The sequence below is a fragment of the Vreelandella aquamarina genome, from assembly GCF_900110265.1.
Classification (GTDB): Bacteria; Pseudomonadota; Gammaproteobacteria; order Pseudomonadales; family Halomonadaceae; genus Vreelandella; species Vreelandella aquamarina.
This window is the reverse complement of the sequence record NZ_FODB01000019.1, coordinates 1-56275: the sequence shown is the minus strand read 5'-3', so window position 1 is coordinate 56275 and position 56275 is coordinate 1. Positions and strand designations below refer to the sequence as shown.

Genomic DNA, 56275 nt, shown 5'->3' with positions numbered 1-56275 from the left:
TGTCTCTGGCGTATTGGGTGTGGGGGCCACGGCGTTTATCACGCTGGCTTTTCGTTATGCGCCTGCCGCCATTGCGGCACCTTTTGATTACACCGCCATGCTTTGGGCGGTACTGCTAGGCTGGTGGTTCTGGGGCGAGTTACCCGACCTCTGGGTGTGGGTGGGCAGCGTGCTGATTATGATCAGCGGGCTTGCCATTGCTTATCATGACCGGCGCACCACCCTCAAACGGCGCCCTACGGCGTAGCGCAGGGCAACCCTCCTTCGTCTAGGCAAACTGATAAACATCCATCGCGAGGACGCCGTGCTCCACGCTGTGGTGCGCCCTTGAAGCGGTGCTGCCTGCCCCTAAGGCCACCAATAGCGGTTGGAAGTGCTCTGGGGTGGGGTGGTTTCGCTTGGCTTCCGGAGCGTCTTGCCAATGAGCCAGCGCGTCCTGATCGCCTGCAAGCAGCCGCGCGTGGACCCATTCAGCAAAGCGATCCACCCAGGCGGGCATCTGGCTATCCAGGGGCTGCAACTCATAGAGGTTGTGGGTCAAGCTGCCGGACCCCACCACCAGAATGTTTTCCTGTCGCAGAGTGGCCAGCTGTTCGCCTAGTCTTATCAGTTCAGTATTACTCCAATGGCTGGGTAGCGACAGCGAGACCACCGGCATATCAGCATCAGGGTACATGAGGGAGAGCGGCACCCAGGCACCGTGGTCCAATCCGCGCTCAACCGGTGTTGCACCCAGCTGAGTGGCTAGCCGTTTTGCCAGCTCGGGATCACCAGGGGCAGGGTATTGAAGGGCAAAGAGAGCGTCAGGAAAGCCGCCAAAATCGTGAATGGTGGCAGGCTGGATGCTACTGCTGACCTGCAAATGCTGCGTTTCCCAGTGAGCAGAAACTACCACCACCGCCTTTGGGCGCAGGGAGCTGCCTAGCTCCCTTAAAAAGTGATGAGCGGGTGTCGGCGTGAGCGCCAGCATGGGGGAACCGTGGGAGATAAATAGACTAGGTAGCATGAGAAAACCCTCGGTAAATACCCGCTAACGCTGTCGCCTTAGCGGGTGATGAAGTGAAACGCGATGCTCGTTATGCCCAGCGGCGGTTAATCACGAAGCTACCGCTCCCCAGGCCAGCCTGAGCCAGCAGGGCCACCGCCCAAAACACCGGAAATTCCCAGCCGCCGCCAGCATTCGAGAACATCCAGCCGTTACCCAAATGAACCCAGGCGGCACCTAACAGCACGGGCACTAATGCAAGGCTGACCCAGCGAGTTTGAACACCGAACAGTAGCGCTAAGCCACCGCCTACTTCGGCAGCAATGGTTAAGTAGGCCACAAACCCTGGTAGCCCCAAAGACTCAAAATAGCCCACCGTGCCGGGAAGGGTAAAAACGAATACTTTCAGCAAGCCGTGGGCTAGCGTCATGATTCCTAGGCTAATGCGCAGTAGGGCAGTGGCATGAAGGTTAAGTGCAGATGCTGGCGTTGGGGTGATAGATGAAGTGGTCATAGCGCTCTCTCGTGGTAGTGGGCATCCCGTTGGATGCGATGGCACTACTGTACGACGGCGAACAACTAAGATAATCCAGCGCTTTCGCACTTCACTGTTGCGTTTTTCGCGACAATTCCAGTTCTCGCTCCCACACCGGTGGGTCGCCCCACGCATCTGCTAGTTGCTCAATAAAGCGCACTACCTTGGCCGGAAGGAAGCGCTTGGCAGGATAGAGCGCGTGGATATCCAATAGCGTGGGAGGAAGATGCGTTAAAATAGGCACTAAACGCCCGCTGGCAATGCTCTCGGTCACCAGGAAGCTTGGCTGTTGGGCAATGCCCAGCCCTGCTTCAGCAGCGTGGGTTAGCATATCGCCGTTATTGCTCTCAAGCGGCCCTGCCACACTAAACAGCTGGTTGCCAAGCCGCCAGTCGCCGCTCGTTTGTCCGCTGCGATAACGCAGGCAGCGGTGCTGGACGAGGTCGTCGATATGTTCTGGCGTGCCGTGTTGGGTGAGATACTCGGGTGAAGCGCAAAACAGTAGCTGGCAGCGGGTGAGGCGTTTGGCAATCAGGCTGGAGTCGGGCAGGCTGCCAATCCGAATGGCCAAGTCGTAGCCCTCTTCTAAAAGGTCTACGCGGCGATCGTTAAGGTCTAACCGCACCTCTAGGTCGGGGTGGGCCTGCATAAACGCAGCGACTTGAGGCGCAAGGTAGCGAGTGCCGAAGCTCATAGGCCCATTAATGCGCAGTCGCCCGCTGACGGTGCTGGTGCCGCTGCCTACATCGGCTGCGGCCTCATCCAACGCGAGTAGTATGGCCTGGGCACGTGCCAAGTAGCGCTCGCCTGCTTCCGTGAGATGCAGTCGCCTCGTTGTGCGCTGAATCAAGCGCGCGCCCAGTGCTTCCTCCAGCGCCATCACTTGTCGCGACACCCGCGTGCGCGAGAGATCTAATGTCTCCGCAGCACGGGTGTAGCTGCCAAGCTCTGCCACTTTGACAAAGGCCGCTAGCTGGTCGAGCTGAATCATAGAGCGCGAAATGCCAGCGCCGCCTGATACGGATCGGGCTGGCCACAAATAGCGGAAATCACCGCAAGGCCGTTGGCCCCTGTGGCCCTCACCTGGGCGGCATGCTGCGCTTTTAAACCGCCAATCGCCACGCTTGGCAGGGGGCAGGTGCTGGCCAGCGTCGCTAAGCCATCAAAGCCAATCGGCTGAGCGTGGTCTTGCTTACTGACGGTCGCAAACACCGGCCCCAAACCCACGTAATCCAGCAGCGCCACGGGGGCGTTGTGCAACTGCTCCGGCGTATTGATCGATAGCCCTATGATGGCCTGTGACCCCAGCGCTTGGCGCGCCTCCTGAACGGCCGTATCACTCTGCCCAACGTGCAGGCCATCGGCCTGGCTAGCCACGGCAACGTTGAGCCGGTCGTTGATGATTAACGGCACACCGGTGCCTGCCAGGAGCGCTTTAAGCCGCTGCGCCTGAGCGATCATCGCCTCGTCGCTGGCGTGTTTATCGCGCAGTTGCACCAGGGTCACGCCCCCTTTCACGGCAGCCTCCACCGTGGCTTCCAGGCCTGCTTCGGCGCAAAGGGCGGCATCGGTGACTAAATAGAGCGAAAGATCACACCGCATGGATTTCCTCCAACGGGCTAAGGGTAGAGAGGTCATCCGGTGTCAGCGCATACAGCGCATCTAGGAGTGCCACTTGAAAGCTGCCCGGCCCATTGGCCTGTTGCCCTGCACGGCTGCCTGTAATACTAAAACAGGCCAGCGCCGCCAACGTAGCAGCAAGCGGGTAATCACGGTTGGCAGCCACAAATCCGGCAACCAAAGCGCTCAAGCCACAGCCCAGGGTAGTTACTCGGGGCATCATCGGATGCCCGCCTGTTAAGCGGTAGTGGCGGGTGCCATCGGTAATCACATCGGTTTCGCCGGTCATGGCCACGATGCAGCGCTGCTGCTGTGCTAGTGCGATGGCCGCTGTCGCGTCATCCGTCGTCGCCGTCGCGTCAACACCACGCCCTTGGCTAGCAAGACCGGCGAGTGCCATCACTTCCGATGCATTGGCACGAATAACCGTCGGCTGGTGGGTCAGCAGCTCAGTACACACTTGCTGACGAAAGGCGGTCGCCCCAACGGCGACGGGATCTAAAACCCAAGGCGTGCCGGTTGCGTTTGCTGCGCGTGCGGCAAGCGCCATCGACGCTGCCCAAGGGGAAGAGATTGTCCCAATATTGATCGAGAGCGCACCCGCTATGGCGGTGAATTCCGCCACTTCTTCAGGTGCATGCAGCATGGCGGGTGAGACGCCCGTGGCTAACAGTAGGTTGGCCGTGCTGTTCATCGCGACATAATTGGTTATGCAGTGAACGAGCGGGGTAGTATCTCGCAACGTGGCGAGCATCTCGCCAAGTGGGGGGTGGGGCATAATATCCTCCCGGCAAAGGAGGTGGTGAAAAGCACCACGACTCCCTACGCCGGCGTTATCCGGTTCAGGTTCAAAGGGTGCTTCTCAGCCGCCACGCGGCGCCCCTGTCGTTGGGGATTACTATCCTAGCCTTGAGCAGGGCTGTAAAGCCCTGCGTGGAGAGACTTAACGAAAAGCGATGCGCGTGCCGTAGGTAAGCATTTCATCGGGCGTAATCGCGCGGCCGGAGATGCCGATCATTTCATCGCCGCATTGGTCAGCGAAGGTCAGTACGCCGTGAGTCAGGCCAAGCTGGCCCAAAGTATCACGAATTTCCCCGGTGCCTAGAAACGTACTGACCCGCCCTTGGGCGTCACTTAGATCCGCTACACCATTCGCATGATGGAAACGAACCTTATAGATGCCGTCCATGGACTCCACTTCGACAATCGGTGAAAAGCCGTTCTGAATCGCATGGGCTAACTGCTTTAGCGTAAGGCGGTCACCTAGGGTCATATCGATTGCGGTCATGACACACTCCTAATGGACGCCGTCAGCAAGGCATCGCTAGCCATTTTGTAAAACTATTGAGATAAAAGTGTAGAGGGCATGCATAGCTTTACCAGTGGCGATTTTTCAATGATCAATGGCTTAAACCGTTAATGCACGGCATCCAGCGCATGCTGCTGTAGTTTAATCAGCGGGATAATCTCTAACGTGCGCTCGTTGGTGCCTGACAGAATCGCGGGCGGTGCCAACCCTACCTGAGCGGCTTCATTCCAGCGATGTGCGCATAAGCACCAGCGATCGCCCGGTGTTAGGCCCGGAAAGCCATACTCCGGACGAGGTGTCACTAGATCGTTCCCCTGGGCTTTAGAGAAAGCTAAAAACTCCTCGGTGACCATCGCGCAGACGGAGTGGATGCCCACATCGTCAGGACCAACGCGACAGAACCCATCGCGGTAGAAGCCAGTTTTAGGGGCATGGCAGCAAGGGGTTAACGGCTCACCCAGCACATTTCGATCACGGGACATAAAGGCTCCTTGGGGAGGGGCTGGAATTCTCCATTCCGCGCCCTCATAACAGGGGGTGAAATCAAACCCATCAGCTCGCAAGTGAGCCTGCGCAAGGGAGCTGATGAGTGTCAGCATCATAATCCTTGTACAAAGCAATACGTTCGTCAAAGAAATACGTCCGTCAAAGCATGAGCATGGCGAGCATGATGGTTTCACCCAATAAGGAGAGTGGTATGTCGTATCAAGGTGAGCAACACCCAGGGGTTTCCCCGTCAGCCCCGCAAACTCAGGGCTTTCGTTTAAACCACACCATGCTGCGGGTCAAAGATCCTGAGCGCGCGCTAGAGTTCTACTCCAAGGTTTTCGGCATGCAGGTGCTGCGTCGGCTGGACTTCGAAGAGATGCAGTTTTCGCTCTACTTCCTGGCTAACGTAGAGCCCAGTGATAGCGTGCCGGAAGAGACCCAAGCCCGCACCGCCTGGACCTTCAGCCAAAAGGGCCTGTTAGAGCTGACCCATAACTGGGGCACCGAAAACGAGCAGGACTTTGCCTACCATGATGGCAACGCGGAACCGCAAGGCTTTGGTCATATCTGCTTTAGCGTGCCGGATTTAGAGGCTGCCCAGGCATGGTTCGATGAGCACGGCGTCACCTTCGTTAAACGTGCCGACCAAGGCAAGATGAAAGATGTCATCTTCGTGAAAGATGCCGATGGCTATTGGATCGAAGTGATTCAGGCGGATCGCATGGCAGCGATGGGCGACTAAGATGGCCCATTTGCTGTTTCGGTTGCGACACGTGACCGACGAAGAGGCCATGGAAGTTCGCCAACTGCTGGATGAACATGGCTTTGATGTGTACGAAACCCAGGCGGGATTTTTTCGCCTGGGGGTTGATGCCATTTGGCTGCGTAATCCTGCCCAGCGTGACGACGCAGAGGCCGCGTTGGCTGAGTATCAGGCAGCGCGCCAAGCCAAAGCGCGCCAAGCTCATCAAGAAGCGCTGGCGCGCAATGAAGCGCCCACGCTATGGCGGCGCTTATTAGCGCATCCGTTTCAGGTTACGCTCGTCATGGTAGCGGTGGTGTTGATTGCGCTGCTGACCTTGCTGCCGTTTTTGAGTTTGGTGCGCTAGCTTGGCGCGTTAGCGTAAGAGAGGGCCTCGGAAAGATGCCCGCGCTTTACGTACATCATGACCCCCTGCGAGCCCGCGCGAAGCTCAGGAGCAGCCCCCGGAGGGTAGCGGCACCAGCTACCTTTCGGATACTCGCTGCCCGCATCGCATAGCGAACCTTCCAACACTAGTAGTTCTAATCCACCCGTTAGCGCAGGGCAGTCAATGGCGATATCGCTTTCCCAGCGCTCCAGGCTGATCCGCTCATTTTGGTAGGTATGCAGCATTTTATACGTAATGCCGGGCCTGCGGTCGGGCTGCCAAGGCAGGCGATGCGCAGGAATGGCGAGCTGAAGCAGATCGTTTTCATCGAATTGGTGGAGTTTTACCAGAATCAACGCGCCCTCTTCGCCAATCTGCGGCGTATGGCCGGTACCGATGGGGTTGCGCAGGTAGCTGCCCGCCGGGTAGCGGCCATGTTCATCCGCAAACACGCCCTCTAGCACGAGAATTTCTTCTCCGCCGTCGTGGGTGTGGCGGTTGAACTGGCTATTAGGCGCGTAGCGCACCAGGCTTGTGGCGCGAGCCACCTCATCGCCGATGCGGTCCAGCATCATTCGTTCTACGCCCGCGCTAGGCGAGGCAACCCAGCGGTACTGCTCCGGCGTGACACAGGCAAAGTGGCTAAAGTCGGCGTTTAGGCGCATGGTATTGGCTCTTTGCAGTGAGAGGGGTGAGCGGGGGAGATGAGCTAGTCTCCTTTTCGACGGGAAAAAATGCAATCTTCATGCTTTTCACGCAAGGCTGGCAGGCGTAAACGCGCCGCCCTCGGGCGGCGCGTTTGCTTAAGGCGTTTTGGTCAGCGCGGTGAGGATGTGGTGGGCAGCTTCGATGCGCGCCTGATTGGGATAGTTGCGGTTGGCCAGCAGCACGATCCCGATTTGCTCGCTGGGCACAAACGCTACATAGCCGCCAAAACCGTTGGTGGAGCCGGTCTTGTTGTAGTACGCCGCCTGCCTTGGGGCAAGCGGCGGGGTTAAGCGGTTAGCGGGGTTAGGCTCCAATATCATCTCAAGCGAGTTACCTGCTAGCAGCGTTTCAATCGCCACCGGATAGGCGTAACTTTCCCAGCCCAGGCCCTGGGTCATCTCACCAACCTCAAAATACCCTGTGCGTGTGGCCGCTAGGGCTTGGCTGAGCGCATCATCAACGCCTGCCTGAAGCCCAGCGCCACTCATATTCGCTTCTACAAAGGCCAGCACGTCCGCAGCACTGGATTTCAGCCCGTAAGCTTGGGCATCCAGCACGCCAGGATTGACCCTAATTGGCTCATCTTCTTTAGAGTAACCGTAGGCGTAGTGCGCTTGCTGCGCGTCTGGCACCTGAAAAAAGCTGTGTTCAAGCCCAAGCGGTGTAAACAGTGCTTCCTCCATCAGCGCCTCAAACGGTTGGCCAAGGCGTTGCGCGGTCAAGTAGCCCATTAAGCCGATGCTGGGATTAGAGTAAAGCCGGTGGCTGCCCGGTGTAGAGTCAGGCTGCCATTGGCGATAGTAATCGATCATCTGCGCTTCGCTTTGTACCGATTCAGGGAACTGCAGCGGAAGCTCGCCAGCGGTATAGGTCCCCAGTTCTAACAGCGTAACCTCATCAAACACACTCCCTTCAAGAGCTGGAAAATCGTGGCTGGCAGCATCATAAAGCGACAGGCTCCCGCTAGCCTGCGCATAGCCCGCCAGCGCCGCCGTGAAGATTTTACTAATGGAGCCTAACTCAAACAGCGTCTCATCGGTCACCGGGGTCGCTGTTTCTTGATGGGCTAGACCATAATTAAAGTAATGTTGCTGGCCATGAATACTCAGGGCGACGGCCATCCCTGGAATACGATGCTGTTCCATCAATGGGGCAATGGTATCGTTGAGTAGCGCTTCAATATCGGCGCTAGGGGGCTCATTAAGCGCCCATGCTGGGCCGCTAAACAGTAGTGAAGTAGCTATAATAAAACGAGTTTGTGCTGCTGACCGCTGATGCATACCAGAGCCCTGTTGCTATGAGTAAAGTCAGGTGGGGGGAGCGACGTTCGTCGCTAAACCTGTGGTAGAAGACTAAAATACGAGGCGCTGCCGGTATCCACAAACGGCAATATTTTGCATGAGCTATTAGAAAAATTGGGGGCTGCGTGGTGCGTTCCTACTTGCCGTTAAAGGCCCTGCGCGCCTTTGAGGCATCGGCGAGACATTTGAGTTTTACTCGCGCAGCTGAAGAGCTGCACGTGACTCAGGCAGCCGTTAGCCATCAGGTGAAGCTGCTTGAGGGCCTGTTGAAGGTGCCGCTATTTAAGCGCTTGCCTAGGGGATTGATGCTCACCCAAGAGGGCGAACTGCTGCTGCCCGTACTGACGAGCTCCTTCGATCAGATGTCGCATACGCTAGACCGGTTAGGCGAGCGCAGCTACCGGGAAGTATTGAACGTCGGTGTCGTGGGGACCTTTGCCGTTGGCTGGCTATTGCCACGGCTAGCCGACTTTCATAACGCCTATCCGTTTGTGGATTTGCGGCTGTCGACTCATAACAACCGAGCAGATCTCGCCGCTGAAGGGCTCGACTTTGCGATTCGCTTTGGCACTGGGGCTTGGCATGGCACTGCGGCGCAACCGCTGCTGCCCGCATCACTGTCGGTATTGTGTATTCCTGATATTGCCGCGCGGTTAAACACACCAGCCGATGTATTAGGCGAGACCTGGCTGCGCTCTTATCGCGCTGATGAGTGGACAGAGTGGTTGTTAGCAGCAGGGCTGCCCCGTAGCTTTCCGATGACCAAAAGCATCGTGTTTGACTCTTCCATCGCGATGGTCGAAGCCGCTCTTCAAGGGGCAGGCGTGGCGCTAGCGCCACCCTTGATGTTCTCTCGGCAACTCAACAGTGGTGCGTTAGTACAGCCTTTCGACACCACTGTTAGTTTGGGAGGTTACTGGCTAACACGCCTGCAAACACGGGCAGAAACCCACGCTATGGCGTGTTTTAGGCAGTGGCTGCTCACGGCAATCAATCTTCGAGAAGCAAATAGCTGAGCAGCACTGTTGACGTTAATGGCCTAGTGGCTATGACCATGATCGTCGTGGTCGTGGTCGTGGTCGTGGTCGTGGTCGTGGTCGTGGTCGTCATGACCATGATCATCATGGCCCGGCTCTGCAAGAGCGTCGTGCAGCACCTGCGCATTGTGGCGCATCATGCCCAGGTACGTACTAGCATCGCCTTCACTGGCCAGCGCATCCGCGTAAAGGGTGCCTGCAATAGGCAGGCCAGTCTCTTCCGCCAGCTGTGTAATGATCGCTTGGTTGGTCATGTTCTCGTGAAACAGCGCTTGCACGTTCTCCTGCTCAATCACATCCACCAAAGCCGCCATGCTGGCGCCGCTGGGGTCGGCTTCGGTAGAGAGCCCGACCGGCGAGAGAAAATTAACGCCATAGGCGCTAGAGAAGTAGCCAAATGAGTCGTGCCCGGTAATCACACTGGAAGACGGGGGAATCTCACTCAGCAGCTCGCGAATTTCCCCATCGGTGGCATCTAACTCAGCCAAGTAGCGCTCGGCGTTGGCTTGGTAGCTCTGCGCATTGGCGCTATCCGCCTCGATCAAACCATCACGAATATTGGTGACGTAAACCTTGGCCTGCTGCAGGTCCTGCCAAGCGTGAGGGTCGTCATCGCCATGATCGTGATCGCTATGGTCGTCTCCGGCATGCTCGTCGTGGCCGTGCTCTTCATGCTCATGCTCGTCATGATGCTCATGCGCATCGTGACTGTGCTCATCATCGCTATGCGCTGCAAAAGCGCGCGGAGAAAGGCCGTCGGTGGCGGTGACCATCGGGCCGCTATAATCGCTTGAGTCAATCAGGCGCTCCATCCAGCCCTCAAACAGCAAGCCGTTGAAGACCACTAAGTCAGCCCCGGCTAGCGCACGGGCATCGCCAGGGCTGGGGGAGAAAACGTGGGCATCGCCATCAGGGCCCACCAGCGAGCTGACCGTCACATGCTCTCCACCGACGTTTTCCACCATATCCGCCAAGATAGAAAAGCTGGTGACAACCTGCACCCGCTCGTTGGCCATGGCGGCAGGCAGTGCCAACATGGCCGAAATGCCCACCAGCCAACGCGATGAAGAGAAAAGCGACATAATATGCTCCTGATTTAAGAAATAACCGTATGAACATCAACCCGCTAGTGCGACTGCTCCAGCGCCAAGGGCGTGGTTTTGCGCCGCAACTTAGCGGCCAAACTGTGGTAACGGCCAAACAGCGCCGAGAGTAAATACGCCACCCCTGCCAGCAAAATAATGCTCGGGCCTGAGGGCGTGTCTAAATGGAACGACAGCAGCAGCCCGCCAGTGCTGGCCAGCATTGCTAACACCACGGCAATCCCGATCAAGCCTTCTAACCGCTTGCTCCAAAACCGTGCCGCCGTAGCGGGCAGCATCATTAAGCCAACGGCCATCAGCGTGCCCAGGGTTTGGAAGCCCGCCGTTAAGTTCAGTACCAGCAGCCCTAAAAAGACGCTATGTACCCAACCGCTACGACTACTTTGGCCGCGTAAAAACAGCGGGTCTAAACACTCCACCACCAGGGCGCGGAAGATAATCGCCAGAGTGATCACAATCAGCGTACTGATCGAGGCGATTAGCAGCAGCGCCGTGGAGTTAATCGCCAAAATGGAGCCGAACAGCACGTGGGTTAAATCCACGCTGCTGCCTCCCATGGAAATCAGCATGACCCCAGCGGCTAACGAAATAATAAAAAAGCTCGCCATAGCGGCATCTTCCCGCTGGCCGCCCATTTTCGACACCGCCCCTGCTAGCAGCGCCACCATCACCCCAAACAGCACGCCGCCCACGCTCATTACCGGCAGCGAAAAGCCTGCCAGCAAAAAGCCCAGCGCCACGCCGGGCAGAATCGCGTGGGCCATGGCATCGCCAATCAGGCTCATGCCGCGCAGCACCAAAAACACCCCCAGCGGCGGCGCGGCCAATGAAAGGGCAAGCCCGCCGACCACGGCACGGCGCATAAAGCCGTAATCAAACGGTGCAATGAACCATGCATCAAGCAGTGCCAGCATGACGGCCTCCTAAGGTAAACGGCACCACTTGGGCCGGGGCATGCTGGTGGTTGAGCGCGCTGGGAGCGACCCAACGGCCATGGCCGCCATTCAGCATCAACACCTCATCCGCCAAGCGGCGCAGGTGGTCCATATCGTGCAGCACAATAATGATCGTGACACCCTCATCGGCCATCTGGCGCAAGATGCGAATCAAAATATCGACCGTGTCGCTATCTACGTTGGCAAACGGCTCGTCTAGCAGCAGCAGCTCCGCTTCCTGCATTAGCGTGCGGCCAATCAGCGCCCGCTGGCGCTGGCCGCCGGAAAGCTCGCCCAGCGGGCGGTGAGCCAAGTGAGAAATACCCAGGCGCGCCATAATCTCGCGGCCTTTGCGATAGTGGGCCGCACAGTAACCTTTCATCGCCCCGTGGCTGGGCCAACTGCCGGTCATCACCAGCTCTTCCACACTCATGGGGAAGGTGAGGTCTAACGCCAGCTGCTGGGGCAGCCAGGCACGGCGCGCTTTATCCACCGTGCATACCACCTTGCCGCTAATCGGCCGAAGCTCACCCATAATGGCCTGAATCAGCGTGCTTTTACCGGCACCGTTCGCGCCGATTAATGCGGTAATCGCGCCGGGCTTAATATCGCCATCCACATGTTCTAACACCGTGCGACGGCCCTGGGCCAAGTGCAGGTCGTGCAGCTGCAAACGCGAAGAGGAACGTTCACTCATAACGGCCACCCGCCTGCCCACACCACCAGCCCCCAAAGCGCCAGCAACGGGAGCGCGACAAAGCCCAACCGCTTAGTGGCAGACAACGACATCAGCGAAAAATGACAAGGGCCTTCCTTGTTATGGCGATGCATGTGCTCACTCATCGAGCGTCCTCGCTATCGAATAAATAAGTTATAACATAACATTTGGTGAAACCAAAAAAGTGGCGGATATTTTACGCGCTCACGGCGCGCTGACAACGGTAAGCGCGCTAATCTTCCGCCCACTCCAAAAGTGCCTAACAAAGCGACAATGGCAATTCAGGCACTAAACATAGATAAATAGTGTAGAGAGAAGGTAACGACCTAATAGCGCCAGGTAGCGCCAATCTGCTGGGGCGATACCATCAGCGCGTATTCGCCTTCTAACGTGATGGGGCCAAGAGACACGCGGGCAGGCTGAAAGCGGTTAATCGCGCTGGAAGCCTGATTAGGCTGCGTCCAAATTTGCAGCTCATTAATCAGCATGCCTGTAGCGAAGTTGATGGCACCATCCCGCTCGCGACCGTCAGCGGCAATTACCGCCCCCGCCACCGTGTTCACCACCAGCGAGCTAACACGCGCCTCAAACCCACGGCGCTCCCGCTCCGCCTGGGCCAGTTGCAACCCCAAAGCTTGAACGCCGCTTAATTCGCCCTGCGCTTTAAGGCGCTCGTACTCTACCAGCGCCGCCTGATGCGGCTGGCGATCCGTCAACATGCCGCCCAGGGCTAACGCCGATTTTACGACTCCTACGCGGGCATCAAAACGGTCGTCCGGGTCGTTGGCTTCGCTGGCTTGGTAAGCATCAAACGCAAGGCTTGCAGCATAGATGCCCGTCCAACCCGCATCCCACCACTGCGCGTGCTGCGCCCCACGCTCAAACACCTCATCGTAAGCTGCCCAATCGGCACTGGTTTGTGCCTGAGCAGACAGCGACAGCAGCAGCGCCGCCCCCGCCGCCAAGGTACCCCGTGAAAGTTGACGTAAGCGCATAACAGAACACCTAAAAGCCGTGAATTAGCATTAAGCGTAGCACGACGATAGCGCAGGGCCGGGATGAATCAGACGGGCTAAGAATGGCGAAGATTAATGGCGTTATAAAGCGAAGGATGATTAGATAGGTAAAAAATATAGGGAGAGCTGCCATGGATGACTTTTCGCCTTCTGACCTTAAAACCATCCTGCATTCCAAGCGTGCAAACCTTTATTACCTCCAGCACTGCCGAGTATTGGTGAATGGTGGGCGAGTGGAGTACGTGACCGATGAGGGCAGCAAATCCCGCTACTGGAATATCCCCATTGCCAATACCACCTCGATTTTATTGGGGACAGGTACCTCCATTACCCAAGCCGCCATGCGTGAACTCGCCAAAGCGGGTGTGTTAGTCGGATTCTGTGGAGGCGGTGGCACACCGCTGTTTGCTGCCAATGAAGTCGATGTGGATGTCGCTTGGCTGACACCACAAAGCGAGTACCGGCCCACGGAGTATCTGCAATATTGGGTGCGTTTTTGGTTTGATGATGCCAAACGCTTGGATGCCGCCCGCGCATTTCAGCAAGCGCGCCTTGCGCGTATTGAAGCGCTGTGGACAAGCCGAGTGATGAAAGACGCAGGCTTTACTATTACCACCGATCACCTGCACAGCGCGCTCAACCATCACCGCGAAGCGATCAGCAAAGCCCCCAGCACCGTCGACCTGCTCGCCTTAGAAGCGCGATTAACTAAAACGCTGTTTAAGCTCGCAGTGAATACAGTTGATTACGGCGATTTCACCCGCGCCAAGCGTGGCACAGGCACCGACCCCGCCAACCGCTTTCTGGATCACGGCAACTATTTGGCTTACGGCTTGGCCGCCACCGCCACTTGGGTGTTGGGGATTCCTCACGGCCTCGCGGTACTTCACGGCAAAACCCGCCGGGGCGGCTTGGTTTTTGATGTGGCGGACTTGGTAAAAGACGCCGTCATCCTGCCCCAGGCGTTTATTTCCGCCATGCGCGGCGATGAAGAGCAAGAGTTCCGCCAAGCGTGCATTGAGCGCTTAACCCGTACCGAATCCCTCGACTTCATGATTGATACGCTCAAGGACGTCGCCCAAGCGCTTGGGAGCACTGATTCATGAACGTGCTGCTGATTTCCCAGTGCAATAAAAATGCCCTAAAAGAAACGCGCCGCATCCTCGACCAGTTTGCCGAACGCCGGGGCGACCGCACTTGGCAAACGCCGATTACCCAAGCCGGGCTGGATACGCTGCGTAAGCTGTTGCGTAAAACCGCCCGTAAGAATACCGCCGTTGCCTGCCACTGGATTCGTGGCCACGACCACAGCGAGCTGATGTGGGTAGTGGGGGATGCTGCCCAGTTCAATCTCAATGGAGCCGTACCGACCAATACCACCGCCCGAGATATCCTGCGCCGCCGCGATGAAAATGACTGGCACAGCGGTGAAGATATTCTCTTGCTCACTGCCTTGGCCGCGTTACTGCACGATCTTGGGAAAGCCTGTGATGCTTTTCAGCAGCGGCTCAAAGGCAAAGTAGATGGGCGCAACTTATACCGTCATGAGTGGATATCGCTGCGTCTGTTTCAAGCCTTTGTGGGGAGTGACGATGACGCCACCTGGCTGGCGCGCCTGGCCGAAGGTGACTATCAAGAGCAGGACTGGCTGGTGGGGTTAGAGCGTGATGGGCTAGACGGCGCTACTTCAGCGGTGTTTAGTCGTTTGCCACCGCTGGCTGCCGCTCTTGGTTGGTTGGTGCTTAGTCACCACCGCCTGCCGCTGAAGCCGCCGCCAACGGATGCTGATACGCCCCAGCGCTGGGGTGGAAAGACCAACCTGCAAGCTGAACAGCTGCCCCAGTTGTTTGAGTCCATCAGTGCTGAGTGGAATGAGATTCCCGAGACGCAAGACCCAGCGCGCATCGCGCCCTACTGGCAATTCAAGGGCGGATTACCCGTTAGCACGCAACGCTGGCGTGAGCGCGCAACGAAGCTTGCCACGCGGTTACAGGCGCGGCTGCAACAGGATGGCCACTGGCTGGAAAGCCACTACGTCATGCATTTAGCGCGGCTTAGCCTCATGCTGGCCGACCACCACTACTCAAGCCTTGAAGACCCTCTGCACCGTGTACGCGGCGAACCCAACTACCCATTAATTGCCAATACCGTGCGCAAAACCGGCAAGCCTAATCAGCCGTTAGACGAACATATTTTAGGAGTTGAGAAACACGCCGCTGCGGTCGCCCGTGCGCTACCCAGCGTAGATAGCCACTTACCCCGTTTAGCCCGCCATAAAGGCTTTCGTAAGCGCAGTAGCCACCCACGGTTTCGCTGGCAGGATAAAGCTTTCGACCTGGCCCAATCGCTTAGGGAGCGCAGTCAGCGCCAAGGCTTTTTGGCATTAACATGGCGTCTACCGGTTGCGGTAAAACCCTCGCCAATGGGCGCATTATGTACGCTCTGGCCAACCCTCAGCAGGGCGCGCGTTTTAGCATTGCGCTAGGGCTGCGCACCCTAACCCTTCAAACCGGCCAAGCTTTACGTGATCGTTTGCATTTAGGTGAAGACGAGCTCACCGTGCGCGTGGGTGGCAGCGCTAATAAAGCCCTGTTTGAGCACTACGAGCAAGAAGCCGAAGCCAGTGGTTCAGCCTCCAAACAGGTGCTGATTGAAGAAGATGCTCACGTGGTGTTTGACGGCAATTTTGATAGTCACCCGGTACTGCGCCGTTTAAGCGATGAGCCGGGCACTCGCGCGCTGATTGCCGCTCCCATTTTGGTATGTACCGTTGATCATCTAATGCCCGCCACGGAGAGCACGCGCGGCGGGCGTCAGATCGTGCCCATGCTGCGCCTGATGAGCAGCGATTTAGTGCTCGATGAAATCGACGATTTCGATATCAACGACCTGCCTGCGCTTACTCGATTAGTCAATTGGGCGGGGCTACTAGGTTCAAGGGTGCTGCTGTCATCTGCCACCTTGCCGCCTGCGCTGGTGGAGGGTTTGTATGAAGCCTATCGCAGTGGGCGTGAAGCCTTTCAGCGCCACCGGGGCGAACCGGGCTTGGCGGTGGACATTTGCTGCGCCTGGTTCGACGAGCACGACCGCCAGCATGAAAGCTGTGCCAGTAGCGAGACCTTCAAGGCCGCGCATCAAGACTTTGCCAAACGTCGGTTAGAACGCCTCGCCAAAAGCCCGGTACGCCGCCGCGCGGATATATTAGCGTTGCCGCCGTTGGGCAAACGCCCTGAAGAGATAAGACCCGCCACCGCAACCCTGCTGCGTGAGAATGCGCTAGCGCTTCACCAGCAGCATCATTCCGTTGATCCACATTCGGGCAAGCGGGTCAGCTTTGGTTTGGTTCGCATGGCTAATATTGATCCCTTAGTGGATGTCGCCAGGGTGCTGTTTCAGCAGGGCGCGCCGGAAGGTGTGCGCATCCACCTCTGCGTTTACCACTCCCGCCACCCGTTGGTGATGCGCTCTGGCATTGAGCGCCAGTTAGATCGAACACTGCAACGGGCGGAGCCTGATCGCGTTTTTCAGCAGCCGGATATCCGCCGCCTATTGGATAGCAGTGAAGAGAGCGACCACTTGTTTATCGTGCTTGGCTCGCCGGTAACGGAGGTGGGCCGCGACCACGACTATGATTGGGCCATTGTAGAGCCATCGTCCATGCGCTCGATTATTCAGTTGGCGGGCCGCGTACGCCGACATCGCGAGCAGGTGTGTGAGTCGCCCAATATTTTGCTGCTCGATACCAATCTCAAGCATTGGGAGCAGCCTGGAAAGCCTGCTTTTCACAAACCTGGTTTTGAAACAGATCTTCAATGGCGGCTAAGTAGCCACTCGCTTAGTGAGCTGTTAACGGAAGATGAGTACAAGGTGATTGACGCCCGCCCCCGTGTGCTGGCGCGGGAAACACTGCACGCCAAAGATAGCCTTGTCGATTTGGAACATGAGCGGCTGCACCAACTGATGATCGAGCAGCCTGCCGAGCCGTTAACCAAAAAAGAGCTACGAATTGGCAAAACGCCCAAGCCTCCGCCCTTAGGAGCCTACAGTTGGCATGTGATGCCGCAGCTACATTTAACCGGTGTATTGATTCAGCGTGATCCATTTCGCCAGCAGCTCGAACCTGAAATAACGCTAGCGTTGTTGCCTGATGAGGGCGGTGAAACCTGGACGCTACACCGCGTAGACGATGGCGCAAAGCGAGGCGAAAAACTCTACGTTCCAGTGGAAGAAAGTCTGCTGGTGCGGGTAGAGCTAGCAAAAGAGCAGGGCGAGCGGATACAGCCCTGGGGCGCAACCGATTACTTAACGGCGCTGGCTGACTTAGCGGAAGGCCTGGATATCTCCCTTGAACGCGCCGCCCGTACCTTCGGCACGGTGACTGCCTCGGCTAGAAACCAGCGGTGGGGGTATCACCCGGTGTTGGGGTTTTGGCGCAGCCGCTAGCTAAGCGTTCGCGAGCCGGTCACTGACTAAGCGGTTGAGGCTGATATTTTCCTCTGCAGCTTTAATCGCAAGCTCACGGTGTTTTTCCGGGGGAATGCGCACATTAAAACGACCAGAGTAGTGGCGTTCAGAAAGTGGAGTGGGGGGTGTTTCGCCTTCGGCTTCCATATCGACCACTACATCGGCAACGAGGGAAAGAATACCTTCCAGCGCTTCTTGGTGAGTATCGGCAAGCCAAGAGAGGCTGGGCAACTCGGTGCATAAACCAACGAATTGGTCGTCTTCTTCAGACCAGCGAATGCGGTAGGTGTAATGGGTATGGTTCACCATGGTGCAACTCCAATCGTCATGCTGATGACGACAATTTATCAATGGCAGCGAGCGCTTGGCGTACCTGATAAGCCTTGGCTTCGCCATTTTTGCCCCGCTGGATATTAACGCGAGGGTCGCCGGGCCAAGGTGTTTTATACACCCTGTGGCTGGTTTTTTGCTGGCGAGGAGGGCCAAAGTAGTGATCGCAAAGATACGCTAACTCGTCGAAGCCCATGCTTTTAGGCTGCCGACGTGCTTTATCCAAAAGCTTATCAAGCTTTGCCATAAGCGCTCTCAAATAGTAGTACTAATAGTAGTACTGAATTAAAAGGATGTCACGCTGGGACTGCCTGTGCGGCAGCTAAAAATTGCAGCGCATTAATTTTACTGAGCTGTATGTCCAACAGAGATAAAATAATAGCACAGGGAGCTATATGCTGCATGCTGCGCAATAATTGGTTTGCAAAAATATGAGGGTTGGCTTAGTGTGAATGCAGCTTCATTTTAATTAAGTGAGTCCCTTAAGGATGATCTATGGAAAATAGTCAGCAGAAGGGTGTTCGAAGTGCGATTGAGCAATTTTTAAAAGAGCGCTTCGATACCAAGGCGGAAAAGCTGCAGCCCGACGATCCCAAATACCAGGCGCTAGTGGAGCAATTTCAATTCGATACCTGGGTCAACGATGCAGCAAGACGCGTTGGCCAACTACAAGTCGTCACCCACTCCCTCAAGCCTATTCATCCCGATGCCAAAGGCTCCAATCTTTACGCCCCACCTGAGTCGCTAAATAACCACTCTCTTGTCGGCAGCCACACGCTGCCCGCTGATTTTGCGGGCGATGTCGTAGGGAACGCTGCCGCCTTGGATGTCTATAAGTTCTTGAAGCTGCAATTTGAGGGAAAGTCGCTGCTTGAGCGGGCGCTGGAAAATGACACTGAGCTGGCAAAAGCGTTAAGCGATAATCCTGAGCAAGCTCAGGCGTGGATCAGCGCCTTTGCAGCGATTACCGAACCGCGCGGTGAGCATGCCTCGCATACCCGAGGCAAACAGCTCTACTGGCTGGTGGGAGATGATGCCGCAGACGTAGAAAATGACGCTGAGAACTTCCATCTGATAGCACCGCTCTACGCCACTTCTCTGGCGCACCGTGTCTTTCAAACCATTAACTATGACCGTTTTAGCGAAGAGGCCAAAGAGGCACGTAAAGCCAAGCGGGAAGGCAAATACGCTGAGCACTCGGTGCGCAGTTATCCCAACTTGGCTGCACAGAAAATGGGTGGCACCAAGCCACAAAACATCTCGCAGCTGAATAGCGAGCGGGGCGGCAATAACTATTTGTTAGCTTCCATGCCACCTAGTTGGAATGTGCGCGATATTCGCCCACCGCTGAAAGTCGCATCGGTTTTCTCTCACCCTGGCGTTTTTGGTAGTCGTTCAGACGTGCGTTCGCTGGTTAAAGACCTCAAACAGTTTCTTGAAACCAACCCTACGTCAGACATGCACACCCGCGACCTGCGCGATGACTATACCGCCATGTTGATGGATGAGTTGGCGCTGTTTGCCATGCAGATGCATAGCCTGCCTGCGGGCTGGAGCGACGATGAAAAGTGCGAATTATCAGTAGAAGAAATGTATTGGCTAGACCCTGGTCGCGACGAAGAGGATATCGCTTTTCGTGAAGCGCGAAACAGCGTGGAGTGGGCCGACGATATTCGCCACCGCTTTGCTAGCTGGCTCAATACCGCGTTAGGCGGAAAGCTGCCTTTGGGGGATGTGGAGTTCCGGCACTGGAAGAAAGCGCTCGCAAAAGATGCGACCCCTCAACGCCTGCAGGATCGTGATCGCCGCTGGATGGAAAGCCTAACGGAAGACTTAACCAACCTGCCAGGAGGTGATGACGATGAGTGAAGTAAAAAACCTCCTAGTTCTGCCACGCCTACGGGTACAAAACGCCAACGCGATTTCCAGCCCAATGACTTGGGGCTTTCCTGCCATGAGTGCATTTGTAGGTTTGATGCATGCTCTAGAGCGGAAGTTAGCAGAGGCGAGTCTTCCTGTTTCGTTAGGCCGCGTTGGGGTTATTTGCCATGACTTTGAAGCCCAGGCCACTGAGGGTGGTTACATCCGTGGCTTTCACCTGACGCGTAATCCGGTGGATAAGACAGGCGGTACGGCAGCGATTGTAGAAGAAGGGCGTATCCATCTGGATATCACGCTGATTTTCTCGATTGATACCGGCGCTGCAGAAAGCGAGCATGAGGTTATCGCCCATCAAATCAGTGAGATTGTATCGGGCATGCGCATTGCCGGAGGCAGTGTCATCCCTAACCGTGCGGTACCAAGCCACAAACAACGCCCGCAATGGGTCATGCTTGATGACGATGAAGAGCGGCGTCAAACGCAGTTCGCGCGCTTAAAGCGGCGCTGGCTGCCGGGCTTTGCCCTCACACTGCGGGATGATTACCTCACCGAGCACCTTCAAACACTGCAACAGCAACATCCAGACGCCAGTTTACTGGATGCATGGTTAGACCTCTCTCGTCTTAACCATGTGTGCACGTTAGAAAATGAAGGCGAACCCAACGAGAAGCCCGTTTGGCAGGCGCAGCGGCCCTATCGTGGCTGGCTGGTGCCCATTCCAGTGGGTTATGGCGCTATTTCAGATCTTTTCCAACCAGGTGAAGTCGCCAACGCCCGCGATACCAAGACCCCGTTCCGCTTTGTCGAAAGCCTCTATTCCATGGGTGAATGGGTTAGCCCGCACCGCATGAAGCAACCTGAAGACCTGCTTTGGTACGTTGATAACGACGAAGAAGCGGGCCTCTACCGTCTCAATAACGACTATCACCTTCGCGCCTCAGCACAGTAAACAAGGAGCTTTATCATGGCTAAAAACGATACCCTCAAAACCGCTTCTGTCCTCGCCTTCGAACGCAAGCTCGACCCTTCCGATGCGCTGCTGTACGCCAGCAATTGGGATAAGCGACAAGAAGAACAGCAATGGCAGCCGGTTAGGGTGCGCGAAAAATCGGTGCGCGGCACGATTTCCAATCGCTTGAAGGCCAAAGACCAGGACCCCGCCAAGCTAGATGCCGCGATTGAAAACCCCAACCTACAAACCGTCGATGTGGCCACGTTGCCCCATGATGCAGATACCCTGGTGGCACGTTTCACCCTGCGCGTATTATCCGGTGCGGGAACACCGTCAGCCTGTAATAACGCTGAGTACCAGGCCAAGTTGGAACAGGCCGTTGCCGAGTATAAGCAAGCTCAAGGCTTCGGCGAGCTGGCGCATCGTTACGCCAATAACCTCGCCAATGGCCGCTTTCTGTGGCGTAACCGCATGGGCGCAGAGCAAGTAGAAGTGAGTGTTCGCCAGTTGGCCCAGGGTAAAGCCACCAAAGAGTGGACGTTTGATGCACTGTCACTTTCGTTGCGTGCCTTCGAGGATACTGCCGAGCTTAAAGAACTTGCGGGTGTCATCGCCGCTGCGTTGGCGGGCGAGCAGCACTTGCTGCTAGAAGTGGTGGCCTATGTCCGCATGGGTAGCGGACAAGAGGTGTTCCCCTCTCAAGAGCTAATTCTTGACCCCGAACAAAAAAAGAAAAAAGGAAAAACGCTGTATCACGTCAGCGATATTGCCGGTATTCACTCTCAGAAACTGGGTAACGCCATCCGTACCATCGACACTTGGTACCCCAATGAAAACGATGAGGATCTTGGGCCTATTGCTGTCGAGCCTTATGGCTCGGTGACGACCCAGGGCAAAGCGTATCGCCAGCCCAAGCAGAAGGCCGACTTTTACTCATTGCTAGATAACTGGATGATTAAAGACCAAGTGCCCTCCAAGGAAAATCAGCACTTTGTGATGGCAACGCTGATCCGAGGCGGTGTGTTCGGCGAAGCGGGGTAAGCCATGGATCACTATATTGATATTCGGCTGCGACCTGATCCTGACTTTGCTCCAGCGATGCTAATGGGCGCGCTGTATAACAAACTGCACCGGGCGCTGTTTGACCTGGAAAGCGACGATATCGGCGTAAGTTTTCCCCTGCATAAACACGGCGTTCGCGCGCGCAGCTTGGGCGATCAATTGCGATTGCACGGCACTCAAGCGCGTCTAAAACAGCTAATGAGTGACGCATGGCTAACGGGGATGCGAGACCACGTTAGCGTAAGCGAAGTGCTGGCGGCACCCGACCATGCTAAGCAAATTAACGTGTCGAGGCGGCAGTTTAATACGGGCAGCCCCAGCCGTGCCAAACGCTATGTCAAGCGTCACAACATCACGGAAGCGGAAGCCAAACAGCTATACGCCAAAGTGGCAGACAAACGCATTGAGCTGCCCTTTGTGACGATCAATAGCCGCTCTACTCAGCAGCGCTTCAGCTTGTTTATTGAGCACAGCAAGCCTGCAGATAGCGAGGTTGGAGGAACATTCAACCATTATGGGTTAAGCCCCCAAGCGACGGTGCCGTGGTTTTGACCCTTTTTTTCATTGAAGTAATTGGCAACGAATAATCAACCACTTAGCGGTATCACTTTGAAAAGGGTGGTGCCGCTTTTTTCACTTAAAGCTCTTTAACAATCAGCACACTATATTTGATATGCTCTAGTTAGCTGCCGCCCAGGCAGCTCAGAAACCCCCTAAACCTATAGGTCTTTCCTTTAGTTTGTTAGCTGCCGCCCAGGCAGCTCAGAAAAGATGGAGTCGGCGGCCGGTACTCGCCAACTGGTTAGCTGCCGCCCAGGCAGCTCAGAAAGGAGGAAATCCGATGACTACACAAGCAACCACGTTAGCTGCCGCCCAGGCAGCTCAGAAAAGAATCCCAGCCCGCACCGGAGCCGATAGCCGGTTAGCTGCCGCCCAGGCAGCTCAGAAAAGCCAGCAGCAACACCGACGATGCAGCAAATAGTTAGCTGCCGCCCAGGCAGCTCAGAAACTGAGCGCTTCCGGCACGTACAGCCCGGCCATGTTAGCTGCCGCCCAGGCAGCTCAGAAATTGGCTTCGATGATGGCTCTAGGAATGCCGTAGTTAGCTGCCGCCCAGGCAGCTCAGAAATAAAAAGCGAGGGCGCTAATGCGATGAGTAGCGTTAGCTGCCGCCCAGGCAGCTCAGAAATTGAAATATCCAAGAGTGAATGGGCTTTTTTCTTCATTGTGTCGCGCGGGCTGCGTAAAGGCCAAGGAGTTGCGGCAGATAACGCCTTCTGGGAACGTATCTCACACTTGCCCCACCCTGCCATGACGCCGCTTAGTGCGCCCTATGACCTGCTGGTAGGTGGCGTGGGTGGCACCGGCGTGGTGACCGTCGGGCAGATTATTACGATGACAGCACACCTGGAAGGTAAGGGCAGCAGTGTGCTCGACTTCATGGGGTTTGCGCAAAAAGGCGGTGCGGTGCTTAGCTATGTGCGTCTGGCCTCACAGCCTATTGAGTTGAATCAGGTCCGCATTGAAGCGGGGCAGGCCGATGCGATGATCGCTTGCGACATGGTGGTGGCCAGTTCGCAGAAAGCGCTGAATGTGCTGCAGCCGACCACGCGTATTGTGGCGAATCTGGCCGAGCTAGCCACGGCGGATTATGTCCTTTATCGCGATGCGGATATGCAGCCCAGTAAACGCCTTAACATGTTGCGTGAAGCCGTGGGAGATGCCCGCTTTGCATCTCTGGATGCCAATCGCCTAGCTGAACAGCTGCTAGGCGATACGGTATTTTCCAACATGATGATGCTGGGATTTGCTTGGCAGCAAGGGTTGGTGCCGCTGTCTGAACCTGCGCTGCAGCGTGCTCTGGAGCTTAACGGCGTCGCCTTGGAGAAGAACCGTCAGGCATTTGCCTGGGGCCGCTTGGCAGCGGTGGAGCCCGATTACCTTCAACAGCATCTGGATACGATGCCACTGTCTGCGAATGCCACACTAGATGACGTGGTTGCGCGTAATGGTCGCCACCTGGAGCGATATCAGAACTGTGCCTGGGCTGAGCGTTACGTTACTCAGGTAACGAAAGTACGTGAAGTAGAAACAGCGCTAAAAGGTGGCCAATCATTGAGTGAAGCCGTCGCCCATCAGCTCTATCGCTTGATGGCGTATAAAGATGAGTATGAAGTGGCGCGCCTTTACACCCAGAGCGATTTTCTGGATGAAGTCAAAGCAACCTTTTCGGGTGATTACCAGTTAACGTTCCATTTAGCACCGCCGCTTCTAGGCGGTCGGAAAGATGCGCAAGGGCGTCCAGTGAAGCGCCGCTTTGGGCCTTGGGTACTGAAAGCGATGGGCGTGCTGGCCAAGATGCGCGGTTTGCGCAACACGGCGCTTGACCCTTTCCGATTCAGCGCTGATCGGAAGCTCGACCGCGCCTTATTGGCTAACTATGAGCAGTTGATTGATGAGTTAGTGGCTCGTCTTGATGGCACTAATCACGCTACTGCCTTAGCGCTTGCTAAGCTGCCAGAAGAGATTCGTGGTTTCGGGCCAGTCCGCGAAGCTGCCGCTGAAAAAGCCAACAAGCGCCGCGAGACTTTACTTAAGGAGCTACGTGAAGGTCGCTCGAAGACCATCGCTGTCGAAGCTGCTTGAGGCGGGTTACTCAGATCGTGTTAGAAAGCGCTTTTAAAAAGTTTTCATCAGGCCACGCGATGCGTGGCCTTTTGCTAAGTAGCGATACAGTGATTCAACTACGTCTCTTTTCGGCGGCGTACCAGCAGCCAGTGGCTTAGCAGGGCGAGTAGCCCCATCAGTCCGATCGTCAAGGCCATGGTGCGCGAGCTGCCGTCGTGGAATTGCCCGACTAACCCACCTACCACAGCGGCAATCGTCATTTGCAGAAAACCAAACAACGAAGACGCCGCGCCTGCACATTGAGGGTTGGGCGCCAGTGCACCGGCCATTGTTTGTGGCATCAAAATGCCTACCCCCAGCATGAACACCATATGCGGCCCCACCACCGCCCACGGATGATGAACGCCAACGGCAGACAAGCTTGCCATGACGACGCCCCCAGTTGCACAGATTATCGTGCCCAGGGTAACGAGGCGATCACGCCCCAGACGGTGGCTATAGCGGCCGCTGACCAGGGTGCCGACGAAGAAGCCTGCGACAATCAGCGTGAACAGCACGCCATACAACGTAGGTGCGACGCCCATGTACTCTATGAGCACAAAGGATGAGCCAGAAAGGTACGCGAACAGCCCGGAAAAAGCGGCAGCATTCACCAAGGTGTAGCCAATAAAGGCACGCTGAGTCAGTAGCAGGCAAAAGTTAGCCAGTACTGTTTTCGGGTGGATCGATTGCCGTCGCTCCTTCGCCAATGGCTCGGGCAGCATAAGTATCAGTACCGCCAGCATCACCACCGCGTAGAGCGCAAGCACCACAAACACCGATTCCCAGCCAAAAAACAGCAGTAACCCTGCGCCCACCACAGGTGCCAGAGCAGGGGCTAGCGCCATAGTGCTTGCCATATAGGAGAGGATGCGCCCGGCCTCGATGGGGCCATGGATATCACGCACCGATGCCCGTGCTAATACCGGGCCGGCAGCACCGCCGAAGGCCTGTAGAAAGCGGCCTGTCAGTAACCACTCGATGCTAGGCGCCCAGGCACACAGTAGGCTCGCAGCGAGAAATAGCGATAATCCTGCGATCATCACTGGGCGGCGGCCAAAGCGATCAGAGATTGGCCCGCACACTAGTTGGGCCAGAGCGAATCCAGCCATATAGAGGCTAAGGGTCTGCTGTATTCGGTCTGGGCCAGTATTCAGCGCTTCTGCCATAGCGGGCATGGCAGGCAAATACATATCCGTCGCCAGCGGGCCAAGTGCAGTCACCGCGGCCAGTGCCACGACGGTGGCGGTAGAGGGCAGCTTTAGCACCCCTTAACTCCTTTGGGTTGGATGTGATGCCCCTTCGGACACGAGGCGGGCGCCTTTCCGAATGGGAAGACGCCCGCTTATGTTAGCCTGCTTAGTATAACTTGTTTTTGCTTGATTTAGCTGGCGTCAGGCTGCACCTCGGGTGCTGCTTTTTCGAAGGCTGGCAGCGAACGACAATTGGCAACGATGCGCTGGATCGTCGGGTAGGCTGACAAATCGCACTCGAAGCGCTCTGCGTTATACACCTGGGGAATCAGGCAGATATCCGCAAGCGTTGGGGTGTCGCCATGGCAAAAGTCGCCGCTGCTGGGGTCAGTAGAGAGCGTCGCTTCCAGGGCTGCGAAGCCCTCGGTAATCCAGTGGCGATACCACGCTAACTTCGCTGCCTCATCCACCCCCAGCTCCCTGACGAGATACTTGAGTACCCGCAGGTTATTGAGTGGATGAATCTCGCAAGCGACCGACTGGGCAAGCGCACGAACTCTTGCGCGCGCTAAGGCATCAGCCGGTAGCAGCGCGGGCTCGGGGTGTACCTCATCGAGATACTCACAGATCGCCAGTGACTGGTTCACCACTGAGTTATCATCCAGCACTAAGCTAGGCACCATCCCCTGAGGGTTGCGCGCCAGATGCTCTCCACCACGCTGCTCGCCTTTCACCAAGTTGACCGGAACCTGGTCGTAGTCCAGGCCCTTAAGGTTTAAGGCAATCCGCACCCGGTAAGCAGCCGACGAGCGGAAATAGCCGTAAAGCGTCGTCATGTTGCCTTCCTTATGTTGTCTTTTTTATTTGTGCTGGTACTTCACGACTTGCTGATCGATGGTACCAAATAGGTTGTTTCCATCGCGGTCAAACATCTCAATGCGAACTCGATCACCAAAGCGCATAAAGGGGGTTTTCACTTGGCCGTGCAGTATCTGTTCCACCATGCGTACTTCGGCCAAACAGCTATAACCAACGCCGCCGTCAGCCACCGGCTTACCGGGGCCTCCATCGGGGTCTGGATTGGAAACAGTGCCCGACCCAATGATGGCGCCCGCACCGAGATAGCGAGTCTTAGCTGCATGGGCAACCAACTGTGGAAAGCTGAAAATCATATCTGGCCCGGCCTCTGGCTCGCCAAACTTTTCATCATTTAGGTGCACGGTCAGCGGCAGGTGTACTTTACCATCTTGCCAGGCATCACCCAGCTCATCGGGAGTCACTGCAATAGGCGAGAAAGAAGAGGCAGGTTTGGCTTGGAAAAAGCCGAAGCCCTTCGCTAGCTCGCCTGGAATCAGGCCACGCAGGCTCACATCGTTGACCAGCATCACTAGCTTAATGTGCTTGGCGGCTTCCTCCGGCGTGACTGCCATCGGAACATCATCGGTGATAACGGCGATCTCACCCTCGAAGTCGATACCATGCTCTTCACTGACTGCTTCAATATCCTCGGTTGGTGCCAAAAAACAGTCGCTACCACCTTGATACATTAGTGGGTCAGTCCAAAAAGTCTCAGGCATCTCGGCATTACGCGCCTGGCGTACCAGCTTGACATGATTCAGGTAGGCGGAGCCGTCGGCCCACTGATAGGCACGTGGCAAAGGGGAATGCAATGTACGCTGATCAAGCTCAAAAGCACCTTCAGCATCGCCACTATTCAGCTGCGCATAGCGTGCTTCAAGCGCCGGGCTAACTGTTTCCCAATTCTCAATGGCTGCTTGAAGTGTAGAAGCAATATCAGTAACGCCGACAGCGTGCGTTAGGTCGCGGGAGACGATGATGAGCTCTCCATCGCGGCCCTTCTTAAGTGTTGCAAGTTTCATGGCGATTTAATCCTTGTCGTCAGGGTGATATAGGTTTTAGGGCTGGTTTGGGTCGAAATGAGAACGCAGTGTCGACCAAACATCCACATAGTCACGCTGGCGGAAGTCGGCATTCAGGGCTGCAGGTGTTGGGTGGAAGCAGTAGCGGCTTTCAAACATAAAGGCCAGGGTATCGCCTAGGAACTGGGGCTTCAGCTCTGCGTTAGAAGCTTTCGCAAATGTCTCTGCATCCGGGCCATGGGGCGACATGGAGTTATGTAGACTGGCACCGCCAGGGGTGAAACCTTCTGCTTTGGCGTCATACTCGCCATGGATCAGTCCCATGAACTCGCTCATCAGGTTGCGATGGAACCAGGGCGGCCTAAAGGTGTTTTCAGCGACCATCCAGCGTGGCGGGAAGATCACAAAATCAAGATTCGCCATTCCCGGTGTATCGGAGGGTGACGTCAATACGGTAAAGATTGACGGGTCTGGATGGTCGAAGCTAACCGTATTGATGGTGTTAAAATTAGCGAGGTTATATTTATACGGCGCGTAGTTGCCGTGCCACGCCACTACATCTAATGGTGAGTGGTTTAGTTTAGTCTCCCAGAAACGGCCTGAGAACTTCGCTACCAAGCGGTAGTCTCCTTCCAGGTCTTCATAGGCTGCCACGGGGCTTTGGAAGTCACGTGGGTTTGCTAAACCGTTAGCCCCAATGGGCCCGAGGCTGGGCAGCTCTAAGGGGCTACCATAGTTCTCGCACATATAACCACGCGCCGCTTCAACACCCCGAGCCTTACGCACTTGGAATTTCACACCGCGAGGAATGACGGCAATTTCACCGTTATCGATTTCGATGTCACCAAATTCGGTGCGCAGGCGAATAGCACCCATTTGCGGCACGAAGAGCAGTTCTCCATCAGCGTTATAGAAAAACCGATCCGTCATGTCTTCATTAAAGGTGTAGACATGCACACCCACACCCGCTTGGGTCGCAGCGTCTCCGTTTACAGCGATAGTAAACAAACCATCGATAAAATCAGTTGGTTCATTAGGAATTGCAACCGGGTCCCAGCGCATTTGGTTAGGGTCCGCCGCTGGTTTGTCTAGCGGGGCTGTGTGAACGTTACTATTTTCTAGTGGCTGATAAGCACTCTGTACGACAGAAGGGCGAATGCGATAAAGCCAGCTACGAAAGTTTTGATGGCGGGGCGCTGTGAATGCGGAGCCGGTGAGTTGCTCTGCATATAAACCGTAAGCACACTTCTGAGGTGAGTTTTGCCCAACCGGCAGTGCCCCTGGCAAAGCTTCGGTTGAAAAGTGATTATGAAAGCCATTTTGATACTTCAATTGTTCAGTCATTGTTAAGACCTGCTTTATTTGAATGTTATTTTGATAAGTTTATGGCGCGGTTATTTATCGACATCACCAACTGATTGGGCAATCGCTTCTTCAAGCACTGCTTGATCACCGATGTGGTTGGCAAGTAACAAGATAAGACGGGCATTGATGCGCTCGCTCTCTGCCTCGCTACGGTTGCGATGTAGCGCCGTGAGCGCAGCGTAAAAGGCGTCCGGGTCAGTAAAATTCGGGTTAAGTTCAAGCCTGGGCATGGCAGCGCTCCTGGTTGGCAGAGTCAGCGGTACCCGCAAGATGAACGCCTAGGGTGCGATCTAAAGCATCATTTATCTTGTGAACAGTGATAGCGTGCCAACGAGCAGCAACGTGTTGGTCAGGTCGAATAAGATATCCGGAGCCTGCTTTCAGGTCGTATCGTTGCGTCACTAGCCCTTCAGTATCATCTATGACGGTCGTTCGCGGTAGAACGCTAAACTCATCCGATGCTGGACCAACGACCACTATGCTTAAATTAGTGCGATGGTCTAGCAACTCACTCAACTCTTTCAAAAGCGAGGTAAGTGTGTCGGCATGCCTATCACCAATACGACCATCAAATAACAACACAAAGCCATTGCCAAATTGATTGAGTAACCAAGCGTGCTCTTCTTCCAAGCGAATGGGCGCGTCCTTCGCCGGGCTGCCAGGGCGCAACTCGCTTGGGCCACCATCAACATCGGGCGTATTAAGTGGAGAGTTGTCATAGCGACAGGGCATGGAAAGGCGACCGCTGTTGACTAGACTACGTGCGAAGGCATGTTTTTCAGCCAGCTCTAGCGTTACATCTCGGAACACTTGGCTGACGTGACTCTTTGGAGTGATAAAGTCAGTGGCACGTGTCGAGTTAAGGAGGTTTTCTGCCGCACCATGCTGGCGCTCAGTGTTGTATGTGGACAAAAGCTCCTTTGGTGCCTGCTTTTGGAGAACGCGAGCAAGTTTCCACACTAAGTTATCTACGCCTTGCAAGGCACCGTTGGCTCCCCTGGCCCCAAAGGGGGATACCTGATGGGCCGCGTCACCCATAAATATCACGCGATGATGAATAAAATTATCCATCTTGCGGCAGCGGAAGGTATAGACACTGGCCCACTCAAGCTCAAACTCCACATCTTTGCCAAGCATTGCCTGCACTCTTGGACGAATGTTCTCTTCTTTCTTTTCTTCTTCTGGGTCTGCATCCCAGCCTAACTGGAAGTCGATACGCCAAACATTGTCCGGTTCTTTGTGCAGCAGCACCGATTGATTGGGATGGAAGGGGGGATCAAACCAGAACCAGCGCTCTGTCGGAAAATCTGCTTTCATAACCACATCTGCTATCAGGAAGCGGTCCTGAAACACTTGGCCTTTGCACTCAAGGCCCAGCATGTCGCGGATTCGACTGTTTGCACCATCTGAGACAAGCAGATAGTCACAGGTCAGCTGGTAATCACCATCCTGAGTTGAAACCTTTATAGCGGTGCTTTCAGGCTGAGCATCGACGCCGATGACGTTGTGTTTCCAACGAAGATCAATGTGCTTTGGAAAGTCGTGAGCGCGGTTAACCAGAAACTCTTCAAAGTAATATTGCTGCAAGTTAATAAAGGCGGGAATGCGGTGGCCGTCTTCTGGCAGCAGATTGAAGTCGTAGACTTCACGGTCTTGAAAGAAAACGCGACCGTGCTGCCACGTGACGCCTTTTTCGAGCATCGGCTCCACACAACCCAAGCGGTCAACGATTTCTAGCGAGCGCTTAGCAAAACATAGCGCTCGTGACCCTACACTAACGGTGTTGTTATCATCTAAGACAACCGTGCTAACACCTTGTTGGGCCAAATCAATGGCGGCGGCGAGGCCGCTGGGTCCGGCACCGACAATGATAACCGAATAATGGCAAACGCCTTGAGCATCAAGTTCAGGCGGACGTCGGTAAGGATAGATTGGATTTTTATAGGTTGTTGGCATCTATTGCTCCCCTGCAGTGTCGGATGCATGACATCCGACAGCTGGGCATGATCAGTGGACGTCACTAAACTAATAAGGCACTTACTGATTCTCGACGGCATCCTGAAGCGAATGCCACATAGCCGTATCACGCTCTGCTGTCCAAATACGGGGATCAGGGTATTCGCCGCCTGCTTCGTCGTAGCAGCGAGTAATGTCGAAAGGTACGCAGTGATCAAAAATGACCCAATGTCCATACTTCGGCTTGAGTACCGCGTAGGTATCGGCATAGCATTCAGAAAGAGATTTTCCGGCCGCCTTACCTGCTTTGACATTTCCATACATATCATTCAAGAAATCACGGGTGCCTTGAACCGCTTCCATACACTGCTCCGCAGTTTGCAGTGCATCACCACGGCCGGGCACCAGCTTTTGAGGTTGCATGGCCTGAAGGCGATCAAGCGTGGCGGGCCAGTCCTCATGGTAAGCATCCCCAGTGTAAGGTGTGGCCCCATACTCAACGAGGTCACCGGAAAACATCACTTTTTCCTTTGGCAGCCAAACGATGGTGTCACCTTTGGTATGTCCGCGGCCTAGGTGAATGATCTGTACCTCACGTTCCCCCATGAATACCGTCATCTTTTCTTGGAAGACGATGTTTGGCCAAGTTAATCCAGGCACGGAATCCACACCCTTAAATAGACGTGGGAAGCGGCCAACCTCAGACTCATAATCTTGCTGGCCACGCTCTACGATTAGGTCGTAGGTGTTCTGACTAGCATAAATATTCTCTGCCTCGTATGCAGAAGCCCCAAGCACACGTACGGCGTGGTAATGGGTCATTACCACATGCTTAATCGGTAGGTCAGTTACCTCGCGGATACGGCGGATGACGTCCTGAGCCATGATCGGTGTTGCTTGGGTATCGATAACCATCACGCTGTCATCGCCAATCACAATTCCCGTGTTGGGGTCCCCTTCAGCGGTATAAGCATAGAGTCCCTCTGCCAGCTTGGTGAAACTAATCTGCTTCTCTTCGATATCGGCATGGGACGCGAATTTCTTACTCATGGTAACTCCAGTGCTATCAGGATGATTTAGCTATTTATTGTATTATTGTTCTTCAGAATGATAGTTTCTTGTGAGACTAAATGTCCAGTGTCTCGTGTCCGAGATAAGCTATTTTACGCACGGTTGGGGAATTAATGCCGATATATCAGTAAATTATTGCAGGATAATACCTAGGTCTAATGATTGTGATTGGAAAAATGGTTGCACGTGAGACAATTGGGCGGCAGTGTTTATAACCATGATAGGTGCCATGCCAACCCGTTAATTCAAATGCTGATGATGTCCACAGCACGCTTGAGGTTTCTTCTAATTTACCGGCTCCTGGAACCCAGATAGGAGGCAACATACATCTGATGGCGCCCTTGAGTATTGAGGGGGCATTAAGTAGCGAGCTAGAAGGAGTTTAGGAGGTTCTCTTTCTTGAGGTGGTCAATATGATACACGCGTTGCTGGTACCCATATTCCCAGCTATCGTGCTGCTTTTTGTCATCATCGCCCCTAATAAATGATGGTTCTAGGAGAAATATAATGACGATGGATAAAGCAGAAGGTGATATCACTCTGGCTTCTTCACCCAGAGTTGAGCTAGATCTCAACCAATTTTTGCCCTATCAGCTCAATCGACTAGCTGACCGAATCAGCCAAGCGTTAGAGAAACTGTATGCCGAATCCTATCAGCTCAACATAGCCCAGTGGCGTGTTCTTGCTTGGCTTAGCCACTGTGATGATTTAACCGCTAAGAAGGTCTGTGCGTATACCAACATGGATAAGGCGCGAGTATCTCGAGCTATACAGTCGCTAGAAGAGCGCGGATTGATCAACCGTACACCATCGCAACACGACCAGCGGCTGCATGATTTGAAACTGACGGAAGCTGGGCAAGAGCTGCTCAATAAGTTAGTGCCAGAAGCTCAGGCGTGGGAGGCTGATCTGGTGTCGACCCTGAGTGTTGGTGAGTACCGAGATTTGCTTAACATCATGCGCAAACTTGAACGGCAGTTGGAGAGGATAGGGTAGGCGCAGGCATAAGCACAGAAACAGATACAGAAAAGCCAAGCCTAGGTCGCCTATAGTATGCCGGACATCACGCTATACATCGTAAATCACGTGTTAATTGAGTGTCGAAGAATAAAATTTATGTAACAAAATACTTGTTGGTATGCCACACAAAAGCATCCTCGTTAGCTCTTTCGATAAGATTTATATAAAAATAAGTCGTTGAAATTTAAAAATATATCAGGGTTTTGTACTTAAGTATAATAATCTATTAGTCGATGGGTCGTTGCACGATCCACGTGTCTGCAGGCATTGTGATAAATAAAATGATTCATATAATATTGAATATTAAAAAATAAAGTATCACGTTTTGCGCGGTGAATGGCTACCCATCGCTCTCACGCACTGAGCATCACCAGGACGTATGGCTTACCAATATCATCCAAAAATAACGACTAGCTCTTCACTCAATTTGTGACGACCAGAGGAAAGTAAAATGAACAAAACAACAAACCTGATGATCGGCGCTATCGCCGCCGCGACGTTAAGTACCACTACTTTGGCGCAGACAACAATTACTGTGAGTACCTGGGCTGGCCCCAATCACGGCATCAACACCATGGTATGGCCAACGTGGAAAGCGTGGATTGAGGAAGCGACGGAAGGCCGTGTAACGGTAGATGTGATACACGATATGGGACCCCCTGCTTCTCAGATGGAAATGGTCGCCGATGGCATCGCTGATGCGACGTGGGTTTTTCACGGCTATAACACGGGCCGCTTTCAACTAACCAAACTTCCGGAATTCCCCACCTTTCAGGAGTTCTCATCAGAAAACGCATCTAGTGCCTATTGGCGCACACACCAAGAGTTCTTGGCAGCCGCTGGTGAACACCGTGGTGTTGATGTTGTAGCTGCTGGTGTCCATGGCCCCGGCTGGATCTTCAGCAGTGAACAGTACGAAACGTTAGACGATCTTGAAGGCAAACGCATTCGCGTTGGCGGTGGTGTGATGGGCGACCTCTCTAACGCCCTGGGGCTGACCGGCGTTGCTTTACCGCCTACAGGGGTTTATGAAGCGGGTTCCCAAGGGGTCATAGATGGCGCCATGCTAGTGCCTGAGGGGCTTCGTAGCTTCCGCGTCGCCGAGATTTTTCCCTACACCCTTAAAGTAGATGGCGGCTTTTACCGGGGTAGTTTCACCATTGTTGTTAACCCCATGATCTGGGATGAAATGTCACCCGAAGATCGAGAAGCCGTTGAGTCAGTTTCTGGTGAACGTTTGTCCCGTTTATTCGGCTACATGATGGATGTATCTGATGGGCGTGGCGTCGAGTTTGCAGAGGAACTCGGCCATACCTTTACTGAGCTCGGTAGCGATGACCTCAACACGCTGCAAACTATGAGTGACGACATGATCGCCGAATGGGCTGAATCTGTCTCAGCTAACCGCGATGTTGATGCTTTGGCCGCAATCGAATTTTTTCGCGAGCAGCTTGTTGCTGCAGCGGATGAAGAGAGTGTCAGCAGCCTAGTACCCGACGACTTGAAGTAAGTTCTTACTAGCGCTAGATGGAGAGCGACCATGCAAACCCAAATGGCACGTGCTACGCGCGTTAGTCGGGTCCTGCAGGTGATGTTAGAGGGGGTGGCGGGCGCTACCCTCTTTGGCATGATGCTGTTGACCACTGCTGATGTAAGCGGCCGCTACTTTTTTAATTCCCCCATTCTTGGTGCTGTTGAGTTAACCCAATTAATGTTGGCAGCGCTGGTATTCCTATCTCTGCCTGTTGTTTGTTGGCGTCAAGAGCATGTCAGCGTCGATCTGCTTGATGCTATTTTTCCAGCAAGGCTCATTTGGATACGTGAAGTGATCGTCAATTTGATCGTAACAGCTGCTCTTTGGGTGATGGCGCAGCGTGTATGGGCGTTGGCAGAACGGGCTTTCTCATGGGGAGACGTTACTGAATTTCTTCGTATTCCGTATGGCTATCTAATCGGGTTGATCGCCTTAATGTTAGCGCTGTCAGCACTACTGACCCTCATACGAGCCATTTTCTATTTGCTTGAGGGGTTTAATGTTATCGAACAAGGCGGCCCACTGAGCAAAGGAGAGCCTCATGACTGAAGCGTTGTACGGTTTCGCAGTGCTGTTGATACTCGTGTTTCTGCGTGTGCCTTTGGCATTTGCGATGGGGATTGTCGGTTTTGCAGGGTTCTATCTATTGACCGGTAACTGGAATGCTGCTGAAGCAATGGCGGCGCGTCGGGTAGTAGACACCGCCATGGACTACGGTCTATCCGTTATTCCATTGTTCATTTTAATGGGCAACTTTGTTTCTCATGCGGGATTATCCGATGCTTTGTTTCGGGCATCGAATGGCTTCCTAGGTCATCGCAAAGGTGGACAGGCGATGGCGACGATCGTCGCCTGCGGTGGTTTTAGCGCTATATGCGGATCAAGCTTAGCGACATGTGCCACCATGGGCCGTGTCGCCATGCCGCAAATGCGCAAATATGGCTATAAGGATTCGCTGGCTTCTGCCTCCATTGCTGCTGGTGGCACCTTAGGTATCTTGATACCTCCCAGCGTCATGCTGGTGATTTATGGAATCCTTACCGAAACTAGTATCCGCGAGCTGTTTGCGGCTGGTTTTATCCCCGGTATTCTTGGGATCTTTCTTTATATTGGTGCCATCAAGTGGGTACTCTGGCGCGACCCGAGTGCTGGCCCAGCCGCAGAGAAAGTGCCATGGTCAGAGCGCATTCAAGCACTCAAAAACGTAGGTAGTACGTTGGCACTGTTTGTACTAGTCATTGGTGGCATTTATCTGGGGGTATTTACGCCCACAGAAGCAGCAGGTATCGGCGCAATGGGCGCATTCCTGATCGCATTGTTGCACCGAGCATTAACGCCTACTGTTTTGATGAATGTGCTAATGGATACGGTGCGTACTACGGCGATGCTATTTGCTGTGGTTCTAACAGCGCTGATATTTGCTAATTTTATCAATCGAGCAGGTTTGCCTGGGGATTTGCTGGCGCTAGTGAACGGCCTAAATGTGGCTCCTTTTGTGGTCATTCTGGTCATTATCGCTATCTACGTAGTACTGGGGTGTGTATTTGAAAGCATGTCGATGCTACTACTTACCGTGCCAGTATTTTTCCCTGTAGTCGCTGGGCTAGGTTACGATTTAGTGTGGTTCGGTATTTTGGTGGTCATCGTTATCGAGATCAGTTTGATAACGCCACCTGTCGGTATGAACGTATTCGTATTGCGTGCAGTATTACCGGACGTCTCGACAGGAACCATCTTCCGTGGAGTAACCCCCTTCTGGGTTGCGGGTACCATACGCGCACTGCTAGTGCTTATATTCCCAACGATTGCTCTTTTCCTGCCGCAGTTGCTCTATTAAAACTGCACTATTCTCTTCTTTTTGCAACAAACGGATGACAGGGCTGGCGCCCTGTCATCCGTTTTTTTGCTTTACTCTATCGTTTGAAACGTTACTGACGCTTCGCGACCAACGTTAGAATGTCGTAACTGGCAACCAACTCATCATTCTGATTGGTCACCGCCACATCCCACATCACTACGCCTTGCGGGTGCCCGTCAGGAGACGCTCGGCCCTGATCAATCTTGCGCTTACAGGTGAGGCGGGCGCGGATGGTGTCGCCAACCAGCACCGGCGTAATAAAGCGCAGCGTATCCAGGCCGTAGTTTGCCAGTACCGGTCCTTCGCCTGGGTAAACGAACAAGCCAGCGGCTGCCGACAGTACAAAGTAGCCGTGGGCAATGCGCTGGCCAAACTGGGTCTCTTTGGCGGCAATATCGTCGAAGTGCATGTAGAAGTGGTCGCCGGAGAGGCAGCCAAAGTTGACGATGTCGGCTTCAGTGACGGTGCGGCGGTGGGTTAACAGTGACTCGCCCACCTGCAGGTCATCGAAATGGCGGCGGAACGGGTGAACGTCAGTTTCCAGCACCTTCGCGCCACGCACATACTCCCCGGTGACTGCCGCCACCATCGTGGGCGAACCCTGGATAGCAGTGCGTTGTAGATAGTGGTGTACCGCGCGAATGCCGCCGAGCTCCTCGCCACCGCCTGCGCGGCCAGGCCCACCATGCTTGAGCATCGGTAGCGGAGAGCCGTGACCCGTAGACTCCTTTGATGCCTGAGCATCTAGAATGTGCAGGCGGCCGTGCTGGGCGGCTAGCACGGGGATCATTTCGGCAGCAATGGCGGGGGTTTTGGTGGTTAGCGTGGTTACCAAACTACCCTTGCCCTTGGCGGCAATGGCTAAGGCCTCATCGATGCCGTTATAGGGCATTAGCGTCGCGACCGGACCAAAGGCTTCAATGTCGTGTGCGCCGCCGTCGTTTAACGGGTTACGGTTGATCAGTAGGTGAGGAGAAATAAACGCGCCGTTTTCCACGCTCTGGCCGACAGCCTTGAAGTTGCCGTCTCTGCCGAAAACGCACTCACTGGTTTCCAGCAACTGTTCGATAGCCTCGTTCACATCACACAGCTGGTCGCTGGAAGAGAGTGCACCCATGCGCACGCCCTCTTCATGGGGGTCGCCCACTACGATGCTTGAGAGACGTTCTTTAATCATGCCTGCCAATGTAACCAGATGCTCAGCGGGTACGAGTACCCGACGGATCGCCGTACATTTCTGGCCTGCTTTAGCGGTCATTTCCTTGACCACTTCTTTGGCAAAGATCGCGAACTCTTCATCTTCAGGGCTGATATCTGGTGCCATGATCGCGCTGTTGAGCGAGTCCGCCTCGGCGTTGAAAGGAATGCTCTTGGCCATAATATTAGGGTGGCTTTTTAGCATTAAGGCGGTGTTGGCCGAGCCGGTAAAGGTGACAAAGTCCTGCTCTTCTAGGTGATCCAATAAGTCACCGGCCCCACCGACCACCAGCTGTAGTGCACCTTCCGGCAGTAGGCCAGAATCGTTGATCACGCGTACCGCAGCTTCGGTCAGGTAGCTCGTCGCGGTGGCTGGCTTGAAGATACACGGCATGCCAGCCAGAAAAGCGGGTGCGAACTTCTCTAGCATGCCCCAGATAGGAAAGTTGAAGGCATTAATATGCACCGAGACACCGCGACGAGGCACCAGAATGTGGGTGCCGTTGAAATGGTTCTCTTTACCTAATTGAGTCACCGGGCCTTCGTGGGCCACATTGCCGGAGGGCAGTTCTTTGCGGCCCGTAGAGGCGTAGGTAAACAGCGTGCCGAAACCGCCGTCAATGTCGATCCAGGAGTCGGCCTTGGTGCAGCCGGTGTGGTGAGATATGGCATAAAGCTCACGCTTACGCTCTTGGATATAGGCTGCCAGCGCCTTAAGAATGGCGGCCCGCTGCTGAAAATCCAGCGCCAGAATGTTTTTTACGCCGGTGTTGCGGGCATACGCCACCGCTTCGCGAAAGTTGATCTCTTCTTGGTGGGTATGCGCAACGGTGGTGCCGTTGATGGCGCTGATCAGCGCTTTGGACTCGGTTTTGCCAAACCATTGACCGGCAATGTAACTCTGTAAAACTGGCATCGCGTGTTCTCCCGCCCGTCTTTTTGGTATCAGTTGTTGGTATCAATTGTTGGTATCAGGATAAACAAAGCCGACGCGATCGCCGGCTTTGGAGGTAGATGGTGACGGGCTTACACCTCGTCAAAGTCGAGCACTACCTTGTCGCTGATCGGATAGCACTGGCAGGACAGTACGTAGCCGGCATCTATTTCGTAATCTTCCAGGGCGTAATTGGCGTCCATTTCCACCTCGCCTTCGATCACTTTTGATTTACAGGTGGAGCACACGCCGGCCTTGCATGAGAACGGAAGATCGGCCCCATGCTCGTTACCCGCGTCCAGAATATTCTGGGTGTTGCGGGGCAGGTTATATTCGATGGTGCGGCCGTCGATAATCACTTTGATGTGCGAAGTTTCTGCTTCAAGCTGACCGGCTCTGGTTGCCTGGCGGCGCTTGGCGCCTGCTGTCGGTAGCCCAGTAGTGAACAGCTCAAAGTGCACCTTTTCCTTTGGCATTCCGTGTTGGGTCAGGACATCGCGCACGATCTCGGTCATCTCTTGCGGGCCACAGATAAACGCAGCGTCGAGCTTGGGTACGTCTACCCAACGGTCAAACAGGGCGTTGCACTTATCGGCATCGATACGGCCGTTGTAAAGATCGATTTCATGTTGTTCGCGGCTGAACACGTAAATGATGTTGAGGCGTTCGAGGTAACGATCCTTGAGATCCTGCAGCCGCTCGCGAAACAGCGTGCCCGTGGTGGAACGGTTGCCATAGATTACGGTAAAACGACTTTTCGGCTCGCTTTCCAGGGTGGTGGAAACAATCGACATGATGGGGGTAACGCCGCTGCCAGCGGTCACCGCCAGATAGTGCCCTTCACGGCTAGGGTCGAGAGGCACGAAGAACTTGCCCTGAGGCGGCATCACTTCCAGGCGATCACCGGGCTGCAATTGCTGGTTGGCAAAGGTGGAAAAGCTGCCATCTGGCACCAATTTAACCGCAACTCTCAGCTCATGCTCGTGAACGCCGGTGCAAATGGAATAAGAGCGGCGGACATCTTCGCCGTCGATATCGTGGCGCAGCGTTAGGTACTGCCCTTGGGTGAAGCGAAAGGCGTCCTGCAGGTCGTCGGGAATGTCGAAAGCAATGGAAACGGCATCATGGGTTTCCTTGCGCACATCTTTGACGGTCAAGGCGTGAAATCGGCTCATGGGAAATGGTCTCGTCGTTTTACAGACACTTGAAATAATCGAAAGGCTCCAGGCAATCGCGGCAGCGGTAGAGCGCCTTGCAAGCCGTAGAGCCGAATTCGCTGACGCGTTCGGTCGCGTTGCTGCCACATAAAGGGCAGGGCACTACCGGGTCAGACTGGCCCGTCAGGCTACGTTTGCTGGCACTTCCCACCGGTGGTGCGATGCCATAGGCGCGCAATTTTTCGCGCCCGGCGTCGGTCAGCCAGTCGGTCGTCCAGGCGGGTGATAGGCGGCGTTGAATTAGCGGGTCTGAGTAGCCAGCGGCCACTAGCGCTTCATGGATATGCTGTTCGATGACTTCCGTAGCCGGGCAGCCGGAGTAAGTTGGCGTCACGTTGACCGCCAACCGACCGTCCACCCAATCAATATCGCGCACAATGCCCAGCTCAACCACGCTGACCACCGGAACTTCCGGGTCTGGCACTTCCTGTAAAACGGCCAGCACGGCGTCGACATCGCCTTTTTCACCGGCTGGCGGCAGCCCGCTGCGGTCGCTGCCGATCAGGTCTCTGGAGGGCCAGTCATCAATAGGCCCGTCACCGATAGGTGTCGACGGTGGGTTACCAGACGGTCGCATCAGGATACGTCCTCGGCAGGTATTGCATTTCCGCCAATAGAAAGCCCAGGTGCTCGGTGTGATGGCCGACTTTGCCGCCGGTATACATCCAAGCGTCGTAGGAAGGACGCTCCAGCGTGGCTTCCTCAAGCACCTCTTCCACGGTTGCTTTCCAGCGGGTGACCAGGGTTTCCGGGGCAGGCGCGATACCGGCTTCTAGCATGGCCTGATCAATCTCGTCGAACTGCACCAGCTCGCCGGTGAACTGCCAGAGGTTGTCTAGGGCGCGCTGCATGCGGGTGTGGCTCTCTTCGGTGCCATCGCCCAGGCGAATCACCCATTCGGAGGAGCGGCGTAGGTGGTACGTCGCTTCCTTAAGTGACTTGGCAGCCACTTCAGCAATGCGAGGGTCGCTGGACTGGGCCAGCCCATCAAGCAGGTGCACGTGCCATGCATCGAACAGGAACTGGCGTCCCATGATGTCGGCGAAGTCACCGTTGGGCTGCTCGACGATCAACAGGTTGCGAAAGTCCTGAGCGTCGCGGCGAAAGGCCAGATGGTCGGCATCGATCTTGCCAGTCATCAGTTCAGCAGCCATCAGTTCAGCAGCATAGCCTAGCCAGTTGCGTGCCTGACCGAAAAGGTCGAGACCCACATTCATTAGCGCCATTTCTTCTTCCAACGCAGGGGCCTTGCCGCACAGCTGCGCGTGGCGCTGACCTAGTACCAAGGCGCTGTCACCAAGACGCAGCAGGTAATCGATCAACGGTGTTTGTGTTTTTTGAGCGATGTTTTGATGAGCCATGTTTTTCTGAGTTGTGTTCTGCTTAGCCACGTTTTGCATTACAGCCTCCCTCCTCACATGTGGCCGACTTCTTTCGGCAGTTTGTAGAAGGATGCGTGGCGATAGACCTTGTCGTTAGACGGGTCGAACAGCGGCTCTTTCTCATCAGGGGAAGAGGCGGTGATTTCGCTAGCCGGAATAATCCAGATGCTCACCCCTTCATTACGACGGGTGTAGAGCTCGCGGGCGTTTTCGATTGCCATGCTGCGGTCGGCGGCATGTACGCTGCCAACGTGCTTGTGGTTAAGACCGTGCTTGCTGCGTATAAAAACTTCGAAGAGGGGCCAGTCAGCCATGAGAGAAGCCTCAGTGGTCAGAGGAACCCCGTGCCGTGGGGCTCCCTATTGTTTTAAGAAATCAGTTTCGAGGTATTAGTTTCGAGATATCAGGCGGCTTTGCGTTGACGCTTGGCGGCATAAGCCACGGCGGCTTCACGTACCCAGGCACCGTTATCAATGGCGCTACGGCGTGCTTCGATACGTTCGCGGTTGCAAGGGCCGTTGCCTTTAACCACGTCGAAGAATTCCTGCCAGTCGATTTCACCGAACTCGTAGTGACCGGTCTCTTGGTTATATTTGAGATCCGGGTCAGGCGCAGTGCAGCCCAGCAGCTCTAGCTGCGGTACGGTTTGGTCGAGGAAGCGCTGGCGTAGCTCATCGTTGCTGTGACGCTTGATCTTCCAAACCATTGATTGGGCACTGTTAGGCGAGTTTTCGTCGGACGGGCCGAACATCATTAGCGATGGCCACCAGAAACGGTTAATAGAGTCCTGAACCATGGCTTTCTGGTCGTCAGTGCCTTCTTGCATCATGGTCAGCAGAATCTGATAACCCTGGCGCTGGTGGAAGCTTTCTTCTTTACATACGCGAATCATCGCGCGCGCATAGGGGCCGTAAGAAGTGCGCTGTAGCGGCACCTGATTGACGATGGCTGCGCCGTCGACCAGCCAACCGATGGTGCCCATGTCTGCCCAGTTAAGCGTCGGGTAGTTGAAGATGCTGGAGTACTTAGCGCGGCCGTCGTGAAGCTTGTCGATCTCTTCGTCGCGGTCGGCACCGAGGGTTTCCATGGCGCTATAGAGGTACAGGCCGTGACCCGCCTCATCCTGAATTTTGGCCATCAGCTGCAGCTTGCGCTTAAGGGTCGGCGCACGCGTCAGCCAGTTGCCTTCCGGAAGCATACCGACGATCTCTGAGTGAGCGTGTTGAGAGATCTGACGGACCAATGTCTTGCGATAGGCGTCCGGCATCCAATTTTTGGGTTCTATCTTAATTTCATCATTGATGCGCTCTTGGAACTGGCGTTCCTCAGGGCCCATCTCGTCAAGTGACTTAAGTTTGCTAGTACCGGTTTCAACGAGCTGCGCGTACATAGAGACCTCCGCGGCGTCGGACTATCAGGGAGTGTGACTTATCTTGTTTAAAGTATAGTGACACAAAATATTTTATCAATAAGTATTTTTATGTGTCACTTTAAGACTTTGTGATTACGGATAAAGCCAATGTGGTTGGTTTAAAAAGGAAAAATGACTGAATTTAAGTGATTCTTAATGTTCTATCTTTTTTCATCAAAGCTGGCTGTTTGGGAATGAAAAAGCCCTTGCAGGGTTGCCTGCAAGGGCGTCGGTCTGAGTTTCAGTCTCGGTCTATGGCGATGCGCCGCTGTTAAGCAGGGGGCGAAATTAGCGCAGATCTTTAACGCGTCTGGCCTTACCCAGCGAGCGCATCACGCTCTCTACCTGGCACACCTCAACCTGGGTGCTGATACCAATATACGTCTTGATAGCATGCTGTAGCTGTTTCGCTGCTTGCTCACAGGCCGTGGGGTCGCGGGCGATGTCATGATTGCTCGCCTCGACACGCACAAGCACCATATCCATATTGCCTTTGACTTCCTTCAAATTTCCTCTGCAGGAGACACTCTTGCCGTCGACTAACATTTCCCTTTCCAGGTGTGCACCCAAGTCACTCTCAGAAACAGCACTAGTCAAGGCGCTGAACGCTATGCCTGGTGCGCCGGGGGCAAAAGGCAGTCGAGAGCGACCTCGTAAAGTTAGAACTGGTTATGGATAGCCAATACTTGGGATTTTGAGTGTTTTTAGTACTCTATGGTCTCTGAGTGTGAGGTATTTGATTTTATGTCATCGGGTGTGAGCCACATGCGCTTATTATCGAGTGTCTCGAAGAGGTTCAGTTGATCTTGATAGTGAGGTGAGGCGTTGCCGTCAGGCGCAATGAAGCCTGACTGGCCTGGCGCGGCGACTTCATAACCTGAGACCTGCCCATTAGAGAAGATGGTCATGTTGTTTTCTGTGCCACGGTTCATGGCATGGTGTATTTGTATCGCTTCTTCTTCACCGGCTTGAGGTACTCTTAAGAAATTAAGGTGGGAGAAGGTAGTATGAGTAACGGCGGTACGCCAAGCGCTCATTTCATCTCCCTGTTCCTCTTTTAGCGACTCTACAGATTCGGTCAAAGCATTGCGCATCAGCACTTTAGGGTCTTTGCCTCCGAAAATATCGAAGCCAATAGTATCGCTCTCACCCTGAAGTGCATGATAGAGCACCTTGGCAGCTACCGAGATATTTGTGCTGCCAGGAGAGCTGCCGCCGGGCTCTAAATGTCCAGTGTTAAGAAACCAAGCGTTATGAGCCTCAGGGAGAATGTTGCTGTAGATTTGTTCAATAAGATGCATGAGCCAGGCTCTATACAGCGGGACGGCAGGAGAATCGTAGTAACCGTCGCCAGTTTGGTCGATCTCGCGATGATCCCAAGTGGCTAGAAGCTTGATGGCATCTAGCAGCTCGGGGGCATCAGCAGCTTCTACTGCTTCTACTAGCCTAGGAATGAAGAAGCGTGCGCTGGGATCAATGAAGGAAGCCTCCATCATCAACTCCCAGGCTTCTTGTCCAGAGAAGCTTTCCTGCTCCTCGATAGAGTCGAACAAAGTCTGGACCCTATCCGCTTCATGCCATGCATACCACCACATATCAGGATTTGGCATGCCCTCTGCTGCGCGTTGGTTCCAGTTGGCAATATAGCCAGTTGAAGGATTAATCACCTGTGGATTGGTTTCGAAAGGCATGAATCCCGGCCAGTCATAATTACCATAGCCGGGCGCCGGGAGCCTGCCGTCATGTCCTGGAGCGCGTTGGGGGTAGCGACCACCCATTACATAGGCGATGTTTCCTTCTTTGTCGGCATAGTACAAGTTGACATTGATTGCTGACTTCGAAGCCTCTTCTAGCCACTCGGCGTGATTATTAGCATTAGTAATATTGTGCCAGGCCATAAGGGTTGCCATCTCATGGCCTTCCCAGCCACGGGCCTTGGCATATGCAACACCCTCGTCAGGACGGTAGTCAACTACTGCACCGTGGTGGGAGCGATACACAGTTAGTTCATGGCTCTTCTGGTCTCGCACATTGATGGTTTCTACGCGGCTGTCCAAGTCGTGATAATCATCGCCTACGAGATAGCGCTCCGGTTCGCTGGGATCCAGCTCAAGGCGGAATAGATCAACGTTGTCAGCGGCACCCCAGGTGCTGCCCCAAGTGATTGAATCATTATGACCAAACATTATCATTGGGTAGCCAAAGGGGCTATTTCCAACAGCGTTATATCCTGCGCCATGCAGCCCTACAGAATAGGTATAAGCAGGTTGGTAAAAGCCAAATTGTGGGCCGTTAATTAGGATGGACTCTGCGCTATCACTGCGATCAGAACCAAGAATCAATAGGTTGCTGAAAGGGCGCTCATAAAGATTAGGCAGCTGTAAGGTACCTCCGCTTGCTGCGAGGTAGGTTTCATTTTCCGGGGCTTGGAAGAAAGTAATCGATTTGCTGGTCTTATCATCCAGAGAAAATGCACCATCCCTGAGCTGTGGGTCCCAGTCACCGTGAGGAATGGTAGTTGGTGCAGCTGGATCATAAAAAGTCAGCAAAAGGTCAAATAATGCTTGGCCTTTCTCCTCGCCATGCATCTCCACTAAGTTCATGAAAATTTGCTGATTTTCTAACTCTGTGTTGTAGTCGCCAAACCTGTTGACCATAGTGCCGATGAAGATCATGGCTACGTCGAATGAACTCCAAGGGCTTGGCTCGAAGCCAGCATCAATGAATTGCTTCGGCATCAGGGTTTCTGGGTTTGCTTCGATGGCTTCTAGCCAGCGGTTGATGCCGTCAGCATAGCCTTGGAGAATATCATGCTGCTCATCAGGCAAAGATTCTAGCTGGGCGTGTATGCTGGCTGGGTCATAGTGTTTTCGGATGCCAATATCGAAATCGAGATAGTCAGAACCAAGCACCTCGGCTACCTTGCCTTGGGTGCTGCGGCGAGTTATCTCCAGCTGGTAGAGCCTGTCTTGGGCTATGGAGTAGCCATAGCCAAAAAACAGTCCATAGCGATCATCGGCAAATATATGGGGAGTGCCGTAATTATCGCGTTTAATAGTAATCTCATCGGCCACTACTGGTGTTGTAGCACCGATCAAAAGTGCGAGGGCAGTGGTGCCGACTAGGGTAGGCAGGCGAACATTTTGCATTAATGTTTATCCTTATTTTTGGCCTGGGGGAAACACGACGATAAACGAAGCCTGCCATCCTCGTGCTGAGGCGGCACAGCACGAGGAGGCAACTTTTAAGATAGGTGAATTAGCGCAGATCTTTAACGCGTCTGGCCTTACCCAGCGAGCGCATCACGCTCTCTACCTGGCACACCTCAACCTGGGTGCTGATACCAATGTACGTTTTGATAGCATGCTGTAGCTGTTTCGCTGCTTGCTCACAGGCCGTGGGGTCGCGGGCGATGTCATGATGATTCGCCTCTACCCGCACCCGCACCATGTCCATATTGCCTTGGCGGCTGACTTCGATCTCGTAATGGGGAGAAAGTGACGCGATCTTGAGTAACTGCTCTTCAATCTGGGTGGGGAACACGTTCACCCCGCGAATGATAAGCATGTCGTCGCTGCGGCCAGTGATCTTGTCGATGCGGCGCATGGGGCGCGCGGTGCCCGGCAGCAGGCGGGTCAAGTCGCGGGTGCGATAGCGAATCACCGGCAAGCCTTCTTTGGTTAGGGTGGTGAATACTAGCTCGCCGTATTCGCCGTCTGGCAGAACCTCACCGCTGATCGGGTCGATGATCTCGGGGTAGAAATGATCTTCCCAGATGGTTGGACCATCTTTAGTCTCCAGGCACTCCATGCCCACGCCCGGACCCATTACCTCGGAGAGGCCGTAAATATCGAGGGCGTCGATGCCCAGACGCTGCTCTAGCGCAGTGCGCATGCTGTCGGTCCAAGGTTCGGCACCGAAAATGCCGGTGCGCAAGGGCAGCGTATGAGGGTCGATGCCTTGGCGCTCCATCTCGTCAGCGATGTTGAGCATATACGAGGGGGTGACCATGATGATGTCCGGCTGGAAATCACGAATCAACTGAACCTGTTTCTCAGTCTGGCCGCCCGACATGGGAATCACCGCGCAGCCCAGGCGCTCGGCACCGTAATGGGCGCCCAGCCCGCCGGTGAACAGGCCGTAGCCATATGCCACATGCACCTTGTCGTTGCGGCTGCCGCCAGCGGCACGGATTGAGCGCGCCACCACATCGGACCACACATCAATATCCTTCTGGGTGTAGCCCACCACCGTTGGTTGCCCAGTGGTGCCGCTGGAGGCATGGATACGAACGATCTCGCTCATCGGCGTGGCCAACATGCCAAACGGGTAGTTGTCGCGCAAATCAGCCTTGGTGGTGAAAGGCAGTTTGGCGAGATCCGCCAGCGTCTGGATATCGTCGGGATGCACCCCAGCCTTGTCGAAAGACTGGCGGTAGAACGGCACATTGTCGTAAGCGTGCTTCAGGCTCCACTTCAGGCGCTTGACCTGAGTGGCGCGCAGCTCGTCGACGCTGGCGGTTTCCAAGGGGTCGAGAGTCGCAGAGTCGATACGCGTAGCGGGCTGATTCATCAGGGATCTCCGGTCAAGCAAGTTGTTATTGGGCTAACGTTTTATGAGCCATGGTCTGGTTTGTGGTCTATGAAGTAGTGGTCTATGAAATCGGCTTATAAGCGCTCAATGATCAGAGCAATGCCCTGTCCGACCCCGATACACATGGTGCATAGCGCAAAACGCCCTTGCCGACGTTCGAGTTCATGCAGTGCCGTGGTGACCAGCCGAGCGCCGCTCATGCCTAACGGGTGGCCTAGCGCGATGGCGCCGCCATTGGGGTTAACGTGTTCGGCATCATCGCTAAGGCCCAGGTCGCGCATGACCGCCAACGCTTGAGCAGCGAAGGCTTCATTGAGTTCGATAACGTCCATCTGATCGAGGGTCAGCCCGGTCTGGGCGAGTACCTTGCGGGTGGCCGGGGAGGGTCCGAACCCCATAATGCGTGGCTCCACCCCGGCGGTGGCCATACCCACCACACGAGCACGTGGCTTGAGGCTGAAACGTTCGGCCTGCTCAGGAGATGCCATTAGCAGCGCACAGGCACCATCGTTCACGCCTGAGGCATTACCGGCGGTGACGCTGCCGCCTTCGCGGAAGGGCGTGGGTAGCTTGGCAAGCTGCTCGGCAGTTGTGGTAGCGCGCGGGTGCTCATCGGTATCCACCACCAGCGGGTCTTGTTTGCGGCGGGGGATTTCGACCGGAACAATCTCTTCGGCCAAGCGGCCAGCCTCGATAGCGGCGGCGGTACGCTGCTGGCTGCGTAGGGCGAAGGCGTCCTGGTCTTCCCGGGAAATACCAAACTGTTCGGCCACGTTTTCAGCTGTTTCGGGCATGGAGTCCACGCCGAACTGGGCTTTCATGGCGCGATTGATAAAGCGCCAGCCGATGGTGGTGTCGAAGATATCGGCTTGGCGTGAGAAGGCTTGTTCCGCCTTGCCCATCACAAAGGGCGCGCGGGACATTGATTCCACCCCTCCGGCGATCATCAGCCCCGCTTCACCGGTCTTGATGGTGCGGGCGGCGTTGCCGATCGCATCCATACCGGAGCCGCAAAGGCGATTAATGGTGGTGCCGGGCACCTCGACCGGAAGCCCGGCCAGCAGCGCGGACATACGCGCCACGTTGCGGTTGTCTTCCCCTGCCTGGTTGGCGCAGCCGTAAAAGATATCGTCAATCAGCGACCAGTCGACGCTCGGGTTGCGTTCCATCAGGGTGCGCATAGGAATGGCTCCCAGGTCATCGGCACGCATGCTCGAAAGCGCACCGCCGTAGCGACCTACCGGGGTACGAATGGCATCAATGATCAGCGCGTCTTTCATTGGTTATCTCCAACAGCAGTATCTTCCAGGCGGCGTACGCTGCCGCGAATTTTGTAGGAACGCCCGCGAAACAAGGCAATGGTATCGCCGTGCTGATTGCGCAACGTAATGTCGTAAATGCCGGTGCGCCCACGGCGGCTACGTTCTTCGGCGGTGGCGGTCAGTTCGTCGCCTAGCTGGCCGGGGCCGAGGTAGTCGATACTGCAGCCAGCGGCCACGGTGGCTTCATCGTAGCTGTTGCAGGCAAACGCGAAGGTGGAGTCGGCCAGGGCAAACAGAAACCCGCCATGGCAGTTGCCGTGCCCCTGTACCATATCCTGGCGCACGGTCATGGTCAGTTCTGCAAAGCCGGGGGCGACACGGGTTATGCGCATGCCTAGCCCTTGGCTGGCATGGTCACGGGCAAACATTGCCTCGGCACAGGCTTCCGCCAGCTGCTGTGGGGTCAGTTGGGAATCACTCATGAAAGCTTTCCTCGCTCAGGGCGTTGCGACGCAGCAGGAACGAGCTGCGATAACGCTCTTCGCCGTAGCTCTGCTGCAGGTGCGTGAGGGTGCGGTTGACGAAGGCTAAGCCTAGCAAGTCCGCCCAGGCCAAGGGGCCGCGTGGGTAGTTAACGCCAGCTTGCATGGCTAGGTCGACATCCTGGGCGCTGCAAACACCTTGCAATACGGCATCGGCGGCTTCGTTGGCGAGCATGGCCACGGTACGCAACACCACTAGACCTGGCGTATCGGTCAGCCAGACGACATCCATTCCCAGACGCTGGAAGAAGGCGGTGGCCAGTTGGCAGGCCTCGGGCGATGTGGCGTGGCTGGCAGAGAGCGCGATGGCCCTGGCACTGCGGTAGTCCAAGCACAAGTCGAATAGCACCAGTGCTTCGAGCCCTTCGTTGACTGCGCGTTCGGTGGCGCAGCGCCCGTCGCTGAGTGCCATAACTAGGTCGCCTAGGTGCAAGCGAGGCGTGCCGTCCTGATGCAGCGATACTCGACGAACCACATCGAGTCCTGTTTCCTGGGCGCGTTCCAGCAGCGGAGCGATCACCCCAGGGTCGCCCTGCACCACTAGCGGCGGTAATTCAACTTGCGCTGGGCGCGCGATGTTGGGCTGAGGCTTGATAGCGCCTCCTTGCTGTTCTTCGCGATAATCGAAGAAGCCTTGACCAGACTTGCGTCCCAGGCGTCCAGCTTCGACCAAGGCGTGCTGCACCAGCGAGGGTTTGAAACGGGTGTCACCGTAATAAGCGTCGAACACCGAGCGGGTCACCGCATAGTTAACGTCATGACCGATCAGGTCCATCAGCTCGAAGGGGCCCATGCGAAACCCGCCGGCCTCACGCAGCAGCGCATCCAGAGTGGCGGCATCACTAGCACCTTCTTGCAACAGTCGTAACCCTTCAGCATAGAATGGTCGCGCCACGCGGTTAACGATGAACCCAGGAGTGGAGCTGGCATGCACCGCAATCTTGCCCCAAGCGTTGGCGGTAGCGTAAAGGGTGTCAGCAACCTCAACGGTTGTCGCCAGACCAGATACCACTTCCACCAGTTTCATTACCGGAGCAGGGTTGAAGAAATGCAGCCCTGCCATGCGCTCGGGGTGTTCTAGGTTCGCAGCAATAGAAGTAATCGACAGCGACGAGGTGTTACTGGCGAGCAAAGTGTCAGGCGAGCACAGGGCTTCTAGTTGGGCGAATACCTGGCGCTTGATCTCAAGTTCTTCAAGAATGGCTTCGATTACCAAGTGGCTCTGGGCCAAGGCATCCATACTCTCAGCAGGCTGCAAGCGCTCAATGACGCTAATAACATCGCCTTGAGTCATCTTTCCTTTGGCGACGCGCCTTTCTAACTGGCGGCGTATGTTGTCGATACCGGCGTTAGCGGCACCCGGTTGATTGTCATACAAGACCACCGAATGGCCAGCCTGGGCGGCAACCTGGGCGATACCGGCACCCATAGCACCTGCGCCGACCACGCCAATAACTGCGGACATGGGAAGGGCTGACATCTCATTCTCCCTTGAAGGTGGGGCGGCGTTTCTCCATAAAAGCGCTGACGCCTTCGCGGTAGTCCTCGGAGCGCCCAGCCAAGCGCTGCAGGTCGCGCTCCAGGTCGAGCTGTTCATTGAAGCTGTTATCGCTGCTGGCGTGCAGAGCGCGTTTGATGAGCGCCAAACCTCGCGTCGGCTGAGTTGCCAAGTGGCGAGCCATGGTCATGGCTTCTTCTTGAAGCGCCTCATCATCAACACAGCGCCAGATCATGCCCCATTGTTCGGCTGTCTCAGCGGGGAGTTTGTCGCCGAGCATCGCCAAGCCCTTGGCGCGCGCCATACCTACTAAGTTAGGCAGGGTCCAGGTACCACCAGAGTCTGGGATCAAGCCGATCTTACAAAAGGCTTGAATGAAGCTAGCCGAACGCGCCGCCAACACGATGTCGCAGGCCAGGGCAATGTTGGCGCCGGCACCTGCCGCCACGCCGTTCACTGCGCAGATGGTGGGAAAGGGCATGTCTTTTAGAGCGCGCAGCATGGGGTTATAGCGTTTCTCTAATGACTCGCCTAGGTCGGGAGCTTCCTCGCCGGGTGCTACGCTACGGTCGGAAAGGTCCTGGCCGGCGCAGAAACCTCGGCCGCTCCCGGTCAGCAACAGAGCGCGAATGCTCGGGTCCTGGCGCACAGCCTTGAGCGTCTTGCGCATCTCGGCGTGCATCTCAGTATTGAAGCTGTTCAGGCTGTCGGGGCGGTTCAGCGTTATGCAAGCAACGCCGTCCTCCACGGTGTAAAGCAGGGGCGCTTGGCTCATGGTTAATATCCTTGTGTCAGTGCCCTTGAAAAGTGGCAGGTCGTTTTTCTTGGAAGGCGCGAATGCCCTCTTCACGGTCAGCAGTGCCTGCCAGTAACGTGAACGCATGACGTTCAAAGCGCAGGCCGGTGGCCAGATCGGTATCCATCGCTTTGTGCAGCGATTCCCTTGCCAAGCGCACCGCCAGCGGTGCTTTGGAGGCGATATGAAGTGCAATGGCCTTGGCGCGCTCTAGCGTCAATTCGGGTTGGGTAATCTCGCTAACCAAACCAGCCTCGAAAGCCCGGCGAGCGGAAATCGGCTCGCCGGTAAGCACCATCTGAGTAGCGAGTGATTTACCCACCGCTCTAAGCAGGCGCTGGGTGCCACCAGCGCCCGGCATGATGCCTAGGTTGATTTCCGGCTGGCCAAACAAAGCGTTTTCTCCGGCAATTATGATATCGGCATGCATGGCCAGCTCACAGCCACCGCCCAAGGCGTAGCCGTTGACGGCAGCAATAATCGGTTTGCGAAAATGCGTGATGGTCTTCCAGTGGTGCTGCCGAGGGTCTTCCAACATACCGACCAAGTCACGTTCAGCCATCTCGTTAATATCCGCACCGGCGGCGAAAGCTTTCGTATTGCCAGTAATCACTACAGCGCGAACCTTGTCGTCACTATCAGCGTCGCTCAAGGTATCGGCAAGTTCGCCGAGAAGCTGCGTATTAAGCGCATTCATTACTTCTGATCGGTTCAGAGTGATGCATAGAACGCCTTCCAAGGGCGGAGTTATTTTTAGAGTAATGGGCATTTTTTCCTCAGTTCGGCCTGTGGCGCACAGGATGAATATCTGCTGAGTATAGGTTTATTTTGATACGCATCAATATTAGTTTGTTGTTATTAATGTGTCGCTTATTGCTTTTTCTGGTGATTTTTACAATTTTAACAATGACTTGTGTGTCTTTTTTACAAGCAGGCAATGGTCATTAGACCATGGTATGAAAAGTAGGTGTACGGCTAAAATAGTGGTCCTTAGCCCGTTCACATCGAGGATTTCGTTGTTGGTTCATTTGTTTTTAAGTAAATGGTGCCAGGGAAAGCATTTGATGTTTTGTTACGGGAAAGATAGTCTTCAGATATATAGCGTATCAAAAAAATAAGTGAGTGCAGGAGCGCCCCATGACACAATCAGCGCAGCAGTTGTTTGACCTTCATCGTGAGATCCTTGACCAAGCTGTCGACGCTATCTCTAGCCGTAGTTTTTGGACGCCCTACCCAGAAAGCATGCGGGAATACCCCGAGGTTGCTGTTAAAGCGGCGCCGTCTCATTTCGAGTCACTGCTTAGTCAGCCATTTACGCTTAATGGAGTTGGCAACACTCAGCAAATAGGTGGTGAAGTATCACCTTATGGATTTGAACTCGGCATTACTTATGGTCAGCCAGACACCAAAGCGCTGATGGCGGCTATGCAAAAGGCAATGCGTGATTGGAGGGATGCGGGAGCAGAAGCGCGTGTGGGGGCGTGCCTGGAAATCTTGTCGCGTCTTAATGCCATGAGCCCGGAGATTGCCCAGGCAGTGATGCATACCAGCGGGCAAGGCCCGATGATGGCATTTCAGGCGGGCGGGCCTCATGCACAGGATCGCGGTCTCGAAGCTGTGGCCTATGCTTGGCAGGCAATGACGCAGACCCCTGCTACCATGCAATGGGTCAAACCCCAGGGCAAACATGACCCTTTAGTGATCGATAAGCGTTTTCACATTGTGCCGCGTGGTATCTCGTTAGTAGTAGCCTGTTCCACCTTCCCTACCTGGAATACTTATCCTGGACTGTTTGCCAGTTTAGCAACCGGCAACCCAGTCATTCTTAAGCCGCACCCCGGCGCTATTCTGCCCGTGGCGATGACCGCACGCGTTGCTCAAGAGGTACTTGAGGAAGCAGGCTTTGACCCTTGTCTGGTTAGTTTGGTACCCGATACTGTCGATGCGCCGCTTACCAAGACGTTGGCGCTTGACCCTGCGGTTAAGTTGATCGACTTTACCGGCTCCAATGCTTTCGGTGACTGGCTGATAAAGAACGCCACCCAGGCCCAAGTGTTCGCCGAGAAAGCTGGTATCAACTCGATCATTATCGATAGCGTGGCTAACCTTAAATCAGTTATGGCGAATCTTGCCTTCTCGCTGAGCCTTTATTCTGGGCAGATGTGCACGACCCCCCAGGCCATTTATGTGCCAAAGAGCGGCATTGAAACACTGGATGGCCATTTGAGCTTTGACGATGTGGCAGCAGCGCTTGCGAAAGCCGTTCAAGCATTTCTGAGTGACAACGACCGAGCCTGCACGGTGTTGGGTGCCCTCCAATCGCCCGTGACGGAAGCCAGGATTGATAAATGCCGCGGCTTGGGTGAAATAGTACTGGATAGCGAGCCGCGAGAGCACATTCAGTTCCCCAAAGCACGCACTCATACGCCGCTTATTCTCAAGGTGGGGGCAGAGCAAAAGGCCGCCTATAGTGAGGAGCGCTTTGGCCCCATAAGCTTCATCGTCGCGACGGAAAGTACCGCGCATAGTATTGAGCTGGCGCGTGATGTCATACGGGAAAAAGGTGCGATAACCCTAGGTGGTTATACAACTGACGAAACAGTAGCCGAGCAGTTCGAAGAACTTGCTATGGAGGTAGCAACCCCGCTCTCGCTGAATTTGGATGGAGGGTTATTTGTCAACCAGTCGGCTGCTTATAGTGACTTTCACGCCACTGGTGGAAATCCGGCGGCGAATGCCTCTCTGTGCAATCAGGCCTTTGTTGCCAGCCGTTTCGTGGTGGTGCAAAGCCGCCGCCACGGTCAATCCAACTAACGGAGAATGTTATGCCTTATTATCGACTTGAAGGGGTAACACCGGTGGTGCATCCGACGGCTTATGTTCACCCTACTGCAGTATTGATCGGGGATGTGATTGTTGGGCCCAATTGTTATGTGGGCCCAGGAGCAGTCATGCGCGGTGATTTTGGTCGATTAGTGCTTGAAGAGGGAGCGAATCTTCAAGATACCTGCGTGATGCACGGCTTTCCAGGCTGCATCACGAAAGTCGAGAAGGATGGTCATATTGGTCATGGTGCTGTCTTGCATGGCTGTGTCATAGGGCGTGATGCCATGGTTGGCATGAACGCAGTAGTGATGGACGGAGCCATTATTGCTGAGCGATCTATCGTTGCAGCGGCTGCGTTCGTCAAGGCTGGTTTTGAGTGCGCTCCCCAGTCGCTAGTGATGGGGGCTCCTGCAAAGGTTAAGCGAGAGTTGAGTGGCGAAGAGTTTTCATGGAAACAGGAGGGTACTAAAGAATATCAGCGCTTAGTGACGCGTTGTCGTGACAGCTTAGAACCCTGTGAGCCGCTGGCTGAACTGGACGCTGATCGTCCTTCTTTGTTGGCTGGTGATACTCAACCCAAGCAGCAAACATTGGAAAAATCACCACGTGTATGATTTTTAAATAACATTCTTCCTCGCCCTAGTATTCGTTGAATGTTGGGGCGAGAAACATCAGCAAAAATCCGCGTGAACCCTCGCCCACTCGGGCGTATAGGGAGCAGTCACTCTAGTCCACCGAAACGCTGATAGAAAGCAGGGCCCGGAGCGGGTAGAGGACCTTCGGCCGTTTCCAAATGCTTGTTTAGCCATATCTCTGTACGTTGGTACAACAAGCGGTAGAGGTTTCGGCACAATTGATGTGCATAACGGCCTTCCCATGAAGTGGGCAAAAGCTCATCAGGCAGGAGGGGGTCTCGTAGCTGTACTTTACGATATTCATGTATAAGTAGCGTTCGAGCAATAAAGGACTCTTCTTGGCTTAAGTCATTGTCCGTATTTAAAGCATTCCAAAGCGGGCGGAATTTGGTTAGAAAACGATGATAGAGTTCGGCCAATTCGTCAAGATTCCAACTCTCCCTTACTTGCTGGCGCATGGGTTTGCTTGTCATGGGCTCCATAGTCTGAGTTTGCATGACGATAGTATCATCTGCCGCATTTAGCTCTTGTAATGCCACCATGGTTTCAGCCCTTGATAAAACAGGGTGAGCCAGCACGCCTTGAGAAAAGTTACCGAACCCTAACCATTCGAGCTCGTCCCGAATTTGCTGGCGCTTCTCTGGAGGTAACTGTGTTAAAAAGGCAAGCGTCCATTGGCCCGACCAAGATGGCTGTGCTCCGTGGTAAACACGCTTGAAGGCTTGCTCAAAGCGACGCCGCCCAGGGCCACTTAATCGATAATAGCTTCGGCGGCCTACCTTTTCACCCTTCAGCCAAGTCTCATGAGTTAGCCGATAAACGGATGTGCGCACCAATCGTTCATTGATGCCGATCGGTTCTACAAGCTTGGAGAGGCTTCCTAGCCATACAGTACCGCCACGGGGGACGATAGAGTCGCCGTAGATAGTGATAATGAGCGACCCCGCACGAAGGGGGCGACGCTTCTGAAAATCATCAATAAGGGTAGCGACACAATCTTTCGCGGCTGACATGGCGATGGCAGAGTTCCTTTGCAATTTAGCTGCCAAAAAAAGACAGAAAATGTTAATGATCAGAAGCAATAGTGTATCACTATTTTTTTTGAGGGGCATATCCCCTTGATAATAGGCATTTACTACCACCCTAAAATTTTAAAAAATGGGGTTTTATGTATCGAATGCTAGGCGGGTGTTTGCATGTGTGCTTATTGCCCTTCACGGTAGTATGCTTTTGCTCAGTAACAGTGGGCATCAGCTGACAGCACCATGGTTTGTGCGCTTAATTAGCTGCAAGCTATTCGGTATTCGATGCCAAACCGCATCAAATCTTTCAAAGCAGAACATCACAGCCTCAGTCACCAATCAAAAATGGATAAGTCACATTTTTGGCAAAAGACGAAGGCTGGATTAACCTAGTAGTGTTCAAGATGATCATCACAAGGTTGTTCCACCTATAACCGGGTAACCCTATCATGGCAAGAATGTCCGGAGACATAAGCCTCGTATTAATAGAAAATATCCTGAATCCGTGAGACCGGCCCCCGGAAGCACTTCTAACCCACTGACCTGCATGGCAATATAGCCATTATCGCCATTCACCCAGACAGTGCCATGCCCAACATAAAGTTCCGCGCCAGTCGCCGCACCCTCACCAGCCACGCCGGGCTGTCCATCATCGGGCAATGCTTCGAGATCGCTGGCGTCGACAGCATCGACAGCCGCTTCCCCACCACGCTGGGCATGCGCACCAGTGACGTGATCAAGAGCTACCTGGGCCTGCTGTGTCTGGGCATGAGCGACTATGACGCTGTCGAGAACTTCCGCCGCGACAAGCCCTTCCAACAACTGCTGACCCTGCAGAAGG

At 54.8% G+C, this 56275-nt stretch carries 56 protein-coding genes, 1 pseudogene, 1 CRISPR repeat array and 1 riboswitch (1 of these 59 cut by a window edge); of the genes and pseudogenes, 19 read left to right on the top strand and 38 right to left on the bottom strand.

Going from position 1 to position 56275, the window contains the following annotated elements; all coding sequences use genetic code 11:
* Window positions 1-247, top strand: partial view of a DMT family transporter gene (locus BMY49_RS07170; protein ID WP_089675295.1) — the 3' end only. The gene continues 629 nt to the left of window position 1, outside the view; only the last 247 of its 876 coding nucleotides appear in the window; its start codon lies beyond the left edge, outside the window; it ends in the stop codon at window positions 245-247.
* Window positions 248-268: 21 nt separating this feature from the next.
* Here the strand turns inward: BMY49_RS07170 and BMY49_RS07165 are convergent, their stop codons facing one another.
* The 7 genes from BMY49_RS07165 to BMY49_RS07135 form a co-directional block, all read right to left on the bottom strand.
* Window positions 269-1006: a dioxygenase family protein gene (locus BMY49_RS07165; protein WP_089675294.1), complete on the bottom strand. Its 738-nt coding sequence runs from the start codon at window positions 1004-1006 to the stop codon at window positions 269-271.
* 70 nt (window positions 1007-1076) lie between these two features.
* On the bottom strand, window positions 1077-1499 hold the full coding sequence (locus tag BMY49_RS07160) for a DoxX family protein (RefSeq protein WP_089675293.1): 423 nt from the start codon (window positions 1497-1499) through the stop codon (window positions 1077-1079).
* A gap of 91 nt (window positions 1500-1590) precedes the next feature.
* On the bottom strand, window positions 1591-2511 hold the full coding sequence (locus tag BMY49_RS07155) for a LysR family transcriptional regulator (RefSeq protein WP_089675292.1): 921 nt from the start codon (window positions 2509-2511) through the stop codon (window positions 1591-1593).
* Window positions 2508-3122, bottom strand: coding sequence for a thiamine phosphate synthase (thiE, locus tag BMY49_RS07150; RefSeq protein WP_089675291.1), 615 nt, complete (start codon window positions 3120-3122; stop codon window positions 2508-2510). Before thiE ends, BMY49_RS07155 begins: the two co-directional genes overlap by 4 nt.
* Window positions 3112-3918, bottom strand: a complete 807-nt coding sequence (gene thiM / locus BMY49_RS07145) for a hydroxyethylthiazole kinase (RefSeq protein ID WP_089675290.1) — start codon at window positions 3916-3918, stop codon at window positions 3112-3114. The genes thiE and thiM overlap by 11 nt, the downstream gene beginning before the upstream one ends.
* A 24-nt stretch (window positions 3919-3942) precedes the next feature.
* Window positions 3943-4034, bottom strand: a riboswitch (TPP riboswitch).
* 49 nt (window positions 4035-4083) lie between these two features.
* Entirely contained in the window at window positions 4084-4428 is a 345-nt protein-coding gene (locus tag BMY49_RS07140) for a hypothetical protein (protein WP_089675289.1), read from the bottom strand.
* 128 nt (window positions 4429-4556) lie between these two features.
* Entirely contained in the window at window positions 4557-4931 is a 375-nt protein-coding gene (locus tag BMY49_RS07135; RefSeq protein ID WP_089675288.1) for a DUF2237 family protein, read from the bottom strand.
* 215 nt (window positions 4932-5146) lie between these two features.
* Here BMY49_RS07135 and gloA point away from each other — a divergent pair, with 215 nt between their 5' ends.
* Window positions 5147-5680 (top strand): lactoylglutathione lyase, encoded by a 534-nt coding sequence (gene gloA, locus BMY49_RS07130; RefSeq protein ID WP_089675287.1) that lies wholly within the window; start codon window positions 5147-5149, stop codon window positions 5678-5680.
* A 1-nt stretch (window position 5681) separates the two neighbouring features.
* A complete protein-coding gene (locus tag BMY49_RS07125; RefSeq protein WP_089675286.1) occupies window positions 5682-6047 on the top strand; it encodes a DUF6164 family protein in 366 nt (121 codons plus the stop codon).
* Here the strand turns inward: BMY49_RS07125 and BMY49_RS07120 are convergent.
* A complete protein-coding gene (locus BMY49_RS07120) occupies window positions 6044-6733 on the bottom strand; it encodes a cupin domain-containing protein (protein WP_062361915.1) in 690 nt (229 codons plus the stop codon). The genes BMY49_RS07125 and BMY49_RS07120 overlap by 4 nt on opposite strands.
* A gap of 138 nt (window positions 6734-6871) precedes the next feature.
* Window positions 6872-8056, bottom strand: coding sequence for a class C beta-lactamase (gene ampC, locus BMY49_RS07115; RefSeq protein WP_062361911.1), 1185 nt, complete (start codon window positions 8054-8056; stop codon window positions 6872-6874).
* 146 nt (window positions 8057-8202) lie between these two features.
* On the opposite strand from ampC, the gene BMY49_RS07110 reads away from it, so the two are divergent.
* Entirely contained in the window at window positions 8203-9093 is an 891-nt protein-coding gene (locus BMY49_RS07110) for a LysR family transcriptional regulator (RefSeq protein WP_062361909.1), read from the top strand.
* A 23-nt stretch (window positions 9094-9116) separates the two neighbouring features.
* Here BMY49_RS07110 and BMY49_RS07105 read toward each other — a convergent pair whose 3' ends face one another.
* The 5 genes from BMY49_RS07105 to BMY49_RS07090 all read right to left on the bottom strand — a co-directional run bounded on the left by BMY49_RS07105 (window position 9117) and on the right by BMY49_RS07090 (window position 12865).
* Window positions 9117-10196, bottom strand: a complete 1080-nt coding sequence (locus BMY49_RS07105; RefSeq protein WP_089675285.1) for a metal ABC transporter solute-binding protein, Zn/Mn family — start codon at window positions 10194-10196, stop codon at window positions 9117-9119.
* Between the two features lie 44 nt (window positions 10197-10240).
* Entirely contained in the window at window positions 10241-11131 is an 891-nt protein-coding gene (locus BMY49_RS07100) for a metal ABC transporter permease (RefSeq protein ID WP_062361902.1), read from the bottom strand.
* Window positions 11115-11849 (bottom strand): metal ABC transporter ATP-binding protein, encoded by a 735-nt coding sequence (locus BMY49_RS07095; RefSeq protein ID WP_054640913.1) that lies wholly within the window; start codon window positions 11847-11849, stop codon window positions 11115-11117. The genes BMY49_RS07100 and BMY49_RS07095 overlap by 17 nt, the downstream gene beginning before the upstream one ends.
* Window positions 11846-11995, bottom strand: coding sequence for a hypothetical protein (locus BMY49_RS17400; protein ID WP_162835825.1), 150 nt, complete (start codon window positions 11993-11995; stop codon window positions 11846-11848). Before BMY49_RS17400 ends, BMY49_RS07095 begins: the two co-directional genes overlap by 4 nt.
* A 201-nt stretch (window positions 11996-12196) precedes the next feature.
* Window positions 12197-12865 (bottom strand): hypothetical protein, encoded by a 669-nt coding sequence (locus BMY49_RS07090; protein ID WP_089675284.1) that lies wholly within the window; start codon window positions 12863-12865, stop codon window positions 12197-12199.
* A 152-nt stretch (window positions 12866-13017) separates the two neighbouring features.
* On the opposite strand from BMY49_RS07090, the gene cas1f reads away from it, so the two are divergent.
* The 3 genes from cas1f to cas3f are packed head-to-tail and all read left to right on the top strand — an operon-like array spanning window position 13018 to window position 17329.
* Window positions 13018-13992, top strand: coding sequence for a type I-F CRISPR-associated endonuclease Cas1f (cas1f, locus tag BMY49_RS07085; protein ID WP_089675283.1), 975 nt, complete (start codon window positions 13018-13020; stop codon window positions 13990-13992).
* Window positions 13989-15371: an HD domain-containing protein gene (locus BMY49_RS17775; RefSeq protein WP_244154932.1), complete on the top strand. Its 1383-nt coding sequence runs from the start codon at window positions 13989-13991 to the stop codon at window positions 15369-15371. The genes cas1f and BMY49_RS17775 overlap by 4 nt, the downstream gene beginning before the upstream one ends.
* Window positions 15275-17329, top strand: coding sequence for a type I-F CRISPR-associated helicase Cas3f (cas3f, locus tag BMY49_RS17770; protein ID WP_244154931.1), 2055 nt, complete (start codon window positions 15275-15277; stop codon window positions 17327-17329). Before BMY49_RS17775 ends, cas3f begins: the two co-directional genes overlap by 97 nt.
* On the opposite strand, the gene BMY49_RS07075 is transcribed toward cas3f, so the two are convergent.
* Together BMY49_RS07075 and BMY49_RS07070 are read right to left on the bottom strand one after the other, a co-directional pair.
* Entirely contained in the window at window positions 17330-17659 is a 330-nt protein-coding gene (locus BMY49_RS07075; RefSeq protein ID WP_054640916.1) for a type II toxin-antitoxin system HicB family antitoxin, read from the bottom strand.
* A 16-nt stretch (window positions 17660-17675) separates the two neighbouring features.
* On the bottom strand, window positions 17676-17927 hold the full coding sequence (locus BMY49_RS07070; protein ID WP_054640917.1) for a toxin HicA: 252 nt from the start codon (window positions 17925-17927) through the stop codon (window positions 17676-17678).
* 248 nt (window positions 17928-18175) lie between these two features.
* On the opposite strand from BMY49_RS07070, the gene csy1 reads away from it, so the two are divergent.
* The 5 genes from csy1 to BMY49_RS07045 all read left to right on the top strand — a co-directional run bounded on the left by csy1 (window position 18176) and on the right by BMY49_RS07045 (window position 24221).
* Window positions 18176-19549 carry a type I-F CRISPR-associated protein Csy1 gene (gene csy1 / locus BMY49_RS07065; protein WP_062361891.1) on the top strand — a complete coding sequence of 458 codons (1374 nt, stop codon included), beginning with the start codon at window positions 18176-18178 and terminating at the stop codon, window positions 19547-19549.
* Complete coding sequence (gene csy2, locus BMY49_RS07060; RefSeq protein WP_062361888.1) at window positions 19542-20510, top strand: type I-F CRISPR-associated protein Csy2; 969 nt, start codon at window positions 19542-19544, stop codon at window positions 20508-20510. Before csy1 ends, csy2 begins: the two co-directional genes overlap by 8 nt.
* A gap of 15 nt (window positions 20511-20525) precedes the next feature.
* The gene (gene csy3 / locus BMY49_RS07055) at window positions 20526-21554 is read left to right on the top strand and encodes a type I-F CRISPR-associated protein Csy3 (RefSeq protein ID WP_089675282.1); all 1029 of its coding nucleotides are present in this window, start codon (window positions 20526-20528) and stop codon (window positions 21552-21554) included.
* A 3-nt stretch (window positions 21555-21557) separates the two neighbouring features.
* Complete coding sequence (cas6f, locus tag BMY49_RS07050; RefSeq protein ID WP_089675281.1) at window positions 21558-22127, top strand: type I-F CRISPR-associated endoribonuclease Cas6/Csy4; 570 nt, start codon at window positions 21558-21560, stop codon at window positions 22125-22127.
* Between the two features lie 129 nt (window positions 22128-22256).
* A CRISPR array of direct repeats spans window positions 22257-22764; the repeat unit is 28 nt; unit sequence GTTAGCTGCCGCCCAGGCAGCTCAGAAA.
* 38 nt (window positions 22765-22802) lie between these two features.
* Window positions 22803-24221, top strand: a complete 1419-nt coding sequence (locus BMY49_RS07045; RefSeq protein WP_244154930.1) for a DUF6537 domain-containing protein — start codon at window positions 22803-22805, stop codon at window positions 24219-24221.
* 98 nt (window positions 24222-24319) lie between these two features.
* On the opposite strand, the gene BMY49_RS07040 is transcribed toward BMY49_RS07045, so the two are convergent.
* From BMY49_RS07040 to BMY49_RS07010, 7 genes are all read right to left on the bottom strand, one after another.
* On the bottom strand, window positions 24320-25510 hold the full coding sequence (locus BMY49_RS07040) for a multidrug effflux MFS transporter (RefSeq protein ID WP_089675280.1): 1191 nt from the start codon (window positions 25508-25510) through the stop codon (window positions 24320-24322).
* Window positions 25511-25626: 116 nt separating this feature from the next.
* On the bottom strand, window positions 25627-26271 hold the full coding sequence (maiA, locus tag BMY49_RS07035; protein ID WP_089675279.1) for a maleylacetoacetate isomerase: 645 nt from the start codon (window positions 26269-26271) through the stop codon (window positions 25627-25629).
* A gap of 24 nt (window positions 26272-26295) precedes the next feature.
* A complete protein-coding gene (locus tag BMY49_RS07030) occupies window positions 26296-27315 on the bottom strand; it encodes a fumarylacetoacetate hydrolase family protein (protein ID WP_089675278.1) in 1020 nt (339 codons plus the stop codon).
* A 36-nt stretch (window positions 27316-27351) separates the two neighbouring features.
* On the bottom strand, window positions 27352-28659 hold the full coding sequence (gene hmgA / locus BMY49_RS07025) for a homogentisate 1,2-dioxygenase (protein WP_089675277.1): 1308 nt from the start codon (window positions 28657-28659) through the stop codon (window positions 27352-27354).
* 50 nt (window positions 28660-28709) lie between these two features.
* Window positions 28710-28910, bottom strand: a complete 201-nt coding sequence (locus tag BMY49_RS07020; RefSeq protein ID WP_089675276.1) for a DUF2783 domain-containing protein — start codon at window positions 28908-28910, stop codon at window positions 28710-28712.
* Window positions 28897-30636, bottom strand: a complete 1740-nt coding sequence (locus BMY49_RS07015; protein ID WP_089675275.1) for an FAD-dependent oxidoreductase — start codon at window positions 30634-30636, stop codon at window positions 28897-28899. The genes BMY49_RS07020 and BMY49_RS07015 overlap by 14 nt, the downstream gene beginning before the upstream one ends.
* 81 nt (window positions 30637-30717) lie before the next feature.
* Window positions 30718-31686 (bottom strand): MBL fold metallo-hydrolase, encoded by a 969-nt coding sequence (locus tag BMY49_RS07010; RefSeq protein ID WP_089675274.1) that lies wholly within the window; start codon window positions 31684-31686, stop codon window positions 30718-30720.
* Window positions 31687-32214: 528 nt separating this feature from the next.
* On the opposite strand from BMY49_RS07010, the gene BMY49_RS07005 reads away from it, so the two are divergent.
* The 4 genes from BMY49_RS07005 to BMY49_RS06990 all read left to right on the top strand — a co-directional run bounded on the left by BMY49_RS07005 (window position 32215) and on the right by BMY49_RS06990 (window position 36098).
* Window positions 32215-32703 (top strand): MarR family winged helix-turn-helix transcriptional regulator, encoded by a 489-nt coding sequence (locus BMY49_RS07005; RefSeq protein WP_089675273.1) that lies wholly within the window; start codon window positions 32215-32217, stop codon window positions 32701-32703.
* A gap of 475 nt (window positions 32704-33178) precedes the next feature.
* Window positions 33179-34237: a TRAP transporter substrate-binding protein gene (locus tag BMY49_RS07000; RefSeq protein ID WP_089675272.1), complete on the top strand. Its 1059-nt coding sequence runs from the start codon at window positions 33179-33181 to the stop codon at window positions 34235-34237.
* Window positions 34238-34267: 30 nt separating this feature from the next.
* The gene (locus BMY49_RS06995) at window positions 34268-34810 is read left to right on the top strand and encodes a TRAP transporter small permease (RefSeq protein WP_089675271.1); all 543 of its coding nucleotides are present in this window, start codon (window positions 34268-34270) and stop codon (window positions 34808-34810) included.
* Complete coding sequence (locus tag BMY49_RS06990) at window positions 34803-36098, top strand: TRAP transporter large permease (RefSeq protein WP_089675270.1); 1296 nt, start codon at window positions 34803-34805, stop codon at window positions 36096-36098. The genes BMY49_RS06995 and BMY49_RS06990 overlap by 8 nt, the downstream gene beginning before the upstream one ends.
* A gap of 91 nt (window positions 36099-36189) precedes the next feature.
* Here the strand turns inward: BMY49_RS06990 and paaZ are convergent, their stop codons facing one another.
* From paaZ to paaF, 14 genes are all read right to left on the bottom strand, one after another.
* Window positions 36190-38232 carry a phenylacetic acid degradation bifunctional protein PaaZ gene (gene paaZ, locus BMY49_RS06985; RefSeq protein ID WP_089675269.1) on the bottom strand — a complete coding sequence of 681 codons (2043 nt, stop codon included), beginning with the start codon at window positions 38230-38232 and terminating at the stop codon, window positions 36190-36192.
* A gap of 110 nt (window positions 38233-38342) precedes the next feature.
* On the bottom strand, window positions 38343-39425 hold the full coding sequence (gene paaE, locus BMY49_RS06980; protein ID WP_089675268.1) for a 1,2-phenylacetyl-CoA epoxidase subunit PaaE: 1083 nt from the start codon (window positions 39423-39425) through the stop codon (window positions 38343-38345).
* Window positions 39426-39444: 19 nt separating this feature from the next.
* Window positions 39445-40044 (bottom strand): 1,2-phenylacetyl-CoA epoxidase subunit PaaD, encoded by a 600-nt coding sequence (gene paaD / locus BMY49_RS06975; RefSeq protein WP_244154929.1) that lies wholly within the window; start codon window positions 40042-40044, stop codon window positions 39445-39447.
* Entirely contained in the window at window positions 40028-40828 is an 801-nt protein-coding gene (gene paaC, locus BMY49_RS06970; RefSeq protein ID WP_089675299.1) for a 1,2-phenylacetyl-CoA epoxidase subunit PaaC, read from the bottom strand. The genes paaD and paaC overlap by 17 nt, the downstream gene beginning before the upstream one ends.
* Before the next feature lie 53 nt (window positions 40829-40881).
* On the bottom strand, window positions 40882-41163 hold the full coding sequence (paaB, locus tag BMY49_RS06965; RefSeq protein WP_089675267.1) for a 1,2-phenylacetyl-CoA epoxidase subunit PaaB: 282 nt from the start codon (window positions 41161-41163) through the stop codon (window positions 40882-40884).
* Between the two features lie 89 nt (window positions 41164-41252).
* Window positions 41253-42239, bottom strand: a complete 987-nt coding sequence (gene paaA, locus BMY49_RS06960) for a 1,2-phenylacetyl-CoA epoxidase subunit PaaA (RefSeq protein WP_089675266.1) — start codon at window positions 42237-42239, stop codon at window positions 41253-41255.
* 309 nt (window positions 42240-42548) lie between these two features.
* The gene (locus BMY49_RS06955; protein WP_244154928.1) at window positions 42549-42746 is read right to left on the bottom strand and encodes an acyl-CoA synthetase family protein; all 198 of its coding nucleotides are present in this window, start codon (window positions 42744-42746) and stop codon (window positions 42549-42551) included.
* A gap of 218 nt (window positions 42747-42964) precedes the next feature.
* The gene (locus BMY49_RS06950; RefSeq protein ID WP_089675264.1) at window positions 42965-45409 is read right to left on the bottom strand and encodes a penicillin acylase family protein; all 2445 of its coding nucleotides are present in this window, start codon (window positions 45407-45409) and stop codon (window positions 42965-42967) included.
* Between the two features lie 109 nt (window positions 45410-45518).
* Complete coding sequence (gene paaK / locus BMY49_RS06945; protein ID WP_089675263.1) at window positions 45519-46832, bottom strand: phenylacetate--CoA ligase PaaK; 1314 nt, start codon at window positions 46830-46832, stop codon at window positions 45519-45521.
* A gap of 95 nt (window positions 46833-46927) precedes the next feature.
* Window positions 46928-48133, bottom strand: a complete 1206-nt coding sequence (gene pcaF, locus BMY49_RS06940; protein ID WP_089675262.1) for a 3-oxoadipyl-CoA thiolase — start codon at window positions 48131-48133, stop codon at window positions 46928-46930.
* Window positions 48130-48597 (bottom strand): hydroxyphenylacetyl-CoA thioesterase PaaI, encoded by a 468-nt coding sequence (gene paaI / locus BMY49_RS06935; RefSeq protein ID WP_089675261.1) that lies wholly within the window; start codon window positions 48595-48597, stop codon window positions 48130-48132. The genes pcaF and paaI overlap by 4 nt, the downstream gene beginning before the upstream one ends.
* Entirely contained in the window at window positions 48590-50137 is a 1548-nt protein-coding gene (gene paaH, locus BMY49_RS06930) for a 3-hydroxyacyl-CoA dehydrogenase PaaH (protein ID WP_089675260.1), read from the bottom strand. Before paaH ends, paaI begins: the two co-directional genes overlap by 8 nt.
* Before the next feature lies 1 nt (window position 50138).
* Window positions 50139-50930, bottom strand: a complete 792-nt coding sequence (paaG, locus tag BMY49_RS06925; RefSeq protein WP_089675259.1) for a 2-(1,2-epoxy-1,2-dihydrophenyl)acetyl-CoA isomerase PaaG — start codon at window positions 50928-50930, stop codon at window positions 50139-50141.
* A gap of 16 nt (window positions 50931-50946) precedes the next feature.
* A complete protein-coding gene (paaF, locus tag BMY49_RS06920) occupies window positions 50947-51720 on the bottom strand; it encodes a 2,3-dehydroadipyl-CoA hydratase PaaF (RefSeq protein WP_089675258.1) in 774 nt (257 codons plus the stop codon).
* Window positions 51721-52088: 368 nt separating this feature from the next.
* Between paaF and paaN the strand changes: the two genes are divergently transcribed.
* On the top strand, window positions 52089-53765 hold the full coding sequence (gene paaN / locus BMY49_RS06915; RefSeq protein ID WP_089675257.1) for a phenylacetic acid degradation protein PaaN: 1677 nt from the start codon (window positions 52089-52091) through the stop codon (window positions 53763-53765).
* 11 nt (window positions 53766-53776) lie between these two features.
* Window positions 53777-54391, top strand: coding sequence for a phenylacetic acid degradation protein PaaY (paaY, locus tag BMY49_RS06910; protein ID WP_089675256.1), 615 nt, complete (start codon window positions 53777-53779; stop codon window positions 54389-54391).
* Window positions 54392-54498: 107 nt separating this feature from the next.
* On the opposite strand, the gene paaX is transcribed toward paaY, so the two are convergent.
* Window positions 54499-55425, bottom strand: coding sequence for a phenylacetic acid degradation operon negative regulatory protein PaaX (paaX, locus tag BMY49_RS06905; RefSeq protein ID WP_089675297.1), 927 nt, complete (start codon window positions 55423-55425; stop codon window positions 54499-54501).
* A gap of 597 nt (window positions 55426-56022) precedes the next feature.
* Here paaX and BMY49_RS06900 point away from each other — a divergent pair.
* Window positions 56023-56275: pseudogene (locus BMY49_RS06900) on the top strand (IS1380 family transposase); the annotation flags it as partial.

Coding starts and splice junctions, on each gene's coding strand:
- paaC (WP_089675299.1), bottom strand. CDS start 40,828: ATGGCTCATCAAAACATCGCTCAAAAAACACAAACACCGTTGATCGAT.
- BMY49_RS07165 (WP_089675294.1), bottom strand. CDS start 1,006: ATGCTACCTAGTCTATTTATCTCCCACGGTTCCCCCATGCTGGCGCTC.
- pcaF (WP_089675262.1), bottom strand. CDS start 48,133: ATGAAAGACGCGCTGATCATTGATGCCATTCGTACCCCGGTAGGTCGC.
- gloA (WP_089675287.1), top strand. CDS start 5,147: ATGTCGTATCAAGGTGAGCAACACCCAGGGGTTTCCCCGTCAGCCCCG.
- BMY49_RS07005 (WP_089675273.1), top strand. CDS start 32,215: ATGACGATGGATAAAGCAGAAGGTGATATCACTCTGGCTTCTTCACCC.
- BMY49_RS07075 (WP_054640916.1), bottom strand. CDS start 17,659: ATGGTGAACCATACCCATTACACCTACCGCATTCGCTGGTCTGAAGAA.
- paaG (WP_089675259.1), bottom strand. CDS start 50,930: ATGAGCCAAGCGCCCCTGCTTTACACCGTGGAGGACGGCGTTGCTTGC.
- BMY49_RS07125 (WP_089675286.1), top strand. CDS start 5,682: ATGGCCCATTTGCTGTTTCGGTTGCGACACGTGACCGACGAAGAGGCC.
- paaZ (WP_089675269.1), bottom strand. CDS start 38,232: ATGCCAGTTTTACAGAGTTACATTGCCGGTCAATGGTTTGGCAAAACC.
- BMY49_RS07105 (WP_089675285.1), bottom strand. CDS start 10,196: ATGTCGCTTTTCTCTTCATCGCGTTGGCTGGTGGGCATTTCGGCCATG.
- paaH (WP_089675260.1), bottom strand. CDS start 50,137: ATGTCAGCCCTTCCCATGTCCGCAGTTATTGGCGTGGTCGGCGCAGGT.
- BMY49_RS06990 (WP_089675270.1), top strand. CDS start 34,803: ATGACTGAAGCGTTGTACGGTTTCGCAGTGCTGTTGATACTCGTGTTT.
- BMY49_RS07000 (WP_089675272.1), top strand. CDS start 33,179: ATGAACAAAACAACAAACCTGATGATCGGCGCTATCGCCGCCGCGACG.
- cas3f (WP_244154931.1), top strand. CDS start 15,275: ATGGCGTCTACCGGTTGCGGTAAAACCCTCGCCAATGGGCGCATTATG.
- BMY49_RS07155 (WP_089675292.1), bottom strand. CDS start 2,511: ATGATTCAGCTCGACCAGCTAGCGGCCTTTGTCAAAGTGGCAGAGCTT.
- BMY49_RS17400 (WP_162835825.1), bottom strand. CDS start 11,995: ATGAGTGAGCACATGCATCGCCATAACAAGGAAGGCCCTTGTCATTTT.
- BMY49_RS07160 (WP_089675293.1), bottom strand. CDS start 1,499: ATGACCACTTCATCTATCACCCCAACGCCAGCATCTGCACTTAACCTT.
- BMY49_RS07095 (WP_054640913.1), bottom strand. CDS start 11,849: ATGAGTGAACGTTCCTCTTCGCGTTTGCAGCTGCACGACCTGCACTTG.
- csy2 (WP_062361888.1), top strand. CDS start 19,542: ATGAGTGAAGTAAAAAACCTCCTAGTTCTGCCACGCCTACGGGTACAA.
- BMY49_RS07070 (WP_054640917.1), bottom strand. CDS start 17,927: ATGGCAAAGCTTGATAAGCTTTTGGATAAAGCACGTCGGCAGCCTAAA.
- BMY49_RS07120 (WP_062361915.1), bottom strand. CDS start 6,733: ATGCGCCTAAACGCCGACTTTAGCCACTTTGCCTGTGTCACGCCGGAG.
- paaD (WP_244154929.1), bottom strand. CDS start 40,044: ATGCGACCGTCTGGTAACCCACCGTCGACACCTATCGGTGACGGGCCT.
- BMY49_RS06955 (WP_244154928.1), bottom strand. CDS start 42,746: ATGGATATGGTGCTTGTGCGTGTCGAGGCGAGCAATCATGACATCGCC.
- ampC (WP_062361911.1), bottom strand. CDS start 8,056: ATGCATCAGCGGTCAGCAGCACAAACTCGTTTTATTATAGCTACTTCA.
- BMY49_RS07140 (WP_089675289.1), bottom strand. CDS start 4,428: ATGACCGCAATCGATATGACCCTAGGTGACCGCCTTACGCTAAAGCAG.
- thiM (WP_089675290.1), bottom strand. CDS start 3,918: ATGCCCCACCCCCCACTTGGCGAGATGCTCGCCACGTTGCGAGATACT.
- paaA (WP_089675266.1), bottom strand. CDS start 42,239: ATGTACGCGCAGCTCGTTGAAACCGGTACTAGCAAACTTAAGTCACTT.
- cas1f (WP_089675283.1), top strand. CDS start 13,018: ATGGATGACTTTTCGCCTTCTGACCTTAAAACCATCCTGCATTCCAAG.
- BMY49_RS06950 (WP_089675264.1), bottom strand. CDS start 45,409: ATGCAAAATGTTCGCCTGCCTACCCTAGTCGGCACCACTGCCCTCGCA.
- paaK (WP_089675263.1), bottom strand. CDS start 46,832: ATGAATCAGCCCGCTACGCGTATCGACTCTGCGACTCTCGACCCCTTG.
- paaE (WP_089675268.1), bottom strand. CDS start 39,425: ATGAGCCGATTTCACGCCTTGACCGTCAAAGATGTGCGCAAGGAAACC.
- BMY49_RS07010 (WP_089675274.1), bottom strand. CDS start 31,686: ATGAGTAAGAAATTCGCGTCCCATGCCGATATCGAAGAGAAGCAGATT.
- csy1 (WP_062361891.1), top strand. CDS start 18,176: ATGGAAAATAGTCAGCAGAAGGGTGTTCGAAGTGCGATTGAGCAATTT.
- BMY49_RS07135 (WP_089675288.1), bottom strand. CDS start 4,931: ATGTCCCGTGATCGAAATGTGCTGGGTGAGCCGTTAACCCCTTGCTGC.
- maiA (WP_089675279.1), bottom strand. CDS start 26,271: ATGACGACGCTTTACGGCTATTTCCGCTCGTCGGCTGCTTACCGGGTG.
- BMY49_RS07090 (WP_089675284.1), bottom strand. CDS start 12,865: ATGCGCTTACGTCAACTTTCACGGGGTACCTTGGCGGCGGGGGCGGCG.
- BMY49_RS07020 (WP_089675276.1), bottom strand. CDS start 28,910: ATGCCCAGGCTTGAACTTAACCCGAATTTTACTGACCCGGACGCCTTT.
- BMY49_RS07100 (WP_062361902.1), bottom strand. CDS start 11,131: ATGCTGGCACTGCTTGATGCATGGTTCATTGCACCGTTTGATTACGGC.
- paaY (WP_089675256.1), top strand. CDS start 53,777: ATGCCTTATTATCGACTTGAAGGGGTAACACCGGTGGTGCATCCGACG.
- BMY49_RS17775 (WP_244154932.1), top strand. CDS start 13,989: ATGAACGTGCTGCTGATTTCCCAGTGCAATAAAAATGCCCTAAAAGAA.
- paaI (WP_089675261.1), bottom strand. CDS start 48,597: ATGAGTGATTCCCAACTGACCCCACAGCAGCTGGCGGAAGCCTGTGCC.
- paaX (WP_089675297.1), bottom strand. CDS start 55,425: ATGTCAGCCGCGAAAGATTGTGTCGCTACCCTTATTGATGATTTTCAG.
- hmgA (WP_089675277.1), bottom strand. CDS start 28,659: ATGACTGAACAATTGAAGTATCAAAATGGCTTTCATAATCACTTTTCA.
- BMY49_RS06995 (WP_089675271.1), top strand. CDS start 34,268: ATGCAAACCCAAATGGCACGTGCTACGCGCGTTAGTCGGGTCCTGCAG.
- csy3 (WP_089675282.1), top strand. CDS start 20,526: ATGGCTAAAAACGATACCCTCAAAACCGCTTCTGTCCTCGCCTTCGAA.
- paaB (WP_089675267.1), bottom strand. CDS start 41,163: ATGGCTGACTGGCCCCTCTTCGAAGTTTTTATACGCAGCAAGCACGGT.
- thiE (WP_089675291.1), bottom strand. CDS start 3,122: ATGCGGTGTGATCTTTCGCTCTATTTAGTCACCGATGCCGCCCTTTGC.
- BMY49_RS07030 (WP_089675278.1), bottom strand. CDS start 27,315: ATGAAACTTGCAACACTTAAGAAGGGCCGCGATGGAGAGCTCATCATC.
- paaF (WP_089675258.1), bottom strand. CDS start 51,720: ATGCCCATTACTCTAAAAATAACTCCGCCCTTGGAAGGCGTTCTATGC.
- cas6f (WP_089675281.1), top strand. CDS start 21,558: ATGGATCACTATATTGATATTCGGCTGCGACCTGATCCTGACTTTGCT.
- paaN (WP_089675257.1), top strand. CDS start 52,089: ATGACACAATCAGCGCAGCAGTTGTTTGACCTTCATCGTGAGATCCTT.
- BMY49_RS07015 (WP_089675275.1), bottom strand. CDS start 30,636: ATGCCAACAACCTATAAAAATCCAATCTATCCTTACCGACGTCCGCCT.